Here is a 55,523-nt window from a genome sequence, read left to right on the forward strand (position 1 = left end):
GTGTGATGGCCGCGGTGATGCGGCCGAGAGCGTGGCGGGGTTTCCCTGCCCGCGGGACCAGCTCAGTCCTCGATGATCAGCGGGTAGACGCCATTTTCATCGTGGACTTCCTTGCCGGTGACCGGAGGGTTGAACACGCAGACCATGCGGGTCTCTTCCTCGATCTCCAAGCGGTGCTTCTCATATCCGTCCAGCAGGTAGAGGAAGCCGTCGGTGACCTCATGCTTCTCGCCGGTCTCGAGATTGGTCAGAGTGCCCTTTCCTGCCACGGTGTAGACCGCCTCCACATGGTTGGCGTACCAGAACTCACTGACCGTGCCGGCCTTGATGTTGGTCTCATGCAGTGAGAAGCCAACTTTCTCCTTGGCCAGGACCATGCGGCGGGAGCGCCAGTTGCCGTGGTGGATGTCGCGGTCTGTGCCGTTGAGGTCGTCGATGTGCAGGGTGTACATCCGTGCTCCTTGGTTGTGGGTCGGAAAACCGACGATTGGGAATACCAGGGCTTAATCCTGCCACGAGTTCAGTGACAGCGTGGTTTCTCAGGACACGGCCGTGGCGCTCAGCTGCTGCCAACCCGATTCTCCACTGCCAACCGGAACCCGCGGTGGCAGCAGGCAAAAGTGTTGGCAGGCGCCGCTGAGGGTGCAGTAAAAGGATGGTTCGGAAGGGGTGGTGGGAGGGCGGCCGCTCAGTGCGGAGGACGAATCCGGGAAGGCTCGCTCATCTGGCCGGTGGCGGCCAGCACGCAGTCCTCCAAGATGTGCATGCCCTTCTGCAGGTCCTCAGAGTCGATGGTCAGCGGCGGCATGAGCTTGACCACTTCGTCCTTCGGGCCAGAGGTCTCCACCAGCATGTTGCGCTTATAGGCCTCAGCGGCGACTTTGCCGGCAGTGTCTGGCTCGGGGAACCAGATGCCGGAGAGGAAACCGCGGCCGCGCACCGTAGCACCCTTGACGTGCTCGGCGATCTTCGCCATCCCGGTGTGCAGCTCCTCGATCTTTCCGGCAAGCTCCTTCTGGAACGCATCATCGGTCCAGAACAGCTCCAGAGCGCGTGCTGCGGTGACGAATGCCAGGTTGTTGCCGCGGAAGGTGCCGTTGTGCTCCCCCGGCTCCCAGACGTCCAGTTCGGGCTTGAACAGGGTCAGGGCCATGGCCAGGCCGTAGCCGGATATCGACTTCGACACGCAGACGATGTCCGGGACGATGCCTGCCTCCTCGAAGCTGAAGAAGGTGCCGGTGCGGCCGCAGCCGGCCTGTACGTCGTCGACGATCAGCAGAATCTTGTGCCGCCGCAGCAGATCGGCCAGCGCCTTCAGCCATTCCATGCGAGCAGCGTTGAGCCCGCCTTCACCTTGAACCGTCTCCACGATCACGGCCGCTGGCTTGTCTACTCCGGAGCCAGAGTCCTCCAGGACCTTCTCCAGCCAGATGAAGTCCGGAATGTCGCCGTCGAAGTAGTCGTCGTAGGGAATCTTGGAGGAGTTGGTCAGCGGGATGCCGGCACCCTTGCGCTTCATGGAGTTTCCGGTGACCGACAGGGCGCCCAGGGTCATGCCGTGGAAGGCATTGGTGAAGGAGAGAATGTGCTGGCGGCCGGTGACCTTGCGAGCCAGCTTGAGCGCAGCCTCCACAGTGTTAGTACCTGTCGGTCCGGGGAACATGACCTTGTAGTCCAGGTTCCGTGGTTCCAGAATGATGCGTTCGAAGGTTTCCAGGAAGCGGCGCTTGGCCGGGGTCTTCATGTCCATCGAGTGGGTGACCCCGGAGTTGGACACATAGTCGACCACCAGGTCGCGCAGCTGTGGATGATTGTGTCCGTAGTTCAGCGCGCCGGCCCCGGCGAAGAAGTCGAGGTAGCGGGAGCCGTCCTCGGTGAACTGGTAGCTGCCTTCGGCCTTCTCGAACATAGCCGGCCAGTTCATGCAGTAGCTGCGTACTTGGGATTCGCGGGTCTCAAAAATATCAGTGGCCATGGTGGCGTCTCTTATCCTCAGTCTCTTGGGGGTCTACAGGGGGAGTTGAATCATCGGTTGAGCGGTTCGACGGTGTACAGATCCTCATCGGCATGAGTCTCACCGGACTCCGAGGGGAAGAGGTCCTGAGTGAACAGCGGACGGCTCTGGATCTCGGTGCCGTGCTCACGCGCCAGGGCAGTGAACAGTGCGATAGATGCTTGGTTATCGGCGGTGATGGTGGTTTCCAGGCGCGCGGCCTGCGTGCGCCCGACCAGCTCGAACAGCATCTTCTTGGCCAGGCCTCGGCCTCTGAAGGTTGAATCCACCGCCACCTGCCAGATGAACAGCGTCTGCGGGTCGGAGGGCTTCAGGTAGCCGGAGATGAATCCGGCAGGTTCGGCCTCCACCTCAGCGATCACGCTGGTGGCGGCGAAGTCCCGAGCCCACAGCAGATAGGCGTACGGGGTGTTGGTGTCCAGCACCCCGGTGCCGTCGGCAAGTCGCCAGAGGTCGGCACCGTCAGCGACTGTGGGGGCACGCAGGATGATCAGCTCGTCGTTTCGGGCAGGGCTATATTCGGCATTCATTACTGACCACACTAGTAAGACATCCCTAGGAATCAAGCGGAGAAGCCCGGAAAGGCGCCCTAAACCCACCTTCGGAGGCATGTTTGAGGTATTCGGCTGGATATTACGACGACGCCGAGGGCTTGCCAGAGCGCGGATGCAGGCAGTGGGGAAGTTTTTGGTGAGGCGATTCAGCCCACCGTAATCCAGCTGTGATTCAGAATTCACCGGAGGGAGGAGTGGCGAAGGACCAACTGCCTAGACCCTGGAGGAGCCCCAGTGTTCACTGGGAGTTTGCCGGAACAGTGGTGACAGGAAGAAGGCTGCGCGGTAGCATCGTGCCTTGTCAGATCCACTTCGGCGAAAGGAGATCCCATGGGACTCGGAGACAAGTTTGACGCCGCGAAAGACAAGGTGGCCGGCTCCACCAAGGAAACCGCCGGCAAGGCCACCGGAGATTCCGAGCTGGAGGGTGAGGGCAAGGCCCAGAACCTTCAGGGCAAGGTGAAGGATGCCGCTGAGTCCGTCAAGGACACGGCCAGCGACGCCAAGGAGCAGGCCAAGGGCTTTGCTGAGAACCTGAAGAAGGACAACTAACAGCTGGCCCGACATTGATGGCGCCGGGAGACTCGCCCAGTGGTGAGCCTCCCGGCGTCGTTGTGTCTGCGCGTCCTCAAGCAACGCTTCTTATCCCCATCAATCAGCAAGAATTCTCAGAGGTCACATAATTCTGACTTACTTTCGCTGAATTCTTGTGATAAGTTATAACCTGTCACTGTTCAACCGAGCCTGTGAAAGGAGGGGCACCATGAAAATCTCAGAGATGAAGAACCCGGACTTTATGCCAGGGCTGTCATGGGGTGCCGCAACAGCGCGCTATATGCCCCTCGGCGTCGGTTTCGTGTCAAGCACCCGGTAAGGCAGAGTCCTCCCGGGACAGCTTATCTCCCCTTTTCGCTGCGCGACCCCTCGTCAGCATTGTCCTTCAAGGCTGCAGACTGACGTCCATCAATTCTTTGATGTCATAAACCAGCAACGTCGCGCGCATGTATTGATGCCCCGTTTTTGGGCAATTTGACCCTAGTCATCTATGCCTTTTTATAGCTTGAGGAAAACTCGTGTCTACATCAACATCCACACCTGACTACGGTGCCATGCAGCGCGCCGCGCTGGCGGTCTCGGCCGTCCTGGCCGCTTGGGCTGAGGCCTCCGCTCGCAGGAAGCGCCTTTCCGCTGCGGCGGGAGAGGGTGCCCGCCACCGCCGCATTCGGCGGCAGCAGGCCGAGCTCCGACGTGAGGCTGCCATCACTGAGCGGCTCCTAATGCCGCGGCAGTTCTGAGCTGCTTCTCGGCCGCCTGCCCTTAGCGTATGTTTCCCCGCAGTGCGGTGATCCACGCGTGGGCGGCCGAGAACGCGGCCTCGGAGACCTCTGGGCCCACCTGCTGCGGCTTCTCATCGGCCCGGGGGTATGAGCCCAGGAAGCGGATCTTCGGCGAGATCCGGTGAACCCCGGCCAGTGCATCGGCAATCCGTTCCTCGCCGATATGCCCCTCCAGGTCCACCGAGAAGTAGTAGTCACCCATGCCGAAGCCGGTGGGGCGAGACTCGATTCGGCACATGTTCACCCCGTTGGTGGCGAAGTGCTCCAGGATCTCCATCAGCCCACCGGGATGATCCTCCGGCAGGGGAATCATCACGGTGGTCTTATCCGCCCCGGTCATCTCCGGCACCGGCCCCGGCTTGGCGGCCCGGACAAACCTGGTCACTGCACCGGTGACGTCCTCAATCTCGGAGGCCAGCACATGCAGCCCCAACTGCTGGGCCACCAGTGGTGCACAGATCGCCGCATCTGCCACCGAAGGGTCCTGCTGCAGGCCGTGGGCGGCAGCCGCAGTCGAGGAGGCCGGCACGAACTCGGCGTGCGGCACCGTCGCCTCAGCCCATCTGCGCACCTGGGCCCAGCCGTGAGAATGTGTGGCGATCGAGCGCACGGTCTCCAGCGGCCTCGGCTCAGCAGAGACCAGAACAAAGGTGATCGGCACCAGGGCTTCGGCGGTGATGTGCAGATGATGGGCCACCGAGACGGCGTCGAGGGTGGCGGTGACCCCGCCCTCCACCGAGTTCTCGATGGGCACCACCGCGGCATCGGCGTCGTCGTCCTCCACCATGGTCAGCGCCGAAAGGACAGAGCCTGTGGGCAGGCGCTGGGCCGTTTCCGCCCCGGGCATCTGCAGCAGGGCGGCTTCGGTGAAGGTCCCCGGGGGACCCAGATAGGAGTACCTCACAGGATTCGTGGCTCCTCACCGCTGCTGGACTCCAACGGCTTGCCAGCGGTGATCCAGGAGTCGTATCCGCCTGCCACGAAGAACGCCGAGTAGCCCTGTGCGGTCAGCCAGCCGGCGATCTGCACGCTGCGACCGCCGGTGCGGCAGATCACGTAGTAATCTTCGTCAGGATCCAGCTCCGTCTCGAAGCGGGTAGGGATCTCCTCCACCGGAATATGGACCGCAGCAGGGGCGTGGCCGGGTTCGAACTCATAGGCTTCGCGCACATCAAGCAGGGCGGCGCCGGCGGGCACCTCCGCCGCAGGAACTGTCTCTACATCGGCCATGGCTCCACATTATCCTCAAGAAACCGCTCCGCGCCTGCGTGAGCAGGGTTGATTCCATAGAGTGGTCCTATGGACCAGGTTGCAGGTGTGCCCAGAATCCCCCAGACGGCAGGCCCCAGCTCAGGGCGCACCACCGACCTGTCGATGGCCGATTTCCGAGCAGCCACCGCTGCCCAGTGGAGGTATTCGGTCCTCACCGGGGAGGTCTCCTGTGTGGAGCTGACCACCACAGCGCTCACCGCAGCGGCCACCATGAGCGGGTTGGGCGCATTCCTCCACCTGGACCCCGAGTTCGCCCTGGCCCGGGCAGAGCTTCAGGACGCTACGCTGAGGATGCTCAGAGAACGAACGACGCCGCAGCTGCTGGCAGAGACCTCACCATTGGTGGGTCTGCCCACCGCCTTCAAAGACCTGGTGCCGGTGGCCGGTCTGCCGCTGACGTGGGGCACGGCGGCCCTGCCGGCCACAGTGCCCGCTGCCGATGCGCCGCTGGCCCGCACCGTACACCGGGCCGGAGGCATCAGCATCGGCAAGACCCAAGTGCCGGAGTTCGGGCTTCCCTGCTACAGCGAGAACCAGCTCGCAGAGCCCGCCCGCAACCCCTTGGCCCTGACCCGCACCGCAGGCGGATCCAGCGGAGGCGGCGCAGCCGCAGTGGCGGCCGGGATGCTCCCCTTCGCGCCCGGAAACGACGGCGGGGGCTCGGTGCGTATCCCTGCCGCAGCCTGCGGTCTGGTGGGGCTGAAGCCGGGCAGGGGCAGGGTTCCCGACGACGCGGCCTCCGCCTCGGTGCGCAACCTTGTCGTCTCAGGCCCGATGGCCACCAGCGCTGAGGATGCGGCCCTGCTCTTCGACGTCATGGCCAAACAGGGCCGTTTCGCCCAGTCCGCGGTGCACAGCGCACTGGACCGGGGACTGGCCCCGCTGCAGGTGGGGGTGACCACGGATTCGCCGTTCTCCCCCGACCTGGAGATCGTGCTGGCCGAGGAGGCGATGCTGGCACTGGAGGAGGGGATCTCCGCGCTGACCGGGCTCGGCCACCGTGTACAGGGCGCGGAGAACGCACATTTCTCCCGCGGCGGCGCAGAACAGTTCTGGACCCGGAACTACCACCAGAACTTCCAGGCACTGTGGACCGCAGGGTTGGCCGAGCGGGGTTTCACCGACGCCCAAGTGGAGCAGATGACGCCGCTGACGCAGTACTTTGTGGAGCTGTCCCAGCACCGCCGGCAGCAGCAGACCGATGCGTCCATCGCCGCCCTCCAAGAATTCTCCAACCACGCTGAGGACCTCTTCGGTCCCTGTGATGTGCTGATGACGCCGATGCTGGCCTGCGCGCCACCGGAGCTGGGCTGGTTCTCAGCCCTGGAGCCGGCGGAGAACTATGTGGAGCAGTGCCGGTTCACCCCATACAGCTCAGTGGTCAATGTCCTGGGCCTGCCGGCGATCAATGTTCCAGTGCACACCAGCTCCGATGGGCTGAGCTGGTCGGTCCAGCTGATCGGCAGGTTCGGCTCCGAGGAGCGGCTGCTGGCGCTGGCGGCGACGATGATGAGCAACTGACTGAAGCCGCTAGCTCTCCGGGTGCTCCAGCACGCTGGGGGACACACCGTTGACCACCAATGAGCCGGGGTCTACCTGCGCCGAGACGCTGACCACCTCGCCGACCGCGTCGCCGTCGATCTGGAAAGGCATCGGCCCGGCCATGGTGAGCCTGGCGACGCGGGCCTGACGCACCTTCATCACTGGAATGTCGGCGGAGAAGCGCAGGACGGTTTTGGACACCACCCGCGCCCAGTCCAGGGCGTGGCGCGGGGTGAAGAGGGCAACGTCCATATGCCCGTCGTCGAACATGGCCTCCGGGATCAGCCTGATTCCGGCCTGCAGCGTGCCGCAGTTGGCCAGCAGCACCGAACGGACCCGGAAGGTCTCCGGGTCGGCGTCGTCGAGCTTCACCCCTACGGTCTTGCGGGCGCCCAGCACATGCCGGAGTCCGGCCTCGCCGTAGGCCAGCCAGCCTGCCCGTGCCTTGAGCACCTCACGGGTGTCAGCCATGACCTCGGCGTCCAGGCCGCCTCCGGCAATGACCAGGCTGATCTCCTGATCGGTGCGTCCGCCGCTGCGCTGCAGCCGAAGGTCCAGAGTGTCCACGGGGTGAGGTGCGCCGTGGATCGCCTCTGAGGCGCAGGCGGCCAGGTCTTGGTAGGGCAGGCCGATGTTGCGGGCGAAGAGGTTGCCGGTGCCCAGCGGGACGATGCCCATGGCCACCTCGGTGCCGACCAGGCGGGCGGCCACTGCGCGCAGAGTGCCGTCACCGCCTGCGGCGATCACCACATCGCACCCGGCCTCCACTGCGCGATCAGTCATCGACAGACCAGAATCCTCAGGTGTGGTGGGCTCGATGAGCGGGGCTGGCATGCCGGCACGCTCGCAGGCCTGACGGACCAGCGCGACGGCCTGGTCGGCGTTCTCCTTGCTCGCGTTGACCACCACGCCGATCAGCCGGTCCACTGGAAGCTTGGGATGCGCGGCAACCGAGGCGGTCACTTCAGCGCGCTGTTCAAGCTCGGTGACCTGCCGCTTCAGCGCCCTCACCCGTCGGCCCAGACGCAGAATGACCACCAGCAGCCCGACGGCGAGCCCCAGCCCGACGGCGATCACCCACCAGTAGCCCTCTTCTGTCATGTACAGGAGCTTATCTGTGTTGATGGCGGCGGCGGGTGAACCCCGCTCGCTTCTCGGCCGCGAGCTGCGCGCCGTCCTTCAAGGGGCTGAGGCGCGCGCGGAGGTGAGAGCGTACTAGGCTAAGCACTGTGATTGACATCAAGGACCTCATCGCTGACCCTGAGAAATACCGAGCCAGCCAGCGTGACCGTGGGGCCGAGGAATCAGCTGTGGATGTTCTCATCGAGGCCTCTGAGGCCCGCACTGCGGCGATCACCCGGTTTGAGAGCCTACGTGCTGAGCAGAAGGCGCAGGGCAAGAAGGTCGCCAAGGCCCAGGGCGAGGAGAAGCAGACGCTGCTTGAGCAGGTCAAGCAGCTTGCCGCCGAGGTGAAGGCTGCTGAGGCCCAGGCCGATAATGCTGCCGAACGGCTGCGTGCCGTTCAGGCCTCCTTCCCCAACCTCATCCACGACGGCGTTCCGGCCGGCGGGGAGGATGACTTCATCATCCTGCGTACAGAGGGTGCCGTGCGGGACTTCGCTGCCGAAGGGTTCGAGCCCAAGGACCACCTGGAACTGGCCGAGCTGCTCGGAGCGGTCGATATGCAGCGCGGGGCCAAGGTCTCCGGTTCCAGGTTCTACTTCCTCACCGGCATCGGGGCCAGGCTTGAGCTGGCGATGATGCAGATGGGCCTCGACCAGGCTCTGGAGGCCGGCTTCACCCCGATGATCACTCCTACTCTGGTGCGCCCGGAGGCGATGGCCGGCACCGGGTATTTGGAGGCGCATGACGACGTCTACCACCTCGAGCGCGACGATATGTACCTCGTCGGCACCTCAGAGGTAGCCCTGGCCGGTTACCACGCAGATGAGATTCTTGACCTCTCCGACGGTCCTGCCCGGTACGCCGGATGGTCCACCTGCTACCGGCGTGAGGCCGGCTCACACGGCAAGGACACTCGCGGTATCCTCCGGGTCCACCAGTTCAACAAACTGGAGATGTTCGTCTACTGCGCGGCGGAGGAGTCCAAGGCCGAGCACGAGCGGCTGCTTGGCTGGGAGGAGCAGATGCTGGCGAAGATGGAGCTGCCCTACCGGGTGATCGACACCGCCGCCGGGGATCTGGGGCTCTCCGCCGCCCGGAAGTTCGACTGCGAGGCCTGGGTTCCCACCCAGGGCACCTACCGCGAGCTGACCTCCACCTCAGACACCACCACCTTTCAGGCCCGCCGGCTCAACATTCGTGAGCGTACGGTGAGAGCCGATGGCGGCAAGGGCCCCACCCGGCCGGTGGCCATGCTCAACGGCACCCTGGCCACCACCCGGTGGATCGTGGCCATCCTGGAAAATCACCAGCAGGCCGACGGCTCGGTCCGGGTGCCGCAGGCGCTGCGCCCCTACCTCGGCGGCCTGGAGGTCATCGAGCCGAAGTAGCGGCTGTCCAGCAGGCTCTCAGGTACTGCTCACCTTGGCTCGATAGTAAAGAGTCCATGACTCTTCAACAGTGCTCAGGACGCGGCATAAGGCCAGCCTCATCTTCCTGGCGCGGCTTGTTCTGAGTAACTAAGATTTAGCTATGACGCCGACAGAGCGCCGGCGCATCATTTCAAGCAGAAGGAGTGTTGAGATGACTAAGACTGCTGACTACACCGTTCCCGGCCTCGGCAAGGACAACGGCGAGGAGATCGCCGGACTGCTGCAGGACAGGCTGCATGCCCTCAACGATCTGCACCTGGTGCTCAAGCATGTGCACTGGAATGTGGTGGGCCCGAACTTCATCGCTGTTCACGAGATGCTGGACCCGCAGACCGAGACAGTCCGGGGGTTCGCCGATGATGTCGCGGAGCGCATCGCTACCCTGGGCACAGCACCTTCGGGACTTTCCGGTGAGCTGGTCACTGAGCGTTCCTGGAAGGACTATCCGCTGTTCAAGGCCAGTGTGGAGGACCATCTGAGCGAGCTGGACAAGGTCTACACCGGTGTCATCGAGGATCACCGCGAGGTGCTCGCCAAGACCGGTCAGATCGATCCGATCACCGAGGATATCCTCATCGGTCAGGTCAAGGACCTTGAGCTATTCCAGTGGTTCATCCGCAGCCACCTGGAGAAAGTTTCCTGACGTGGCCCACACAGATGCTTCGCATCTGCGCGGGGCCCAGACGTCAGGAGCCTCCCGCCTGATTCTCTGAGATCACGACGACGCCCGGGCCGGGTGGTGGATCATCCCCACCAGTCCGGGCGTCCTGCTGCGTGCGAGGTGAGCATGGCCGGGATGGAGCCTGCAGTATGCGAAGGTTATCGGTGTTTACCGCCAGTTTCGGCGCTGATCCGGTAGTCGGGCAGAGGGAGTTGTGCCGAGCGCGTCAAACACGGTAACGAGTGCGCGGCGAACTGGCCAGTCTCGGTAGGTTGATAGGCATGAGCGAAACGACCACACCGAAACAGCACCTGCAGGCGCGCTGGGGCGCGGACCCCGGCTTTGTCCCAAAGGAGTGGAACACCACATTGGAGACGATCGTCTCCCACCGCTCAGTGCGGCAGTGGCAGGACCGCGAGGTCACCGAGAACCAGATCCGCACCATCGCAGCGGCCGCGCAGTCCGGATCCTCCAGCTCCAATAAGCAGGTGGTCTCTGTGGTGGCGGTCCGCGACCCAGTGAAGAAGCAAGCGCTGGGTGAAGTCGGCGGACCCCATCAAGCCCCCCACATCTCCACCGCGCCGGTGGTGCTGGTCTGGCTGATCGATACCTCCCGGATCCGTGCTGCGGTGAGGAAGGCCCAGCTGGAGAAGCCCAAGGTGGAGTACACCGGGGCCGAATACCTGGATGAGGTGTTGGTAGGTGCCTGTGATATTGGCATCAACGCCCAGAACGCCGTCATCGCAGCACGTTCGCTGGGATTGGGCACCTGCTACCTGGGCTCGTTGCGCAACGATGCCGAGTGTGTCGGCGAGATCCTGGGCACACCTGAGCATGTGGTGCCATTCGTCGGCCTGGAGATCGGGCACCCGGACCCGCAGGAGCCGGCCGGCATCAAGCCGCGGATCCCCCAGAGTGCCTATCTGCACTGGGACGCCTACGACGCCGCGGCCGCCACTGACGTCGCCGACTATGACCAGATCCTGGCCGACTACTTCGCCCAGTACGGCAAACCCAGCTCCTGGACCTCAGGGCTGGTCTCCCGGGTCGGGCCCAAGGCGGTCAAGGTGCGCAAGCGCCACTTCCTGCGCCAGGTCTTCGAACGCGCCGGCTTCGGCCTCAGATGAAACCACCTGCGCACCGGATCACCGTCGCAGCGCCAGGTACACCAGCAGTGCGGAGACCGTGATCCCAGGCCAGATCATCAGTGTGGTGACGATGCCCAGAGTGGAGCCGGAGAGTCCTCCGAGAAGACCTGCGATGGGCACCATACCCATGGTCAGCGTCCGCCGTGCGGTGGAGATCCGCGCGAAGTGCGACTCCGGCATGATCGAGGCCGCCCACCCCATGGTCGCCACACTGGCCGCCACCACGGCGAAACCCCACAGCACACTGTGTGCGAAGACCAGACCCACCGCGGCAGGGTAGGGGGAGAACGCTGCGAGCACGTAGAACGACGCCGCCAGAATCTGCCCGCAGGTACCGGCCACCATCAGCTGGGGAGCCTCCCAGCGGCGCATCAGCCAGGGCCCCCACAGAGCTCCGAGCAGCCCGCCGACCGCTCCGGCACTGACGGCGGCGCCGAAGAGCGCCGGGCTCAGGTTCAACACCTCCAGCAGGAAAATCACCTCCACCGCAGCGCCGAACCCCAGGGCGGCATTGGTTCCGGCGACCAGCAGAGTGACCGCCAGCAGCTGGGGAAGGGCGACCAGCTCCCGGAATCCTGAGGTGAGTGTGCCCCAGAACCCTCCCTTCTGGGCAGGCGAGGTCCCGGCGTCGTTCTCTGCTGCTTCGGTATTTGGCGCCATGCTACCCCGGTGCTCCACCGGGCTCAGGGCGATCAGGGCGATCCCGAGTAATGCGATGCTGAGGCCGATCAGCACTGGTACCCCCATGGCAGTGATCACCAGGCCCGCGGCGGCTGGGACGATGATGCGCACTGTCTCGTCCACCGAGGCGATTCGGGAGACGTACCCGGAGATACCGGCGGCTCTGGCTTCGCCGTATTCGACAAGCCGAGGGGCCAACGCCTGACGAGAGGCCTCGATGGCGGTGGTGCAGACCCCGGTCAGCGTGACGACCACCATGCCCAGCCAGATGGTCAGCACACCGGTGATCTGGAGTGCGAGCAGAATGCTGATGAGCAGGATGAGCGCTGCCTGGGAGAGCCGGAGAATTCTCAGTGGGTGCGTGCGGTCAACCAGAACACCTATAGGGACCGCCAGCAGCAGGAAGGCCGCTGAGCCCAGGGCATTGATGATGCCCATCTGATAGGCAGCTGCACCGAGAAGAGAGACGAACAGGACATCGGTGGCGACCTCGAGGGTGGAGGCAGAGACCGCGCCGGAGCCGTTGGAGGCCATCAGTGCGCGCCGTTGGGAGGGCAGGGAGGTCAAGGGTGTTCTGCTTTCATGTTCAGAAATCGGAGGTGAACACGGCCAGACGCAATGGGCGGGGAAGGCAGTGAGAGCTGAAGCCAGTGCCGGTGATGAGCGTTGGCCGACCGCAGGGCGTGTCAGTCGGCTGGTCTAAATCCGCATGCAGAACATGAGCCTCACTCTACCTCTTAGAGTCCCTCCAGGGCGTTGAGGCCCAGGAACAATCCCAGCAGGAAGAGGATCAGGGCGATGGTTCCGTGGGCATGGCGGCTCAGAAAGCCCTCCAACCGTGAGAGCGGACCCTCGACCAGCCGGTGGGCAACGATCCGTCCGGCCAGCAGAACCACAGCTGGCATGATCATCACCGCGCAGTAGAACAGAATCATCAATGCCGAGCCTGGCAGCTCCGGGGCGGTGGCCGCCACCAGTCCGATGCCTGCCAGATAGGGCAGAAGGGTGGCAATCTCCATACCCACCGCAGCCAGCGCAAGTGCTAGAAGAGGAACGACGCCGCCCTGCGCCCCTTCACCGACCGCCCGGTTGCGGAACCGGCTCACCCGGTCAGCGGAGCGTCGCGCGGCCTCGCGCTTGCGCTTCTTCGCCTTGCCGGCCTTTGTCATGGGATCGAGCCGCAAGCTGTACCAGATCAACCCGGCGGCCAGCGCGGCCTGGCCCAGGAGAAAGGCCTGTGACTCGCGGGCTTGTGCGAACCAGGCGAACAGCTCGTTTCCGAAGAGCGCCAGACCTGCCAGCAGAAGCAGCCCGATGACCGCGTAGGCTCCGGCCACCACACCCAGGTAGACCAGCACCCGGCCGGCGTGCAGCCGCCCCGGTGCCATCAGAAGCCACACTGGTATCAGTAGGGTGCCGAAGCTGGTGGAGTCGATCAGCGCCAATACCATCAGAACTCCCAGCAGCGCTAGGGTTCCCTCCGGTCCGCCATCCAGCCAGTCGGCGGCGACGTCCGCACCGCCGACTGCGCTCGCTGCGACCGCATGAAGTCCTGTCATGTCCTGATCATCCCGCCGGTTCTCCGGTGAGCGCATCGGCCTAAAGATGGAACCGAGAGCCTGTCAGCTGCTCACCTGCCACCTTTGGCGGAGGCCGGAGCTGCCGGGACTGTGGTCGAATGGCTGTGTGAAGCAGAACTACCGCGCGCATCTGCATTCGGTGGGCTACCTTGCGCTGGCCCTGGTGACCATTGTCGCCGGCTGGGCGGGCCCAACGGAGCTGCCGTGGTGGGAAACAGTGGGCATGGAGCCTGCGGTGTGGTGGCATGTGTTCACGCTGGCAGCCATGTCTGGCGCACTTCTGGTCAAACTCCGTCGCCCCACGCTCGCTCTGGTGTGGGGTGCACTCTGCGTGGTGGCGGACCTCAGCTTCGGCATCAACATCGGGCTTCTCATCTGCCTGACCGATCTCATCTACAGCCACGGGATCAGGGCTTCGGCGCGCCGGGCCCGAGTGGTCAATATGAGCCTCATCGGGGTGGTTGCTGCGGTGACTCTGGCAGTGACCGTGGTGGACACCGGCCTGCCGGTGATCAGCGTGCTTCTGTCCAGCACTGCAGTGCTGCTGGTTCCCTGCTGGTGGTCGGCGGAGGTGCGCCGCGGGTATCCTGCCCTGGTAGAGGATCAGGTCCGGAAGAATCTCGAGCAGGAGCGCCATGCTGAGCTCCTTGCCCAGCACAAGCGGCGCAGAACGGCCGCCATCGAGTCCGAACGCCGCCGGATGGCCCGCGAACTCCATGATGTGGTCTCCGCACAGGTCTCCGCGGTCGCCCTGACCTCGGGTGCAGTGCTCAACGCCGAGGCTGACTCCCAGCGCGACCGTGAAGCGTTGAAGAGCATCCGCTCTACCAGCCTCACCGCGTTGGAGGATCTGCGCCAGATGGTCCAGATGCTGCGCGCCACAGGCCCTGAGGACGCCGCCGCCGCCGAGCTGCTCACCGACACCACCTGGGATCAGGTGCTCGAGCAGGCGCGGGGACGAGGGCTGGAGGTGTCTGTGCACGGCACGCTGCCGAATGATCTCCCTGCGGCAGTGCGAGCGGTGCTGCTGCGCATACTGCAAGAGTCTTTGAGCAACGCGCACCGTCACGGCATCGGTGGCGCCGATGTGCGGTTGCAGAACAGGAACGGACAGATTGAGCTTCAGGTGGGGTCAATGCTGCCAAAGGGTCCTTCCCTGTCTCAGGAGACTGGCACGGGTAGCGGGTTGGCGGTCATGGCGGAGCGGGTGAACAGCGTCGGGGGCCGTCTCACTGCAGGTGAGTGCTCAGGCCGGTGGATGGTCCGTGCCGAACTGCCCAGCGGCAGCGTCTCCGAGAGGAGTGAGAGAAGATGAGTGCTGAAGAACACGAGCGGGTCACCACGGTGCTTCTTGCCGATGACCACCCCAGTGTGCGCGCCGGACTCCGCCTGCTGCTGGAGACCGCGGACCGGATTGAGGTGCTGGGCGAAGCTGCTGACGGCCAGGCCGCCGTCCAGCAGGTGCGGGCGCTGGCCCCCGATGTGGTGCTGATGGATGCTCGTATGCCCGGCACTGACGGGATTGCTGCCACTCGACGGATCGTGGCAGAGACGGACACCGAGGTGCTGATGCTGACCACCTTCGACCTCGACGAGGTCGTCTTCGGTGCGCTGCAGGCCGGCGCGGCGGGGTTCCTGCTGAAGTCCGCAGAACCCAGCGATCTCATCCAGGCCATTCACCGGGTAGCGGCCGGCGACGGCGTCGTGGCTCCTGAGGTGACCAGGAAGGTGCTTCAGAGGTTCGCCCAAACCTCCGGGGCAGAACCTGCTGAGGGCAGCGGCCAGACTGAACCTCCGCAGCACCAGCAGCTGAGCGAGCTGACCCCGCGCGAGCAGGAGGTGCTGGCGGCCCTGGGGCGTGGGCTCGGCAACTCACAGATCGCCCAGGAGCTTTTCGTGGCCGAGGCCACGGTGAAGTCGCATGTCTCCAGTCTGCTGGCCAAGCTGCACCTGACCTCCCGTATGCAGGCGGCTGTTCTAGCCCGTCAAGCCGGGCTGGACGTTTAGCAGAAGCGTTCTGCTGGTCTAGGCTCGTGGGCATGGCTACTGTCATCCTGGTACGGCACGGCCGCAGCACCGCCAACGCCGACGGCGTCCTGGCTGGCCGAGCTGCGGGCGTCACGCTCGATGAGATCGGACACAGTCAGGCGGCGCATACCGGTGACCGGCTGGCGGTGGTGCCGCTGGTGGGCCTGGTCGCCAGTCCTTTGGAACGCTGCCGGCAGACATCGCAGGCGATCCTTGATCGTCAAGCAGGTTCCCCTGCGATGTCGGTCGATACCGGAATCACCGAATGTGACTACGGCCAGTGGCAGGGTCGCAGGCTTGCGGATCTGTCCAAGGAAGACTTGTGGTCGGTGGTGCTCAGGCAGCCGTCGGCCGCCGTTTTCCCCGGAGGGGAGTCACTGGCCGCGATGCAGGCCAGGGCGGTGGCTGCGATCCGTCGACACGATGCGGTGTTCGAGTCCCAGCACGGGCCGGGGGCGGTATGGGCGGCGGTGAGCCATGGCGACATCATCAAGGCGGTTCTGGCTGATGCGTTCGGCATGCATCTGGACCTTTTCCAGCGTATCCACGTCAATCCCGCCTCGGCATCGATCGTGCGCTACACGGCCGCACAGCCCCACGTGGTGTCCACCAACACTGATGCAGGCGACCTGTCCTGGCTCCGGGAGACCGAGAGTGCAAACAAGGACACGACGACCAGCGCGCAGATCGGTGGTGGAGCGGGCCCCACGGCCCCACCACCGGCCGCTCTCTCCTAAAATAGACACATGCCCACCATCACCCACGGATTCGACTGGCCCGACCGGTTCGTCGTCGGCACGGTAGGCCCTCCCGGGTCTCGCACGTTCTATCTCCAGGTGCGCGCCAGGACCGAGATCCTCAGTGTCGCCCTCGAGAAGCAGCAGTCGGCGGCCCTCGCCGAAGGGATCGACGAGGTTCTCGGGGAGCTGATGGCCCAGGAGGGCAACCCGTTCAGCGTCCCGTCTCAGACGCCGGAAGGGCTCATCGACAACGAGCCGCTGGAACAACCGGTCCAGGAGCAGTTCCGGGTCGGGGCGCTGAGCCTGGGCTGGGACCCCTCGACCGCACAGATCGTCATCGAGGCAGTGCCCGTTCAGGAGGCGGACACCGAGGAACCGGCCCACACCGGGGCGGAACCGGAGGAAGTCCTGGTTGTCCGGATTCCGGTAGGTGCGGCACGTGCCTTCGCCAAGCGAACCCGCGAGGTGGTGGAGGCAGGGCGTCCCCTCTGTCCGCTCTGCCACCTGCCGATGGACTCATCCGCCCACGTCTGTGAACCACCCGACGAGTTCCGGTGACGCTGACACGCCCTGACGATGCCGTCAACGGTGAGCTCGTGGTGGAAGCCCGGATCATGTCGGCGTCGAACATGACCTTCATCGGCCGCATCGGTGAGGCCAAGGTCGTCTACAAGCCTGTGGCCGGTGAACAGCCTTTATGGGACTTCCCCGACGGCACCCTTGCCCGGCGGGAGGTGGCCGCCTATGCGCTCTCGGAGTCGCTGGGCTGGAACGTGGTCCCGCCCACCTGGCTGAGTGACGGACCGTTCGGGATCGGTATGGTGCAGCGGTGGCGAGACCGTGACGCGGACCAGGAAGCTGTCGCACTGGTCGGCATCGAAGACCTGCCTGCTGAGGGATGGTGCCATATCTTCGACGGCCTGGACGCGCAGGAGAACCCGGTGTCGCTGATCCACGAGGATTCGCCGGCGCTGCGGCGAATGGCAGTGTTCGACGTCATCGTGAACAACGCCGACCGCAAGGGCGGCCACGTGCTGGCGATGCCCGACGGGCACCGCCACGGAGTAGACCACGGACTGACTTTCCACACCGAGTACAAGCTGCGCACCGTCCTGTGGGGATGGCTCGGCGATGACCTTCACGCCTCCGAGCTGGAAGGGGTCGAAGGAGTCTGCTGCGCCCTGGGCGGCGAACTCGGCGACACCCTTGCTGAGCTGCTCAGCGACGAGGAGATCACCGCGTTGGCCATGCGCTGCGATCTGCTGCTGAGCACCGCACGGTTCCCTGCCCCTGATGGGGAGATGCCTGCGATTCCCTGGCCACCGTTCTGAGGACACCATGTTCGGGGAAAGCTACCAGAGGCAACCGATTCTATCGGGGTCGCCGTTGTCGCCGAACGCCTCACCGGACCCATCGCGCGGGCGCGGTGAGCGTGGGTGTGGACCGGAGATGACAGGAGCGCTCAGGGCCTCTCGGTGAAGAGATGCTGACGCTGGGCGTAGCGCTCGCGGACGAACCGGGTGGGCTCGGCGGTGAAGCTGGTGACCCGTGAGGCCGTCCACTGCGGGGCAGTGTCTGATCCGGCGAGCACCCACGCCGCCTGAAGGGCCGCGCCGTCGGCAACGTATTCGCCGGGCTCGGGCACCAGGATCTCACGCTCGAAGATGGCCGGGGCGATCTGCTGCACCGCCGGGTTCTTGGCGGCCCCGCCGATCAGCTGGATCGAGTTCACCGGCACGCCCATACCGGTCATCGCCTCCAGTCCTTCGGCCAACAGGCAGAGCAGGCCCTCCACGGCGGCCCGGGCCACATCGTGGGGGTTCATCGAGGCCAGCGAGAGCCCCACGAAGGATCCGGTGGCATGAGGGAGGTTGGGAGTCCGCTCCCCCTCCAGGTAGGGGATCATGGTCAAGCCGTTCGCACCGGGTTCGGCGGCCAGGGCCAGCTCGGCCAGCTGATCGTGGTCCACACCCAGCATCCTGCAGGCGCCGTCGAGCACCCGGGAGCCGTTGAGGGTCACCGCCAGCGGCAGGAACTCCCCGGTGGCTGAGGCGAAGCCGGTGATCATCCCGGTGGGATCCTGCACCGGCAGCGGGGATGTCGCGGCCACCACCCCTGAGGTGCCGATGGAGACCGACACGTCTCCGGTGCCCATGCCGATGCCCAGTGCGCCCATGGCATTGTCCCCGCCGCCGGGGCCCAGGACCAGGCCGCCCCAGCCTCGGGCTGGGTCTCCGGTGCCCACCGCCTGGTTGGCCGATGCCACCCTGGGCAGAACGATCTGGCGGGCCTGGTCCTCGCGGATCCGCAGCGCTGCCGCCAGCAGATCGTGGCGGTACTGGCCAGCAACAGTGTCGTAGTAGCCGGTGCCGGAGACCTCGGAGCGGTCGGTGATCAGATCAGCCACGTTCCTCGAGCCGGAGATCTTCCAGGTCAGCCAGTCATGGGGAAGGGCGACGGCGGCCACCCGCCGGGCATTCTCCGGTTCGGCGTCGGCCAGCCAGCGCAGCTTGGTCACTGTCAGCGAGGGTACTGGCACTGAGCCGACCATCCGCGCCCAGGCCGCCTTGCCGGCGACCTCGCCCCCGTACTCGTCGATCAGCTGTGCGGCGGCTTCAGCGGAGCGGGTGTCGTTCCACAGCAGTGCATCGCGGATCACCTGGCCGCGTGCGTCCAGGGCCACCATGCCGTGCTGCTGGCCGCCCACTGCTGCGGCGGCGACGTCGTTCAACCCTCCTGCGGCTTCGACGGCCTCCAGGAAGGCGTCCCACCACGCCTGAGGGTTCACCTCGGTGCCCTCCGGGTGCTTGGCGGAGCCGGAGCGGACCAGAGCGCCGGTCTCAGCGTCCCGGATCACCACCTTGCAGGACTGGGTGGATGAGTCGATACCAGCCACAAGCGTTGCCACGGATTCTCCTAAGGGTGCAGGCGCAGGGTCACGCGAAAAGTCTAGTGGGTCAGGTCACGCTGACGCCCGGCGCTGTCCTGACGAACCCTCTCTGACATCCGGGTCCCGGGCAAACCTGAAGCGTGTGTGCGGGCAGCTTCAGGGACCGAGCAGGGTTTCCCCGCGGACGGAACCTGCGCTGTCAGCCGATCAGGTGCCTGAGGGCCAGCTGGTTGAGCTTCACGAAGCCATAGTCACGCTCAGCGGCCTTCTCGGCGTCGAACTCCTCGTAGACGGAGGTGTCGGCTAGGAAGTCGCTGAGCGACTCACCGGGGGCCAGAGTGGGCTGAGCCAGTTCGAAGATCCCGGAAGCCTCAAAGGCAGCCTGAACCTCGGGGTCAGCACGGTAGGCCTTGGCCTTATCGGCCAGCAGGGTCACCATCTCTGTGTTGGCCTTGGCCGAATCCCAGATGCCTTGGACGTAGTCGGTGCGGGAGGGCTTGTAGTCGAAGTGCAGCCAGCCGTCATAGGCCGGCCCGCCGTTGGGGAACCCATTGACCAGCAGATCGATGGTGAAGAACGCGCTGGTGAGGTCGCCGTGGCCGAAGACCAGGTCCTGGTCGTATTTGATCGAGCGCTGACCGTTGAGGTCGATGTGGAAGAGCTTGCCGGCCCACAAGGCCTGGGCGATGCCGTGGGTGAAGTTCAACCCGGCCATCTGTTCGTGCCCGGTCTCGGGGTTCAGGCCCACGATGTCCCCGTGCTCCAGCTGCGCGATCATGCCCAGGGCGTGGCCGATGGTCGGCAGCAGGATGTCGCCGCGGGGCTCGTTGGGCTTCGGCTCCAGGGCGACCTTGAGGTCGTAGCCCTTGTCCTTGATGTACCCGGCAACGGTGTCGATGCCCTCGGCGTAGCGGTCGTGGGCGGCATTGAGATCCTTGGCGTTGTCGTACTCGGAGCCTTCGCGCCCGCCCCACATCACGAAGGTCTCTGCCCCGAACTCTGCGGCCCGGTCCACATTGCGCAGCAGCTTGCTCAGGCCGAACCGGCGCACCGAGCGGTCGTTGGAGGTCAGGCCGCCGTCCTTGAACACCGGGTGGGAGAAGGTGTTGGTGGTGATCATCTCCACCTTCAGGCCGACCTGGTCGGCAACCTCTTTGAACGTGGCGAAGTACTTCTCCCGTTCGGCGTCATCGGTGCCGAAGGGAGCGACGTCGTCGTCGTGGAACGTCACACCGGAGGCGCCTGCCTCCTTGAGCTTGGGCAGGTACTCCCAGGGTTCGAAGGCGGGGCGGGAGGCCTCGCCGAACTGGTCGCGGGCGGTCCATCCCACAGTCCAGAGGCCGAAGGAGAGCTTGTAATCAGCTGGCGTCGAGGCCATGGGGTTCCTCCATGGAGATAGGTCGGGGATATATGTCGCACCAGACTGCGAAGGCAGCCATGGTGATGTGCGACTCATTTTGTTTCTAGGTGAAACATAATAGCAGTGGGGGCTAAGATCAAGTCTGTGATGTGGAACGGTTCTGGTTCACTGGCGCGCCTGGGGAGGCGATCGCTGACCCGTGGCCTGGTCACCGGCGGCAGCGGCACCGGTCCCCTGAGTGACAACAGCCCGCACGACGCTCGGCGCGACGTCCTGGGTCCGCGCCGTGTTGACCGCCCACCGCACCAGAAAGCTCTGCGGCCCGGGGCCCGTCAGGAGACTCTGCGTGAGGCCAATCTGTTGCTGATCACCGAGGAGATCTTCGCCTCCTCCGCACCGCTCTCCCGTGCCGACCTCTCGGTCCGCACCGGGATGACCAGGTCTACGGTCTCCCGGCTGGTCGACGATCTTCTGGCGGCAGGTATCGTCCGGGAGGACTCACCGGTCATCGGGCCCGCCCGCGGCCGGCCGGCGGTGCCGCTGAGGCCGGCGCGGAAGACTCTGGCCGGACTCGGCGTGGAGGTCAACGTCGGCTTCATGGGTGCCAGGGTCCTGGACCTCACCGGAAGCGTATTGGCCGAAGCGATCGTCGAGGCCGACTACCGGGACTCTGACCCGGTGCAGGTGCTGCACGCAGCCGGTGAGCTGGCGGTGCAGGTGGCTGAGCAGGCCGTCTCAGCCGGGGCCCGGGTGGTCGGCACAGTGCTGGCCCTGCCGGGTTTGGTGGCCTCGGACGGGCGCTCGCTGCTGCTGGCCCCGAACCTCGGCTGGAAAGATGTCGATGTGGTGGAGCTGCTCTGTGCCTCAGTGGGGCGGGCGGCGTTCGGTCACTTCGTCACCGTGGTCAACGAGGCCAAGCTCGCCGCGCTCGCGGTGGCTCAGGAGCTCACCGAGGCCGACGGGCAGGAGCAGACCTTCCTCTACATCTCTGCACAGATGGGCATCGGCTCCGCTGTGGTCATCGACGGCGTGGTGGAGGCCGGACCGCACGGCTGGGCGGGGGAGCTCGGTCATATGCCGGTGGAGCCCTCGGGGCCTGAGTGCAATTGCGGATCCAGCGGCTGCCTGGAGGTCTACGCCGGTAAGCACGCCCTGCTGAAAGCTGCTGGCCTCGGCCCTGCGGCCACCGCCGGGGACCTTATGCAGCGGGTGCAGACCCCTGGCCATGGCGCCGGAGACCCTTCTGAGGCCGTGGCGCGTGCCGGATGGGCTCTGGGGGTGGCGCTCTCTGGTGCGATGAACGTGTTGGACGTCCACGACATCGTGCTCGGGGGTGAGTTCGGGCCGCTCACCGAGATACTGCGCCCGCTGATCGAGGAGCAGCTGAGCCGCCGTGTGCTGGCCTCTCCCTGGGCGGAGTTCCGGGTGCGGGAATCGGGGATCGGATTGGCGCCGGCCACCACCGGCGCAGCGATGCGTGCACTGCGCGCAGTGGTGGAGGCGCCCCAGGCCTGGGTACCCGCTAGATAACGGTGCTGGGCAGCCTCAGCAGGCGACAAACCATGCCCACCTCAGGGGTGCTCGGCGTCTTGCCGGACAGCCCTGAGGTGGGCATGGTCGCTGTTCAGTGGTGACCGGTGTGGTCAGCGGCCGAGCCGCTGACCACACCGAGTATTCCTCCGAGGGATCAGGCCTCGAAGCTGCTGCGGCGGCGGACCATGGCCAGCACGCCGAACCCGATGGCCAGCAGTACCAGGGCGCCGAGGCCCACCAGCCCGATGGTGGCACCGGTCTGTGCCAGGCCCCCGGGCTGCTGCTTGGTGTCATCGTCCGGTTCCTCGGCAGGGCCGGGATCAGCGGCGACCACGGTCAGCGTGGTGCTGGCGGTGATGCCGGAGTCACCGGTGGCGGTGAACTCGTAGTCTCCGGGTTCCTGGTCTTCCGGGATGGTGACTGTGCCGGAGACGCTGCCCTCGGCGTCAGCCTCGAATGTGCCCAGCGTGGGGTTGAGGGTCACCGTGACCTGATCCTCGGCGTCAAAGCCGCTGGCCTCGAAGTCAACCTCTCCGCCTGCGGCGATCTCGGAGACGCTGAGGGTGATCTCGGCGTCTCCGACCTGATCGTCATCGCCGTCCTGGTCCTCGTCATCATCGGAGGGCGGGGTGGTGGCGTCGTCGCTCGGGCTCGGGGACGGCGCCGGGTCATCGTCATCGCCTGAGGGCGGGGTGCTGGCATCATCAGACGGGCTCGGGCTCGGTGCCGGTTCGGTGGGCTCGGGCTCGGTCGGCTCATCCGTCGGCTCCGGCTCCTCGGGATCCACCGGTGCGGGCGGGTCCACAGTGCCGCCACCATCGAAGTCATCACCGGTGATGGAGAAGACATCCACGACGCCGGCGTTCGAGAAGTTCGAGACCCACAGGTCCCGGCTGACCGGGTCGATGCCGATGTTGATGGCATTGCCGGAGGTCGGCAGCACCAGCTGCGGCTCGAAGTCCTCGGTGTCGTAGACCACGACTTCACGGTCTCCGAGGTTGGCCGAGTAGAGCAGGCCGCGCTCGCCGTCGATGCTCACGGAGTTGGTGGAGCCGGTCTCAATCACCTCGATGGCCTCTCCGTAGTTCGAGGAGGCAGGGTCACCGTCGACCACGGTGATCGTCTCGTCGTTCCACGCTGAGACGTAGACCCGCTTGTCCACCGGATCGTAGGTGGGGCGAGCATTGAGGCCCACGGTGGCATCGAGCTCGGTCACAGCACCGGCGTTGGCCTGCTGGGACTCGGTCTTGCTCGTGCTGGTGGGATCAGACTCCTCCACGGCATCGCCGTCGATGACCCACAGGGAACCGTCGCCAGCGCCCATGGTGCCCACGTAGATGTTGTTGTGATCCGCATCCACGTCGACCCCGACGACGCCCAGCGGCGTCTGGTCGGCCGTCTTGGGGATGGCCACCTGGGCCACGACCGCGTCAAGGCCACGTTTGGTGGTGTCCAGCACGGTGATGTACCCGTGACGGGCATCGGGCCCGGAGACGCTTCCGAAGCGCCCATCACCGAGGTTGGTCACATAGGCCCGGTTGGTCTCCGGGTTGACCGCGACACGACGCGGGCCGTCGAAGACGGGTTCATCGTCCTCATAGGCCCAGATGCGGTCACCATCAGTGGGCTCGCCCTGGTCCGCGGAGTAGAGCACGACGCCGCCGCCGTAGCCGTAGTCCGCGTATCCGTTGCGCTGACGTGCGGTGGTGGTGATCACCGAGTTGCTGCTGGTGTCCACCGCCACCCCGTAGGGCCCGAAGTGTGTCCGGATGGTGGAGAGTGAGGTGACGTCCTCACCAGCTTCTGACCAGTCGAGGGGATCGCTCTCCGTCCCCGACCCGTCATTGAGGGTCAGCCCGGTGAAATCGTGGTTGCGGACCAGCTCCTTGGAGTCCACGTCGAACTCGACCAGTTTCGAGCTGGACTCGCGAACGGTGATCTCCCCGTCCTCGCCTCTGGTCTCCTGACGCCACTGGGTGTCAGCTAGGTAGACGCTGCGATTCACCTCGTCGAGGGCCAGCTGGTAGCCGTTGTTCACGCCGGTGTCCAGGCGATCGACCTCGTAGTCGAGGTCCGATTCGATCATCGCCGGGGCCTCACCGGTGATGGTCACGGTGCCCGCCGCGCCGCCGCGGGCGACGTCGTTCTCGCCCAGCGAGCCGGTCAGGAGGATGATCTCGTGCTCACTGCCGGTCTGCCAGGGCTCTTCCAGATCAGAGTTGTAGGGGGTCGGGAAGTCGAGGGAAACATCGAAGCTTCCGTCCTCGTCAGCTTCGATGATCTCCCATACCCCGTCCAGCCCGTCGGCCAGCGGATGCGGAGTCACCTCCGGGGTCGGGCCGCCGTCGCCGTCCAGGCGCACGGCGATCACCGAGCCGGCGTCGCCGTCGAAGTTCACCCAGCCCTCGCCGCGGATATCCAGTGACTCGCCATATTCCCACTGTTCGGGAATCCACACCTCGGCACCGTCGTTGTATGCGCGGGTCGGCTCCTCGACATCGTCTTCCTCATCATCGTCGGCCTCGTAGTCGAAGCTCCAGGAGGTGACGGCATCCTCAGTCAGCACGTAGTCCGCGGCAGCCTCTGCGGTGATCTCCAGGGTCCCGCCCTCCGGGATCTCCACCTGGCCCTGGTGGCTGTAGGTCACGCCCTCGACCTCAGGAACTGTGACGGTGTTGCCCTCACGGGCCGGCTCCTGCGGACTGACTGCAGTGAGCTCCTCCTCCTCGGCCGCCACCACGGTGAACTCGGCGTGGGGGTTGCGGATGACGTCGTTGTCGCCCAGCGAGCCGCTGAGGACGCGCACCAGGTGCTCGGTCTCGGCATCCCAGTCCTGCGGGTCGATGTCCGAGTTGTCCTCATCGGGGAACGGAATGCTCACCTCCCAGCTGCCGTCGTCTTCGGCCTCGAAGATCGCATGCAGCCGGGTGTCTGCGGTCGGCTCGCCGGTCACCGGGTTGATGACCTCCCGAGTGGTGTTCACCGCACCGGGAGCAGGGGCGTCCAGCAGGACCGCTCCCACAGAGGGGCTCTCACCGTCCTGGCCGAACCAGTTCTCTCCGGAGATGACGATCTCCTCGCCGTGCTCCACCTCGGTGGGGGCGATGAGCACAGCACCGTCAGGAGTCTCGACGCTCTGGGTCTCCGCGTGGGCCGCCGACGCCATGACGCCGACCAGGCCGCTGGAGAAGAGTGTGGCGGCCAGCCCGGAGGCCAGAACCCTTCGCATTCTTTGCGGCCGCGGGCTGCGATGGCGCTGGGGAGGCGCCGGTACAAGCGTGTCCATGCACAGCTTCTTTCTCTCAAGGTTGAGTAGTTCGACATATCCAGGGATCCTGGATCAGGACTTAGCATAGCCTTAGTATGAGCAGATAAATCAAGACTGTGACGCAAAAAAGTCACAAATGGTTCACATAATGAGGTTCGACGGTGGCCAGATGATGGATAAATACCTGTTGATATGCGGATCTCACGATTGCCGCGTGTCATGCGATGTTGACGAGGTGCAACTCACTCAAGCAGGGTAATAAGCGACATTTATCTCATGAAAACCCTCGTACAGCCGATCCAGTGATACATATCACGCTCTGCTTCGTGCGAGAATTTGACGTAACATCAGTCATGAATATGCCATCAGATGACTATTAGGCTCTACTTAGTAGTTTCCTTTAGGCGCTTTTTGTTCTCATTGACGTATGATCGGGGGTCACCTTGGGCATCAGCCGACGCCTGACACGACTGACCGCTGCCATGGCAGCAGCGTCGGTCCTTGCGCTGTCGGCATGCGGCGGCAGCGCGGAGCTCGCGGCTGGCGGTGCGGAGCCTGATTCCGTCGGCGGCACCCGCGTCGTCGTCGATGTCGAAGGCACAGAGGTCGAGGTCCCGGAGGCTCCGCGCCGTGTGGTGACGCTCAGTGAGCCGACCCTGGACGGAGTGCTGGCGTTGGGGCTGGAGCCGATCGGGACGGTCACCGGACGCGGCCAGGCCACAGTGCCGGCATATCTTCAGGACGTGGCCGGTGACCTCCCGGTCCTCGGCAGTGTGGCCCAGCCCAACTTCGAGGCTATCGGCGCCGCAGGGCCGGACCTGATCCTGGTGGACGGCACCTCGGTCAACAACAACCCGGATGTGATCGCCGCACTGCGGGAGATCGCCCCGGTCGTCTACACCGGATATGCCGGAGGCGACTGGAGACTCAACTTCGGCCTGACCGCCGAGGCTCTGGGGAAGGAAGACCAAGCAGAAGAGATCATCGCTGACTACGACGAGCGCGCCGCAGCGATCGCCGCAGAGCTTGAACCGGAGTACGGAGACAAGACGTTCAGCATTGTCCGCTGGCAGGGCGGCGGGGCTGCCACCATCCTTCAGGAACTTCCGCCTGGAGCAGCCCTTGAGGACCTCGGACTGGCGCGGCCGCCCAGTCAGGACATGCGCGGCCGCGGACACTCCAACCCGGTCTCCCTGGAGAACCTAGAGGAGATCGACGCTGACTACATGTTCTTCGGAACCCTCGGCGGCTCCAGCGTGGACAACCCGCAGGCAGGGGGGTCCGCTGATGTTGAGGAGGCCGAGTCGGCTCTTCAGACCGCTGTCGAGACCCCCGGCTTCAGCCAGCTCAAGGCCTATCAGGAGGGCAATATCATCCCGGTGGACGGCTCGGCATGGACTTCCACCGGTGGCCCGCTGCTGATGACCCGCATTATTGAAGACGTCCGGGAGGAACTCCTCAGATGACAGCCAACGCACCGGTCCCGCACAGGACGTCGAGGCTGCAGCGCCTGCTGACGCTGCTGGTCACCACACTGCTGCTGATCTCGGCGTCAGCGGTCGCAGCCGGACCGGTCCACGCACAGCAGATCGCCGACGCCCTGGGCAGCGATGCGGTCCTGACCGGACCCGAGGAGGTGGAGTACGGCGAGGCGATTCAGATCTCCGGAACCGGCTTCCTCACCTCCGACGGGGAGCCCTCGGTGATGACCGTGCTGCTCGACGCGAGGTTCTCCGGGGATCCGGACACCGTCTACACCACACGCGATGTCCTCAACCCGGTCACTGTTGAGAGCGACGGCGACAAGCGGCTGCACGCGGTGGTGGAGGCAGCGGCCGACGGCAGTTGGGAGGCCACCATCCCGTTCCCCACTGCGGAGAACTCCACCGCCGGAGCCGGCACCCCGGCGTGGACTCCCGGCAGCAGCCATGAGATCCGTGTGCTCACCGGCAGCTACCGGACCGGGGACCAGATCCGGAGTATGCCCCTGGAGTTCACGATCAGCGGCGGCGACGGCCAGCAGCCGGGCGAAGGCCCCGATCCAGATGAGAGCCCCGAGCCCAGCGATCCGGCTCAGACTCCTGAACCCGGTGAGACCCCCCAGCCCGGAGCCCCGGAGTGGCCGCATGTCACCGTCACCCACGGCTCCGGCGCCGTTGCCCACATCGAACGGGACGTGGGTCTGGCCGAGGGTGAGACGCTGCGGATCCGCGGGCAGGGATGGACGAACCAGGAGCGCACCAGTGGCTCCACCATCGCCATCAAGCTCAACTCCTCACAGACCGCACAGTACACCCGCGACGGCAACGACGTCGTCGTCCACCCCTCCGCCGGAGGTGATGACACCATCTGGGCGCTGCTGGCCCCGCAGAATCCAGAGGACCACCAGTACGTCTTCGAGATCGACGACGACGGGTCCTTCGACATCGAGCTCCCGGCTCCGGAGGTGCTCAGCGCCGGTCAGTACCTGAGCGTCCTGTTCCAGTCCGGACTGTTTCAGCCCGGTGACGTCACCCGGGCCGTGACCTCTGAGCCGCTGGTGGTCGGCGGAGTCCCCTTTGCCGATGAGACCGGGCTGGAGGCGGAGGTCACCTGCGTGCCCTCGGCAGGCCAGCCGACAGTGGAGATCGAGAATCCTGCCGCTGGCTTCGGGGAGGAGCTCATCGTCCACGGGCGCGGCTGGTGCCACCCGGAGGACGATCGCGGAGCCTCCGTGCTGGCCATCAAGATCGACGAGGGTGCCTACAGCCGGCTCGATGACTCTCTGCACCAGAACCGGACTATCTGGTACATCGTCAACGACGCCGACCCCGCCACCGGGGACTGGACCGCCCGTATCGACCTGCCCGACGGCACCGCCGCCACCTCCGACCCTGCTCTCCCCGAAGGCGCCCACACCCTGCGGCTGCTCACCGGCTCGCTCAAGCCCGGCGATGCGCCCCGGACGGTCCTCTCCGAAGAGTTCGTCATAGGTCAGTACCAGCCGCTGGGCCCGCCGGAGCCGCCTGAGTACGGCCAGGACCTCACCGAGGACGCCCAGGGGCCGGTCAGCATCACCCAGTCCGCCCGTTACATCGACGTGACCATTCCCGGTGCCCAGGACGGAGACTGGATCTACCTGATGGGCTTCGCCGAGGACGGTTCGCCGCGCACCTGGTGGGGCGGGACTTGGTTCCAGGTGGAGGACCAGCGGGTGCGGGCACCACTGGCCGAGACCGTGATGCCGCTTCCTGAGGAGCCGACTAAGCTCGCAGTGCTTTCCGGGAACCAGGGTGAGGCGGGACTGCTGCTGGGCTGGAAGTGGATCCATGGATCCTCGGTCCAGGGACCACCGGACTCAGCACCGAGCGGAGACGGGGCGCCTACACGCAGCGATGAGTCCAGCACCGGCTCATCGCAGCCACGGAATCAGGTGCGCAGCACAACAGACTCATCCCCCGGCCGGCAGCCGGGGACCGGCTACGGAGAAACCCAGCACTACGGAATCGTGCAGAGCCCGCTGCAGAATCTTGGGCAGCCACTCGCGCAGCAGACCTCATGGCACCAGGCACCTGGAGAATGGGTCCAGGAGCAGTGGGCGCCGGAGCTCGAGCAGCAGCCGGGTGCCCCTACAGCGGACCCGGCGCCGCCCCACGAGGAAGACCTCACCGAGGAGACCGCCGGAGAGCTCACCGTGTGGCTGGAGGACCAGGAGCTTGTTCTCCAGTTCCCCGGGGCAGACTCTGGCGACTGGCTCTTCCTCCACCTCTTCCCAGGCGCTCAGCCGCTGGGCTGGATCGAGGTCGACGACGAGCACCAGGTCCGCATCGATGTGACCGGAATGCCGCCGGGGGAGTTCCGCTTCTCCGTGCAGGACCGTGAGGGGGAGCTGATCGGTTGGGCGGAGCTCATCCACGAGGAGCACCAGGAGACCGGCACTGAACAGACCGCCGGCTCTGTGCTGTCACCACCAGAGACCGACGATCAGCCCGGGCAACAGCAGCAGGCCCCAGCAGTGTCATCGGGAGGGCTTCTGGGCCATAGCGACTGGGTGCTGATCTCACTGGGCGCCGGGGCTCTCTTCGGCGTTGCCCTGGCGATGTTCCTCACCGGCCGACGAATACAGACGGCATAAAGGAGACGTGTCATGATCGCAGCAATCAGCAGAACCCTGGCAGGTCTGGCCGCACTCGTTCTGGCCTGCCTGATCGCCACCGCACCGGCACAGTCCATCCCGCCGGACGGTGCGGGTCCGGACACCCCGGGAACCTCCTCCACCACCAGCCCCACCAGCGGCCTGCGACCCGGCGACACGCTGAACTTCCGGGTGAGCGGCTTTCCCGGCGGAGAGACCCTTTACATCAAGATCGACGACGGTCTGAACTGCTCCCAGGCCGCAGTGCACGGGGCTTGTGTCTACCATCAGCAGGCGATCCCCGCATCCGGCACTGTCAGCGGCTCCATCGTGCTGCCCCATGACATCAGCCCGGGCCAGCACTGGCTGCGCTTTCTGGCCTCGGAGGAGATGCGGGACAGCGGCGGCTCTGTCATCGGCACCCAGGGGTACACGTTGCGCGGACAGAACTTCACCGTCGCCTCCGGCTCGCAGGGTTCAGGAGGATCCTCCTCGAACGGAGGGTCCGGCAACGGCTCATCCTCCGGGGGCGGTTCCAGCAGCAGCGGCGGTGGAGGCGGCAGCTCATCCTCCGGTGGCGGAAACACGATCAGCACCACCCCCGGCGGACAGGGCGGGGGCCAGCTGAACGGTGCCTCCGGGAACACCGTCAACATCTCACCGGACATGCAGCAGCCCGACGGCGGATCCGCGGAAGCGGGTCAGGTCCAGGACGGTGTCCTCGACCAGGAGCAGGGCGAGGGTGCGCTTGCCGGGGAGGCTCTGGAGGTGGACTGGTCAAGCCACGAGAACGACGACGTTGACACCGATCAGGACGAAACGGACAGTGGCGCAGCGGCACAGGCAGCGCAAGAGGCCCGCGAGTTTCTCGACCAGAGCCAGGACACCGAGGACGCTGATGCCCTTGCCGCAGCTCCTTCCGCCGGTACCGGCGGTTTTCCCTGGATCGGCGTTCTGGTACTCACAGTTCTGCTCGGCGCAGGAGGGCTTATCGTGGCGACGATGGTGCAGCGCCGCCGTGCTGAAGCATGACCACCGCAGTTCGGGTGGCGTGGCTTGCGGCCGCGCTGAGCCTCACCCTGCTGCTCTGCGCGCTGAGCATCTCCATCGGTTCGCGCAGCATAGCGGTCCTCGATGTCTGGGGGTTCCTGCTGCGGCCTGAGGAGACGGCAGAGGCAGCCGTGGTCACCCAGCTGCGGGTGCCGCGGACGCTGATCGCCGTGGTCGTCGGCGCCGCACTTGCGGTGGCGGGGTCGCTGATGCAGTCCCTGACCCGGAATCCGCTGGCCGACCCAGGAATTCTGGGTATCAACGCCGGGGCCTCGCTGGCGGTGGTGATCGCGGTGGCGGTGACCGGGATCGCCTCGATCATGTTCTACATGTGGTTCGCCTTCCTCGGCGCCGCGGCCGCCGCGGTCGGGGTCTACCTGCTGGGCAGTGGCCGCCGCCGCACGGCCACACCGGCCCGGTTGGCCCTGGCCGGTGTGGCGATCACCGCTGCCCTGACGGCCCTGGTGCAGACCATCATTCTCACCAACCAGGAGGCATTCAACGAGTTTCGCTTCTGGACAGCCGGATCGCTGGAGGGCCGGGGCCTGGAGATCACCGGCGCCGCGGCGCCGTTCGTGGCGGCGGGACTGTTGCTGGCACTGCTGCTGGCCCCGGCGCTCAACGCCCTGGCCCTCGGCGAGCAGACCGGGGCGGCTCTCGGGGTGAGGGTCCGGCGCACCCGGGCGCTGACGTTTCTTGCGGTGACGCTGCTCTGCGGAGCAGGCACCGCCGCGGTCGGCCCCATCGCCTTCGTCGGACTCGGGGTCCCCTTCCTCGCCCGGGCCGCTGTGGGCCCAGATCAGCGCTGGTCCGTGCCGCTGTGTCTGCTCCTGGGCCCGGCCATGCTGCTGGCCGCTGACGTGGCCGGTCGGGTGGTGATCGCACCCCAGGAGGTGCAGGCCGGGATCATCACCGCTCTGGTGGGAGCCCCGCTGTTTATCACGATCGTGCGCCGTCGCAGGATTGAGGCACTGTGAGCGCCTCCTCGAAGGCCACTCCCGTTGGGACCGTTTCACATCCTGGCCAAGGCCGTAGCCGGCGCCATGTGGTGCTCCGCGCCTCGGGCCGATCGCTGAAGGTCGAACGCCGCACCCTGAGCGTCTGCGCGGTGATGCTGGCGGTCTGTGCCGGGTTGGGCACCGCGGGTCTGCTGCTGGGTGACTATCCGCTGACGGTCAGGCAGGTGATCGGCTATCTCTTCGGCGATCACACCGACCCCCTGGCGGGGTTCTTTGTCCGGGAGCAGCGGCTGCCGCGGGTTCTGCTGGCAGTTCTGGTCGGCGCGGCGCTGGGCGTGTCCGGCCAGGTCTTCCAGTCACTGTCCGGGAACCCGTTGGGCAGTCCTGACATCATCGGATTCACCACCGGCTCGGCGACCGGAGCGGTGCTGCAGATCATTGTCTTCGACGCCGGGCCCGCAGGGGCCGCCGGAGGAGCTCTGCTCGGCGGTTTCGCCACTGCTCTGGTGGTGTATCTGCTGGCCCACCGCGGCGGGGTCAGCGGTCTGCGGCTGGTGCTGGTGGGCATCGGCATCGGTCTGATGCTCGGGGCTCTGAACACACTGCTGGTGGCCCGGGCCTCCCTGGTCGCTGCCCAGACCGCCGCGCAATGGCTGGCCGGCTCGCTCAATGCCACCACGTGGTCGCAGGTCGGGCTCGTCTCAGCCGCGCTTGTCCTGCTGCTTCCGATGGCGCTGGTGCGCGGACGCACTCTCACCGCTATGACCCTGGGGGACGCTTCGGCGGCGGCGCTAGGCATCCGGCCAGAGCGCCAGCGGCTGGTCCTGGTGGTCTGCGGCGTCGCGCTTGTCGCGGTGGCCACTGCCGCCTGCGGCCCCATCGCGTTCATCGCGCTGGCCGCCCCGCAGCTGGCCCGCCGCCTCACCCGGTCATCAGGTGCCGGTCTGCTGCCTGCGGCCCTGATGGGTGCCTGTCTGGTGCTCGGCAGCGACATTCTGGCCCAGCGGCTCTTCGCCCCCACCCAGCTCGCCGTGGGAGTGGTCTCCGGCACTCTGGGCGGCATCTATCTGATCTGGCTGCTTGCTATGGAAAGGAGCCGACTGTGACAGCTGCGGAGATGCCGACTCACCAGGCCCGACTCGCCGCTCGGAGACTGAGCGTGGGATATGACTCGCGGAAGGTCCTGGACGGTATCGCGGTGGAGATTCCCAACAACACGTTCAGCGTGATCGTGGGCCCCAACGCCTGCGGGAAATCGACCTTGGTGAAAGCACTGGCCCGGGTGCTGCGGATCCAGTCAGGGGAGGTGCTGCTGGATGGCTCGCCGCTGTCCCAGTACACGCCCAAGGAGGTCGCCCGCCGGCTGGGCATGCTTCCCCAGGCGCCTCACGTCCCGGACGGGATTCTGGTGGAGGATCTCGTGGCCCGCGGGCGGTATCCGCATCAGGGTCTGTTCCGCCAGTGGAGCCAGGAGGACGCCGACGCGGTCGACACCGCGTTGCGCAGGGCGCGTGTTGAGCAGCTGCGCGACCGGCTGCTCACCGAACTCTCCGGAGGCCAGCGGCAGCGGGTGTGGATCGCGATGGCGCTGGCCCAGATGACCCCGTTGCTGCTGCTGGATGAGCCGACCACCTTCCTCGACATCTCCCACCAGGTGGAGGTGCTCAATCTCTGCCGGCGTCTGCAGCGGGAGGGAACCACCGTAGTGGCTGTCCTCCACGACCTGAACCTCGCCTTCCGCTACGCCGACCATGTGATCGTGATGCGCAGCGGGGGCATCGTTGCCCAAGGCCCCCCCCGGGAGGTGATCTCCGCGGAGCTGATCGAGAAGGTCTTCGACCTCTCCTGCCGGATCATCGAGGATCCGGAGACCGGCACCCCGCTGGTCATCCCCCAAAACCCTGACACTGCGGCGAAGGGAAGCTGATGACCCTCCACCGCCCCGGGGCGAGGAACACCCTGCGCCGCCCACCCAAGCTGCCCCGGCCTGAGCCTGCCCCCCGGGTACCAGTACCGGCGCTGCCGAAGAACCACCGCACCCAGCCCTGGCCGCTGATCAGCGAGAACCACGACGACGCCGGGGCCGGGACCGCCACTGTCACCTTCCTCTACGAATCCCGCCGCGCCAAGACTGTCCTCCTGTTCGTCAACCGGCTCACCGATGAAAGAGACATCACCCGCAGCGAGATGGAGTACTTCGGTGACGGGCTGTGGGCACTCAGCTACCGCATGGACACCGACTGGCGGGCCAGCTACGCCTTCCTGGAGCACACCGGCTGCGGGGAACCCCCGTGGCGGACCGAGACGGACCAGCGCACCCTCCGCACCCTCCTGGACTCCGGCCGGTGCGATCCCCGAAACCAGCTGACCTGTCTGAACTCGGGAGGAACACCGTTCTCTGTGGTCGAACTCCCCGATGCCCCTCCGCAGCCACACCGCATCGAACTCCGGCACCCTAGCCTGCCGCAGAGCGCGGTGATCGCCGCAGAGCACAGTGTCGCCACTGCGTCGGGGCACCGGAGAGTCTGGGCACATCCGGTGGGGCGGCCAGGAGCTGCGGCCCCGCTGGTACTGCTGCTCGACGGCGAAACCTGGTTAACCCATCACCGCTTCCAGCTCAGTCTGGACAGTGCCCGCCAGGCAGGCGAACTCCCCGATCTATGGGCGGTGTTCATCAGCTCCGGCGCCAGGTCCGAGCGCTGGCAGTACCTGGGCCATCATGATGGTGCAGCCCGGGATCTGCCGGAGTCCATCCTGCCCTGGGCCCAACGGACGCTGGAGGCCGGCTACGAGCCGGCCTCCACTGTGGTGACCGGGCACAGTCTCGGAGGTATCAGCGCACTGTGGGCCCTGGCCCAGCACCCGGAGAGCATCGGGGCGGTCCTGGCTCAGTCGCCGTCGGTCTGGACCGACCCCGACGGCGCCTTGGCAGCGCATCTGCAGCAGACTTCCGGGCGCATTCGACTGGAGGTCGGCCGTCAGGAATGGGCCATGGCGGACCAGGTGCGGGAGCTGGCGGATGCGCTGGGCAGCACAGGCGCGCAGGTGGAGTACGCCGAGTTCAACGGAGGGCACGACTTTGCCTGCTGGCGCGGGGGCCTCATTGAGGGGATCACTGCTCTGCTCGCTCCCCGTTGAGGCTGCGCAGCTCAGCGAGCTCTCCGCGCAGTCCGGGATCCTCGGGCACCAGGTCACGGTCCACATGAAAAGCGGCGGCGTGGGCCGCCCCGGGGACGTCCTGCTGCTCGATGGCACGCAGGACAGCCAGATGGTCCTGATGGCGCAGCTCCGGTGAGGCACCGTGCACAATCCGTCCTGAGCTCTTGATCTGACGCAGGGCGGCGATCACGCCTGCGTAGAGGCCGGTCATCAGTTCGTTGCCGGCGGCCTCGAAGATCAGCACATGGAACTCACCGGGGGTCTGGCCGCGCTCCACGTGGGGCAGGGAATCAGCAGCCGCCGTTCCTTCGGCATCACAGGCTGCGCGCAGCGCCGCCAGCTGTTGGTCTGTGCGGCCGACCGCCGCCAGCTGTGCGGCTTCAATCTCCAGGGCGCGCCGGTAGCCCAGCACCTCTTCGACGTTGAAGTAGCTGACATAGTCGGCCAGCACAGAGTTCACGGGGCTGCGGGATCGCACGAAGGTGCCGATCCCGGGCATCGTTTCCAGCATCCCCTGGTGTGCCAGCGAGCGGACAGCCTCACGGACCGTGGACTTGCCGACCCCCAGAGTCTCCATGAGCGTTGCCTCAGTGGGAATCCGTGAGTTCACGGGCCATTCCCCGGAGGCGATTTTTCGGCTCAGGAACTGGTGGGTGCGCCGAGCGATCTGTGAGCCTCCCCGGTGCACCTGGCCTCCCTTTGCCTGACATACAACGAACTGAGCCCCAGTGTAGCGAGCGTGCGGCCCCTTCGTGCGAACCCAGGTGATCTCCAGTGTCCCGGCAGATGAGAGGAGAGCCGGGGATGGCCGGTCAGCTGAGTCTGAGGGCCGGCAGGACGTTACAGCCGAAAGGCCTCCAGCGAATACCCCACCCGATGCCAGGTGCCCGGTTCCAGGGTGATCAGGTCCCTGCCGGAGTTGAACGCGTTGGGCGGGCAGGTCATCGGTTCCACTGCCACTCCGGCGCCGCCAATCGCCTGGCCGGTGTACACCTGTGCCCACGGAGTGTCAGCGATCATCCGGACCATGAAGCCGCTGGGGCCGTGCATCAGCTCCGCGCTCCAGCCGCCCTCCGGGAGGTTGGTGTAGGCGTGGTCGATATTCAGCCCGGCCAGCAGCGGTCCGTCGGTCAGATCCAGATCCCCGGAGACGGCGTGTGATCCCACCACCTTTCCGTTGGCCTTGGTCTTGGCCACAGTGGTGGCGGGCAGGCGCAGCCGGCAGGTTCTCAGCGGGGCGTCCCCAGCGGTGAGATAAGGGTGGAACCCGGCGCCGAAGGGGGCAGTCTCGGCGCCCTCCTCATCGTCCTGGGGAGCGTACCGAGTGCTCAGCGTGGTGGTCAGCCCCAGCTGCCCGGCCACCCGGTAGACCAGCACCGCCTCCAGGCGGAACGGGTACCCTTCGCTGGGCTCGATGACTCCCGCCAGGTGCACCTCGGACTCCCGCTGATACTGAACAGCCAGGTCAACGTCATGGAGCAGCCCATGCAGTGCCGCCCCTGTGGCCTCCTCATTCACCGGCAGCTGATAGGTGGACTCGTCGTACACATAGCTGGCTTTGACCACCCGGTTGGGCCAGGGGGCCAGCACAGCGCCGGCGAAGGCCCCTGCGGTCTGCTCAGCGGGGACGATCAGGTTCTGCGCGCTGCCGGTGACGGGGTCCTGGCTGGTCAGGCTCAGCAGCTGGCCCCCGCGCAGGCTGATCCGGGCAGCGTATCCGCCAGCAACGATGGTGACGGACGGTCTTGATGTGCTCAACGTAGAGCCTCCTCACGTGAATTCTGGATCAACACTAGCTAACCGCGGCGGTTCTGCCCATACGCGCCGGCAGCGCGTCGTCGTACACTGTTCACCCTATGAATACACCACTGGACAGTACACAGACCCACCGGCGCGCGGATTTCGCCGTTCCAGCAGCAGGAGGGGGAGGACATTTCGTCTACGAACCGGGCACAGCCATGGTCTGTCTGGACGTCGACGGCACCGTGGTCAACCACGACGGCCATATGTCGCTTGCGGTCAAGCAGGCCGGCCGCGCAGTCGTCGCCGACGGCCATACGGTGGTCATCGCCACCGGGCGCTCAGTGCCGGCGACCCTTCCGATCGTCGAAGCCCTGGGCATCACCCATGGTTACGCGGTCTGCTCCAACGGGGGAGTGACCCTGCGCATCGATGCCCGCCCGCCTGAGCAGGGAGGGCTGGAGGACGGCTATGAGGTGCTCAGCCAGGAGGTCTTCGACCCGGGGCCCGCGCTCGATGCCCTGGGTGAGCGGCTCTCTACCGCCAGGTATGCGGTGGAGACATCTGCCGGGCACTTTCTGGCCACCGAACGCTTTGACGACATGTCTTTCGGGCTGGTGCCCCAGCCGGTGAGCATCAAGGAGATGAAGCGCGCCGAGGCGGTGCGCCTGGTGGTCAACTCCAGCGAAGCCACCTCCATGGAGTTCTCCCGGGCAGTCAAGGAGATCGGCCTGCAGGGCGTGAGCTATTCGGTCGGATGGTCGGCCTGGATCGACATCGCCGCCGAAGGGGTGACCAAAGGGTCTTCCCTGGAGGAGCTGCGTCAGCGGATCGGTGCCCCGCTGGAGGTCACGGTGGCCTGCGGAGATGGCCGCAACGATATCGAGATGCTCGGCTGGGCCCACCGCGGGGTGGCCATGGGGCAGGCTGTCCAAGAGGTCAAGGACGCCGCCGATGAGATCACCGGCACGGTCGAGGAGGACGGCCTGGTCCCGGTGCTGTCCTCCATCCTGGAGGATTGACCCGAATCCGGCAGTGGGCACCAGGTTCTGGGGGTCTTTCGACCCTGCGTGGAGCTCTTCATACTCCTGTTGGTGATTCATGCCTCCACAGCGGTATGCAGAGACAACGGGAGTATGAACTGTCCTGCTGGAGCGAGGTCAGCGCGGGCGGACAACCGCCGGGATCACCGTAAGTGGTCGGATAGCCCCGCAACGGCCTCCTCGCCCACCAGATCCCCGGGCAGCATCGGCAGGGTCAGCACAGGCACCCGGGGAAGCAGCTTCTCCAGCGTGGCCAGATGAGTCTCCTCCCGCCTGCGCCGGGAAGCCAGGAACGCGCCCTGGTCCTCAGGGGAGAGATGGTTGACGACGACGCCGCCCACCTCGACTCCCAGCCGGTCGAGTTCGTGGAACAGTTCTGCGGACTCCAAGACAGGCACCCGCTCGGCGGTCGCCACAATGACAAAGCTGCAGGCCGAGGCATCGGTGATGAGGCTGCGCAGCCTCTCGAACGCGGTGCGCCTTTGGGTGAGCACCTGACGGATCCGCCGGTCTCGGTTGGCTCCGCGGGAGGAGGCGGGGTCGTCGTCGTTGTCCAGGGCGCGGACGGCCGCACCGAACCTCTCGGCCTTGGTGCGCCGGTTCAGCAGCCCTTCGGTCCATGCCGACATGATCTCCGGCAGTGCCAGCAGCCGGGCGGTATGACCGGAGGGGGCGGTGTCGAAGATGATCAGGTCGTAGTCCCGTTCAGCCAGATCCACCACCTCGGCGATCCGTTCCAGAATCGCTGACTCATGGGTCCCCGGGGACTGGCGGGCCAGCTCCAGATGGGAGTCCACCTGCTTGTGCAGGTGCTCGGGCATGAAGTCGCGCAGAGTGGCCCCGACCTGTTTCAGATGCCGTTCGACGGTGGCAGAAGGGTCGATCTCCACCCCGGCGAGCACGCCTGAGCCCTGGTCATCGGCCAGCAGGACCGGCTCATCCCCCACGCTGCGTCCCCACAGGTGGCCGAGATTGTGCGCAGGATCGGTGGAGACCACCAGCACCCGGCGCCCCGCCCGCGCTTGGTGCAGGCCGACTGCCGAGGAGACGGAGGTTTTCCCCACCCCGCCCTTGCCGCCGATGAACAGCACTCGCCGGTCTGCGGCGAGGTCTAACAGCATGACAGCCCGTCGATGGGGGAGTGATCGAGACCCTGGCGGAGGTGCCAGTGGTGCATCCGGTCCAGCATCTCCGGCAGCAGCTCCAGGGTGGCGCCGGAGGCGGGGTTGGGCACGCCGAGCGCCTCGGAGAGCACCAGCATCATGAACAGGTCCTCCTCGTCGCGCTGGGCTCGGGCGAAGACGCGCCGATAGGGGGCTACGTAGAACTCACGCAGTCCGCGGCTGAGCTGGTTGAACAATGACATGAGCTCCCGTGACATGGTCTCCAGGCTACGGCGGCAGCGCCCCGGCATGCATGTGGAGCGAGCCGGGGCGCCTGGGGCAGCGGGTCACGTGGTGTCCAGGGGGAACTTCTGATCTTCGGTGAGAAGTTCGTCGTCCTCGGGCTCCTTCTTCTCCTTGAACGCCTGTCCCATGGCGATGATCGACTCGACCATGACCCAGACTGCGGCGATGATGATCACCACGTCGATGGCCAGCAGCAGCCACTCGCCGTCGCGGTAGAACCCGCCCAGCTGCACCACCGCCGCTGAACCGGCCATGATCATCACGAATGCCGCTGGCAGCAGCACCGGCAGGTACGGCCGGCCCTTGCGGATGAGCATGATGGTGACAATGGACAGCGTCAGTGCGGCCAGCAGCTGGTTGGTGGTGCCGAACAGCGGCCAGATCAGCATGCCGCCGGAGCCGTCTCCGCCCTGGGAGAAGGTCAGCGCCAGAGCGATGACCACCGTGATCAGCGTGGCGGAGACCGTTCCGAGGCGGAACCCGGCCAGCTGTCCGATCTCCTGGACCACGTACCGCTTGAGCCGGACCCCGGTGTCCATGGTGGTGGCGGCGAAGAGGACGGCCATCGTGGCCAGGATGGTCGCGGAGAGGCTCTCCGGGATACCCAGGCCGTTGTTCACAATGGCGCCGCCGCCCTGCACGAAGACCCCGACGCCGCCGGAGGAGAAGGAGTCGTAGACAGCCTCCCAGTCCGCCAGTGTGCGGAACCCTGCCGCGCAGGCGATGATCGCCCCCAGGGCCAGCAGGCCCTCACCCACGGCTCCGAAGTAGCCGACGAAGCGGGCATCAGTCTCGCGGGCCAGCTGTTTGGAGCTGGTGCCGGAGGAGACTGTGCCGTGGAATCCGGAGATCGCGCCGCAGGCGATGGTCACGAACAGCAGTGGAACGATCGACGGCGTGTCGGCGGGGACGTTGTCGTTCCAGGCTGGAGCGACCAAGGTAGGAGTCGCCAGCATGACTGAGCCGTAGAGAATGCCCAGGCCGATGAACAGCTGGATGCCGTTGATGTAGTCCCGCGGCTGCAGCAGCACCCACACCGGCAGAACCGAGGCGATGGCCGCGTAGACGAAGAGCGTGATGATCCAGAAGCCCTGCGGTGACATGCCGAGGATGCTTTCGGGCAGTTCAACCGGATAGCGGTCACCGAGCAGGATCAGTGCGTAGAGGGCGATGACTCCGGCCACGGTGACCGCCAGCAGGTTCCACTTGAGCCGATAGATGGCCTGGCCCACTAACAGTGCGACCACTAGGGCACCCCAGGTGGGGATGACTGCTCCGGGCTGGTCGACAAGAAGCCCAGAGATCACTACGGCGAAGGCGGCGACGACCATGAGCAGCAGCAGGAAGATGACCACCAGGAACAGGTTCCGCCCCCGGGCGCCGATGTAGCGGCCGGAGAGGGTTCCGATCGACTGTCCCTTATTGCGGACCGAGGCCCACATTGCTCCCAGGTCATGCATGCCGGCCAGGAATACTGTGCCGAGGGTGACCCACAGAAAGGCAGGGAACCATCCCCAAATCACCGCGACGGCGGGCCCCACGATCGGCGCCGCACCGGCCACAGAGGTGAAGTGGTGGCCCCAGAGGATGTACTTATTGGTCGGTACGAAGTCAACCCCGTCGCTGAACTCATGGGAGGGTGTCTTGAACTCAGCGTTGAGCTTGTAGACCTTCTTGGCGAGGAATTTCGAGTAGAGGAAGTAGCCGGCCAGCATCATCGCGACCCCGATGATGGCCAGCACCAGTGAATTCGGTGCGTCCATGGTGGCTCCTGCGAATCGAGAGTGTCAGTGACGCTGGCCACTCGGCGAGCACAGGCGGTCTGCGCCACTGCTGAATTATGCTGCTCATCAGTATATGGGCAGATTGTGACCTGTGTCATACATCACGGGAGTCGGTGTCGTCGTGTGCCAGCCAGTACCAAGGTCGGTGTGATGAGCTGGAGACACCGTGTGGACACAATCTGAAATTCAGGAAGAGTTGCACCTCTCATGACACATCCGAACACCGGCAGCCACCGCGCAGTCGAATCCGTCTATTCGAACGGGCCATCCGCCGTGCAGAACCCGCTGCCACAGGCAAGTATCGCGGAGACCGCGAAGATCCTGGCTGATGTCCAGCTGCCCACTGTCGCCAAAGGCCCCATTATCCGGCGGCCCAGGGTAGTGGCTGTGGTGGAGAGAATGGGGCTTGAGGCCCGAGCGGTCACCCGGATGCAGGACATGGCGAAGAAGTATGGCCAGGGACCGCTGCTGCTGGCGGTGCCCGGCAGGAACATGGCGGTGGTGCTTGACCCGGAGCATGTGCACCGGGTCCTCGAGGGATCCCCAGAGCCTTTTGCCACCGCGGAGACGCTTAAGCGGCACGCGTTGAAGCACTTCGAGCCGAAGGTGGCGCTGACCTCTCACGGCTCCGACCGGGCGCGCCGGCGCGAGACCAATGAGCAGCTGCTGGACCACAGTCACCACATCCACCGGATGGCTGAGCAGTTCATGCCCGCAGTGCGTCAGGAGGCCGCCGAGCTGCTCGAGCGGGTCGATGCTGCCGGGGGCAGGATGGACTATGACATGTATTTCGGTGCGTGGTTCGCACTGGTCAACCGTGTGGTGCTGGGAGACTCCTACCGGGAGGACACGGAACTGGTGGAGCTGATGGAAACCCAGCGAGCCCGGGGGAACTGGGCGTTCTTCCGCCCGGTGGACACCAGCGCCCGCGCAGCGATCCTGACCCGGATCGAGCAGGCTGTGGACGGGGCCGAACCCGGCAGTCTGGCAGCGCTGATGAAGCAGATGGAGTCCAAGGGCGAGATCGACGGGTCCCGGGAGGAGAACATCCAGCAAATCCCGCAGTGGCTCTTCGCCTTCGACCCTGCGGGAATGGCCGGCTACCGGGCGCTTGCGCTGCTGGCGTCCCACCAGGACCGGCTGGATGCTGTCCGCTATCAGATAGCGGATCAGCAGCTCGCCGAGGCGCCGCCGCTTCCGCTGCTGCGCGCCACAGTGCTGGAGTCGCTGCGGCTGTGGGCCACCACCCCGATGATCCTGCGGGAGACCACCCGTGAGGTGGAGTTCGACCACGGGGTCATGCCGGCGGGGACCAGTGTGCTGATCTTTGCGCCGTTCTTCCACCGCGATGATGCCAACCTGGACTTTGCCCACCGCTTCGCCCCGGAGGTGTGGGATCACCAGCGCACCCGTGAAGAGTGGCCGCTGGTGCCGTTCAGCGCAGGCCCCGGAATCTGTCCGGGCCGCCACCTGGTGCTGCTTCTGACTTCCACCTTCATCGCCCAGATCGTGGGGCAGCGCAGCATTGACCTGCTCAGCCACAGCCTCGAGCCGGACAACCTGCCTGTTCTGCTGGACAACTTCTCGCTGAGGTTCCATCTCTCGGGTCGCTGAGCACGCCGCCGAACGCTCCGAGGCGGGGATAGAGTTGCCCCATGAGCGAGTTCCACCTCAATGCTGACGACCCCACGCACACGCTGGATCAGGTGTGGCCGCCGTTCGGGCTGCTGATCGAGTCCCCTCGGCTGATCCTGCGCCAGATCCGCGAGACCGACTTCCCCGGCTACCTTGCGGCAGCATCCTCCGGAATCATGAGGACTGCTCGGAACTCCTTCGCCTCGCCGTGGGATGAGAACTCGCCGGAGAAGATGGCCAAGAATTCGCTGACCTGGCTGTGGTCCAGGCGGGCGTCGATCGGCCCGGACTCCTGGTATCTGATGCTCGCGGTGTTTACTAAGGACGAAGATGGTGGTGAGCGGCAGCTCATCGGCATGCAGGATGTCTGGGGCCAGAAGTGGCGGGTGCTGCGCACGGTGAACTCCGGGTCCTGGATGCGCAGCGACCACCAGGGGAGAGGGCTTGGCAAGGAGATGCGGGCGGCCATGCTGATGTGGGCCTTCGACCACTTCGGCGCCGAGTACGCGGAATCCGGTGCCTACGACTGGAACGAGGCGAGTCTCGGTGTCTCGAAGTCTTTGGGATACTTCCAGTCCGGCACTACACGTGTCACCGATGCACACGGCAAGCAGCCAGAGTGGGAGATCCAGCTGCGTCTGCCCAAGAATGACTTCCTCCGTCCCAGCTGGACGGTACAGGTCCAAGGCAACGACCTGCTCAAGGACTTCATGCTGCTCTCCGACCGACACCTCTCCGAAGCGAATGATGAAGAGAACGACGACGACGCCGGCTGATTCTTGACCCTCACCCTGGTTCAGGGGCTTGGATGACAGTCATGGACGATGACGAGGAGCTACTGACCATCGGGGAGATCGCCCGGGCCTCTGGGCTGAGCATCTCAGCCCTGCGCTTCTACGACCGGCAAGGAGTCTTCCCACCGCGGCATGTCGATCCCGTCTCCGGTTACCGCTGGTATGCGCGCTCGCAGCTCAGCGATGCCAAGCTGCTGGCCAGGCTGCGTCGGATCGGTCTGCCGCTGCCGGAGATCGCCACCATCCTCACCAGGGCGGATGCTGATCTTACCCGCACGGTGCTCGAAGAGCATATCGACGGCCTGGAGGCGGGCCTCGCCGTGGCTCGCAGTGAGGTGAGCACGCTGGGCCGTGAGCTCGGGGTGGAGATTCCTCCGGCGGCAGCTGGGCAGGAACGCTTCCGGGCTTCGCTCAGCAGCACCGATCTGCTGGCGGGGCTGCGCACAGTCCGCCATGCCGTCGGTGATGATCCTGATCTGCCCTCAATCCACGGGATCCACCTGGTGGTCGTCAACCGGGGACTGCGGCTCTCGGCCACTGACCGGCACCGGGCAGCGTTCGCCGAGGTACCGGCCAAGAGCACCGGAAGGCTGCGTGCCCTGCTGGCCACCGCTGATGCCGACCAACTGCTGGAACTGGGGAAAGCGTACCCCCGGGCTCAGGTGCTCCTGGCAGACCGGCACCTGACGCTGGTGGACTCCGCGGGTGACTGTGTGCTCGGTGCGCAGCTGCTGGAGACCACTTTCCCAGATCTCAGCCATGCTATCCCTGTGGTCCGCGAGTCAGCGCTGATCACGGCGGAGGAACTCATCGAGGTGCTCAACGAACACCCCAGCACCGGGCTGTGGGCCCTGCATCGCAGCAGCCTCGGCGGTAATGACGGCGACTTACACTGTGGGCCAGAATCTGCGGCGCAGGATTCACCAGGGGCGATTTACGTGGACCGCACCTACCTGGAGGACGCGCTGGCCGGACTCACCAGTACACAGGGCACCGCTCAGCTGCGCTTCGACGTCGACGGGCCGGCCGATCCGGTGGCGATCCGCCGCGCTGAGGAGCTGGGCACCTTCGTGGTGATTCTGCCGGTCATCCCGGGTTGCCGCCGGTGACCGCCGGCGGAACCAGCTTCAGGTCCGATGGCCGCGATCGCTGTGCGCGGCTGAGAGCTCAGCGGGGTGTCCCAGTCGGCGGAACCAGCACCGTACCCGGCGTCTACTGGCTCTGGCTGGCCGGACTGGCCTGGACCAGCATCGGGGCGAATCTGCTGTCCTTCGGCATGGTGTGGACTGCCACCGAGTACAGCGCCACGCTGGCCGGGATCGTCCTGCTGGCGGTCACCGTTCCGCGGGTGACCCTGGGACTCTTCGGAGGCGCTGTGGCCGACCGGATCGGTCCGATCCGGGTCATGCTGGCCTCCGACGTGGTGATGGTCAGCTTCACCGCCGCCGCTGCCGTCGCCGCGTACTTCTTCGGACCGCACCCTATGCTGCTGATCGGTGCGGCCCTGGTGTTGGGAACTGCCGACGCGTTCTACCTGCCGGCAGCGGGTTCGGTGCCCAAATTCCTGGTCCCAGGAGCCGGGCTTCCCCGGGCCATGGCAGCCCGGCAGATGGTGTTCTACTTCGCCTCGGTGATCGGTCCGGGGCTGGGCGGTGTGGCAGTGACCGCGGCCGGACTCCCGTTGAGCTTTGCTCTCGGTGCGGTCGGCTTCACCGGGATGCTGCTGATTCTCCTGGGTGTTCGCCGTCGAATTCCCACCCGGACCACAGAGGACGATGCCTGTCGGTCGCAGATGCTCGCCCAGATCCGGGACGGGGTCGGTGTCATCCTTACTGAGCCGTTGCTGCGTGCGGTGCTCGTCATGACGTCTGGCTTCGCGCTGTTCGTGCTGCCGCTGACCTCGATCATGGTGCCGGTGCTGGCCCGTGATCGTGGATGGCACGCCGCCTTGGCAGGCACCGCCGCGGGCGCATTCAGCGCCGGAATGGCGGTGCTGGCGGTATGGGTGATGTGGCGCAGCGGCGCACATCGTGCTGGAGCGGCAGCCATCCTCGGAATGGTGCTGACCGGGGGTGGGATCCTCGGCCTGGCTTTCGCGCCCTCCGAACTGCTGGCGATCGCCGCGGTGCTCAGCGCCGGTCTCGGAGCCGGCCTGTTCAGCACGCATATCGGCCCCTTGCTCGTGGCAGCCACCCCGCCTGAGTACACGGCACGGGTGCAGGCTGTCATGATGATCGCCCAGGCCGCACCGATGATGCTCGCAGGCCCGGTCATCGGGGTCATGGCAGATGTGGTGCCGGTGGGCGTCGTCGTTATCCTTTGGGGAGTTGGGGCTGTCACAGTTGCTCTCGGGGCGCTGGTGAGCCGTCCGCTGAGGGCTGCCCGGCGACCCGGCTGAGGTGGGGCACAAAACCTCCATCAGGGTCTAGGATTCATGTCAGACTGACATGAGCTTTCTGCCTAGGAGTTGGATATGACACTCGCACCACTGTATTCACGACTGTCGGCCGAGCTGATCGGCACTTTCGTCCTGGTGCTCGGCGGTGCGGGCACCGCCATCTTCGCCGCCAGCGCCTGGGTGAGCGATGACTTCAACGCCGGGGTCGGTTTCCTGGGCGTCTCACTGGCTTTCGGCCTCTCCGTGCTGGTGGCCGCCTACGCCGTGGGGCATATCTCGGGCGGACACTTCAACCCGGCGGTGACACTGGGTGCATTGCTCGCCGGGCGGATCGACGCCAAATCGGTGCTGCCGTACTGGCTGGCGCAGATCATCGGCGGATCGCTGGCCGCACTGCTGATCTATGTGATGGTCACCCAGCAGGCGGGCGGATACAGCATCAGCGAATCAGGGTTCGCGCTCAACGGTTTCGGTGAGCTCTCACCCTTCGGTTTCTCGCTCGGCGCAGTGCTGCTGGCGGAGTTCGTCCTGACTTTCCTCTTCCTGATCGTCATCCTCGGTGCCACCGACTCCCGGGCACCGGCAGGTTTTGCTCCGATCGCCATCGGCCTGGCGCTGACCCTGATCCACCTGGTCTCCATCCCGATCTCGAACACCTCGGTCAACCCGGCCCGATCACTGGCCGTGGCATGGTTCTCTCCCGAGGCGTTGGGCCAGGTCTGGGTGTTCTTCCTTGCGCCGCTCGCTGGAGCCGCGGTGGCGGGTCTGGTCTACAAGTTCCTCTTCCCCAATACGGAGGATACGGTGCTGGAGAATGAGGACCAGAGCGCCTGAACGCGGTGGTCGGAGGCCGGGCGGGATAGGCTGGATTGGTGACTGAGCAGATTCACGATATCGCCGCCACACCGGTATTGGAGAACGCGCTGGTCCGGCTGGAGCCGCTGAGCACCGTCCACCATGATGCGCTGGCCGAGGCGGTGAAGGACGGCGAGCTGTGGCGAAGCTGGTATACCCGGGTCCCCTCCCCAGACCAGGTGGGTGAAGAGATTGAGCGGCGTCTGGCCCTCCAGCAGCAGGGGCAGATGGCCCCGTGGGCGGTGGTGGATCCTGCCACCGGGACAGCGGTGGGCATGACCACCTACATGCAGATCGAGGTGACACACCGGCGTCTGGAGATCGGCTCTACCTGGCTCGGCCGGCTCGCGCAGGGGACCGGGATCAACCCTGCGATGAAGCTGCTGATGCTCCAGCGGGCCTTCGAGGAGCTGGACTGCATCGCCGTGGAGTTCCGCACCCACTGGCACAACCACCAGTCCCGCGCTGCGATCGCCTGGCTCGGCGCCAAGCAGGACGGGGTGCTGCGCAACCACCTGATCATGGACAACGGCACCCTCCGCGACACCGTGGTGTTCTCCATCCTGGACTCCGAATGGCCGGCAGTGCGGGCTGGTCTTCTCCACCGCCTGGAACGGCGGCGATGACCGAGCATGCCACTGTCAGCCCCGAATGGGTTCGGGGCGCCGTCGTTGCTGCCCAGAAGATTCCGGCACCTGGGGTGCCGGGGGAGTACGGCGATGCCGCTGATGTGCTGCGCGGCATCGGACTCATCCAGCTGGATCCGCTCACCAGAGTCTCGACTGCCCAGCGGCTGACCTGTCTGACCCGACTGCCGCGCAAGCACCGGGCCGCACAGGTGGACGCCGCTCTCTGGCCGGGGGAGACGCCGGTCGCCTTTGAAGCCTTCACCAAAGTCGCCTGCCTCTTTCCGCTGCAGGACTGGCCGCTGATGGAGCTGAGGCGCAGGGCCTTCCGAGAGCAGGTTCGGCAGCGCTATGCAGACACCTTCACCCCGAAGCTGCGCGAACAGATCAGCGAGGTGGTCGCAGCCCAGCCGCGCGGAGTACAGATCGGCACCATCGAGTCCGCGCTGGGTTCGGCCCGGACCACCGGGTGGAACTGGTCCCAGGTCAAGCAGGCTGCGGAGTTCATGGTGCGCACCGGCGAGCTGGTGATCACCGCCCGTGATGGCATTGTGCGGCTCTTCGACCTGCCTGAGCGGGCGCTGCCGGCTGGGATCCGGGAGGCTGAGCACCTGCCGCCTGATCAGCTCCGCGCAGATCTGGCGCGGCGCGCAGCGGGGTCTCTGGCGGTGATGACCGTCAATGATTTCGCTCATCATTACCACCTCAGCAAGCACGACGCAGCCCACGGAATCGAGCTGGCAGGACTTGTCCCGGTGGTGGTCCCGGGTTGGCGGGACATGGCCTATGTACTGCCGGAGCTGTTGGAGGCCGACGTGCTCGGCGGTGATGGCATCGGCCCGGTGAAGGAGGCCCGGCTGATTGGACCGTTCGACCCGCTGCTGCGCGACCGCCGCCGGGCCTTGAGGATCTTCGGCTTCGACTACACCTTCGAAGCCTATGTGCCGAAGGCCAAGCGGATCTACGGCCACTACGTGATGGGTGTGCTCTCCGGCACCGAGCTCATCGGGCGGGTGGACCTCTGGCGCAGCGACGGGGAGCTGGTGATCAACAGGATCTTCCCCGAACCGGGCATTGCGGCCCGCAGCGTGACCGCCCGCGCCAAGGCTGCCGCCGCCACCCTCTCCCGCCAGCTGGGCATCACCCTCCGGCTCCCCGCGAGCTGAGCGTGCAGCCTACAGGCGAGAGGACTGGGTCAGAGGATGCCACCGGTAGTACCATAGGTGGCATGAACAAGACCACGCTGTATTTGCCTGACGACCTCAAGGAGGCCGTCAAGCAGGAAGCAGCGCGCCGAGGGGTCTCTGAGGCGGAGGTAATTCGCGTGTCGCTGCGCTCCACCATCGGGACGTCGCGTCCCAAGCCAGCTGGCGCGCTATTTGCCAGTGGAGGTCGTGATCCCATGGCGCATCGGGTTGACGAATTGCTGGAAGGGTTTGGAGAGGCTTGATCGTCGACACCAGCGCTTTGATCGCCTATTTTGATGCCGATGAGCCGGATCAGGCGCGGGTCGCGGCAGTTCTGGAGTCGACCGAAGAGTCATTGGTGGTCTCTCCCTACGTGATCGCCGAAGTCGACTACCTCCTGAGCAGCCGGCTCGGCCCAGACTATGCAGTAGCGGCGCTCCGGCAGTTGGCAAGTGGGGCATGGGAACTCGCGGAGATCGGTGTCAAAGAACTGCAGGACATTGCGGATTTCGCTGAGCGATACAGCGATTTCCCCATAGGAGCTGCTGATGCCTCCAACGCTGTACTGGCAGAACGGTACGGCACTGACAAGATCGCCACCCTCGACCACCGGCTTTTCCGAGCCATCAAGACGCCAGCAGGCCGACCCCTTGGGGTTCTTCCATAACCCTCAGAGGTCGTCTTCATGAAGATTGGTTGTATACGCGTTGCCGTCCGGTGACGGTCGCCAGAGCCAGCGAAGTGCTTCCGGAAGGATGACACCACCATGGTTGGGACTGTGCCCACCATCGCCGAGTATGAGGCGGTGATCGTACCCACGTTCGGCCAGAGCGGCGGCGACCAGCAGATTGTTGCTGTACCAGTTGTCGTCGGGCTGATCGAAGTTCAAATCCCATCGATTTGCCTGTAGCAACACCCTCAATGGTTTTTGGGGTCCTCGCTGGATGAGATCGGGGTAGGGGTTTCCTCCCGGAATCTGAGCGAAACTCCCGACGAACGCCAGTACACGTCGGAACCGGTCGGGACGGTGCCAAGCAGCGGTGAAAGCACAGTTACCACCACTGCTGCCCCCACAGATGGCCCATTTCTCGGGGTCACCAGTGATGGTGATCCCGAGCCGTTCCCGGACTGCGGGAATGATCTCGGTTAGCAGGAAGGTGGAGTACCGATCATCTGCCGGATCGTACTCCTTGTTGCGGTTCCCCGGCTGCCCAGGATCGACGAATACTCCGACGGTAACCGGTATCGAGCCTTCATGGATGAGATTGTCGAACACGATGCTGGCACGCATGTCCAGGTCTGGATCGAGATAGAGCTGGCCGTCCTGAAACACCATCAGCGCTGCCGGCTCCCCGGGCGTGTACTGCTGTGGCACGTACACCTGCACGATCCTGCTCGTGTTGGGGTACACGGTGCTGGCATCCCACTTGAATTGCTCGATGCGTCCCTGTGGCACATCAGTCTTCCGGTACGAGTCTGGTCCGTGGAGGTACTGCAACGGATGCTCAGCGGGAGCTGATGGCGGCACATACGGGACTGTGCCAACCGCATCATGAGAGACCATATGGACAAACGTAGCATCGACTCAAGACAGGTCTACCTCTCCCCAATTGCCCTAAGATCCAGCTCTCGACGCGGCTGCATGAAGTGCGGGACGACTCTTGTCTGCACGGGCGCTACCCGTAGAGTCTCGTCGAGGTATAGTGAAATCCCATCCCTAGCACCTACGGTAGTTATAAGTACTACATTGGAGGTGGCTATGGCTACAGTGACTGCCGCCGAGTTCAATCGCAGTCCCAGCACAGTCAAGCGAGAAGCTCGGGAGCATCCGGTCATCGTCACGGAGCGTGACCGACCCTCGATCGTGGTGCTCAGCTATAGCGAGTACCAAAAGCTGCAGGGCACTCCGGAGAAATTGGGCACATGGCTTCAGGGCGAGGGGGATGGCCTCGATGAGTTTCTCCCGTCCCGTGACGATCACCCGCGTCCGATCCCCTTTCAAGACGAGGACTGATGTACCTCATCGACACCAATGTCATCGCAGAACTAGAGCGCAGAACGCCGACCCTGTGGTCCTGGAGCGGATGGATGCGCAGAACTCTGCGGAGCTCCACCTGAGTGTCATCACGGTGCTGGAGATTCGTATCGGAATCCTCAAGGCGGCGCGGAAGGACTCTGACCGTGCCGCTAGGTTGCGTCAGCGGTACGAGCAGCGAGTCCTGACGGGATTCAGCGGCCGAATATTGCCCGTAGACCTCGAGGTTGGAGAAGCTGCGGCCCCCTGCGTTCCCAAGACTGCATCAGCGCACGACGCCCTGATCGCAGGCACGGCTCTGGCGCGAGGGTTCGCATTGGTCATACGAAACGTCAAAGACTTCCAGGGCAGGGGAGTCCGGCTGATCAACCCCTGGGGAGCGAATCAGCCGTAGAGGTCAAGGGTGAAGAGCTCGCAACTGGTGTTGTAGTAACGCTCCGTCCGGCCCTCATGGGTCATGCCGAGGCGGCGGGCCACCGCCTGGGAGCCGGTATTGTCCGGGTGGGTGACCGCGACCAGTCGCTTGTGTCCGACGGCGCGGGCGTGATCAATCAGCGCTTGGGCAGCTTCTGTGGCAAAGCCTGAACCCCATGCTTCCGGGTGCAGGTGCCAGCCGATTTCGAGGTCTTCCTGCTGTGCCACCACCCCCTCGGAGAAGGGAATGGGCTTCATCAGCGCGAACCCGAGTGGGGCGCCGTCGTGATTCTCGACCAGCCAGACACCGGTGCCCGGCCCGAACTGTGACCGATAGCGCTCAATCCTCTGATACGCCTGCTCGTGGGTGGTCTGCGTCTCGCCTGTGCCGATGTAGCGCACCACCTCTGAACGGGAATAGGTGTCCAGCACGAAACCGACGTCGTCATCGGTGGGCGCTCGCAGCAGCAGTCGTGGGGTGTTGAGTTCGGTGTCTCTTGCGTCGGCCATCAGTGGAATCCTAGTTCCGCGTCAGCAATTACAGTTATTACGTAATTACTGTAAAATCGAAGGATGAGTGATGCAGTAGAGCGTCTCGAGAGCTTGGAGGAGCGCGTGGCTCTGCTGGAATCCCGTGTGGAGGCTCATGTTGTTCCAGCCGCCCCGGAGGACAGTGGCGTCTTCTGGGCCCTGGAGGGACTGCGGGCTCGTGCCCCGGAGCCCGGGGCAGTGATGATGGCCGGCAGTGTGCAGACCCCCAACGGGTATGAAGCCCGCTGGCAGGTGAGCGCGCTGGCCGAGGATCTCTTCAGCTCCGACTTCGCCGAGCGCGCCGAGGCCCTCTCCGCTCTTGCCCACCCGGTGCGGCTGCGGATCATCCAGCAGCTGATGACCGAGGCCGAGACCGTCCAAGACCTGGCTGGGACAGGAGAGTTCGGCACCAGCGGGCAGATCTACCACCACCTGCGGCAGCTGACCTCTGCCGGCTGGCTGCGCGCAGCCGGCGGCGGCCGCTACGAGGTCCCGGTGGCGCGAGTAGTCCCGCTGCTGACGATTCTGATGGGAGTGGACAGATGAGACGCGCGATTGCGGCACTGGGGCCGCTGTGGCGGGTGCTGTTGCTGACAGTGATTCTTGCCGTCGTACTGGATCTCACCGGGGTGATCGATCCACCCGGAGGCGGATGGTGGGTCCTCTTTGTGGTGGCGCTGGGTCTCGGGCTTGTGATGGCGATCAGCATCGGTCCCTCAGCCCGCTCACAGAAGCCGGTGGAAGTCCACTCCCCAGTCCGCGGCCGGTGGTTGGCGCTGAACTCCCCTGGGCAGGCTATTCCCAGCCACGGGACCGCAAAACTCGGCCAGCTCAGTGCCGTCGACATCATCCATCCTTCTGATCAGAGCGCTGAGCATGTCAACCCTGCCAGGATGAGCTGGGCACTGATGGGCGAGAGGCCCGAACGGTTCAGCTGCTTCGGTGCCCCGATCCATTCTATGGCAGCAGGCGCAGTCGTCAGGGTCAATGACTGGCAGCGTGATCAGCGGGGGCGGAACTCCTGGCCCAGCTATGTGTTCTTCTCCACGCTGGAGAATGTCCTGCGCAGCCTCGCCGGTCCTGCTGCGATTATCGGCAACCGAGTGGTGATCCAGCACGACGACGATATCTGCTCCGCCTACGCGCATCTGCGCCGAGGTTCTGCGAAAGTCTCAGCGGGGCAGCGCGTTGAGGCCGGTCAGGTGATCGCCGAGGTCGGTAACACCGGCAACACCACTCAGCCGCATTTGCATGTTCAACTGATGGACCGAGTCGATTTCGAGGCTGCCGCCGGAGTGCCGATGATCTGGCGGAACATCGAGCTGGAGGGTGTCGCGTCCGGCTGGGAGAAGTTCGCCAAAGAGCCGGCGCACACCGCGCTTTCGGGCATGCCGCGTAATGGGCAGATCTTCCGGACGGTCATGGAGTCCGGACCGGGTGAGCAGAGTGGGGCATCGTCGTTATACGCTGAGCAGTGAGTTTTTCAGCCTCGACCCAGTCATTTCGAACCTCAGGAGGAACTGTGGCAATTGTCCGCGATGTGACCATCGAGATCCCGGCCGGATCCCGTGTGAAGTACGAGATCGACCACGAGACCCACCGGCTGCGCCTGGACCGGGTGCTGTTCACCCCCATGCAGTACCCCGCCCACTACGGCTACTTCGACGACACCCTGGGCGAAGACGGCGATCCGCTCGACGCCCTGGTCTACATCCCGGATGTGGACCTGATCCCAGGCGTGGTGCTGGAGGCCCGCCCGATCGGAGTGCTGAACATGACCGACGACGGCGGCGGTGACGCCAAGCTGGTCTGCGTGCTCGACGACAAGCGCTTCGACGACATCCAGGACATCTCTGATCTGAACGACTTCCTGGTCAAGGAGATCGAGCACTTCTTCACCCGCTACAAGGACCTCGAGCCCGGCAAATGGGTCAAGATTGAAGGCTGGGAGGGCCGCGAGGAAGCCGAGGCCGAACTCCAGCGCTCGATCGAGCGCTTTAAGGGCTGACGGCGACGCCCCACTGCTGACTGGCCGATTCTGTCCCTAAATCACATGGATTCTGCCGGAATTAGCGACACATTCGGCCAGTCGACGGTGGGATGGCCTCAGAGCCTTTCCGCAGCACCCAGCCAGCTGGCCAGCCAGGCGTAGTCCCAGGCACGGTCCTTCCACTTCTCATACCGCCCGGAGGCCCCGCCGTGGCCGCCCTCCAGCTCGGTCTTCAGCACAATCGGCGCTTCGCCCTGCTGGTGCTCGCGCAGGGCCGGCACCCATTTGGCCGGTTCCACGTAGAGCACTCTGGTGTCATGCAGGCTGGTCACCGCCGCGATCGCCGGGTACTCGGTGGGATGCACGTTCTCATACGGCGAGTAGGACTTCATATAGGCGTAGACTTCCGCGTCCTCGATCGGGTTGCCCCACTCCTCCCACTCCAGGGCCGAAAGCGGCAGGTCCGGGTCCAGGATCGAGGTCAGATTGTCCACGAACGGCACCTGCGCGACGATCGCCCGGTACTTCTCCGGGGCTATATTGGCCACCGCGCCCATCAGCAGTCCGCCCGCGGAGCCGCCGTAGGCTGCCACCCGGCTCCGGTCCGCCCACCCGGTCTCCACCAGGTAGTCGGTGGCGGTGATGAAGTCTGAGAAGGTGTTGGTCTTCTTCAGCTTCTTGCCCTCGTCGTACCACTTCCGGCCCAGCTCCCCGCCGCCGCGGATATGCGCCACAGCGAACACGATTCCGCGGTCCAGCAGGCTCAGCGAAGCGATCTGCAGGTAGGGGTCCATGGACATCTCGTAGGAGCCGTAGCCGTAGACCAGCACCGGGTTGGTCCCATCCGGCTCGAGCCCCTGGCGGTGCAGCAGGCTGATCGGCACCTCAACCGGGGTGCCGTCGGGCCAGGTCTCCCCGGTCGGCGCCCACAGCCGCCGTGCGCGGTACTGGCTGAGGTCCACATTGACCGGGGTCTCGCGCCGCAGGATGGGGGCGGGGTCCGCATGCGGAATGTCGTAGACCCGGTCCGGGATGAGCCAGGAGGAGAACTGGACGCGGAACACCGGGGCCTCATAGCGGGCCTGAACAAGGTTCACGGTGAACATCTCTTCATCGAAGCTCGGACCGGATAACGACGACGCCGCCACCGCGCCTGCACCGTCGCGGACCGCCCGCACCGTCTCCAGGGGCAGCAGGTACACCGACTGGACGGTGTTGACCCGGGCCTGCACCAGAATCTGCGACGCGGTGACCACCACAGAGTCGTCCAGCTTGACCGTCTCCTCGTGCTCCAGCACGGTGCGGCCCAGCCAGAGGCGCTCAGCGTCGGCTTGGTCCAGCAGCGCCTGCACCGTGGTCAGCGAGACGGACTTGTTCGGCCCACCCTGGTTGTGGGTGATCAGCAGATGGCGTGTCCCGTCGAGCTCAAGAGGCTCCACGCTGTGCTCCACCCGGCGGTCCTTGCCGATGAGCAGGACCAGCTCGGCCTCGGGGTCGGTGAGATCCAGGATGCGGGTCTCGTTGTACTCAGAGTTTCCGGAGTAGATCAGCAGCTCCTGCCGGTCTGCCGAGAGCTCCGGAAAGCTCCAGAGCTGGACGTCCTCGACTTCCAGCAGCAGCCGGTCCTCCTCAGCCGGGGTGCCGATGCGGTGTTCGTAGAGCCGGTAGGGCCGCCAGGCGGCATCGGCCACCATGTAGAAGGCGCGCTCGCCTGCCGGGTCCAGGATGGGGCCGCCGTGCACGTTCTCGACATGTTCAGGCAGGTTCTCGCCGGTCTCCAGGTTCCGGAATCGCAGCGTGTAGTGCTCATCTCCGGTGGTGTCCTCGGAGTAGGCCAGCAGTGTGCCCGCATCGTTCAGCGCCATCCCGCCCACGGAGTAGAACGGATGCCGGGCAGCCTCAGCATTGGTGTCGAAGTAGATTTCCTCACCCTCCAGTGCGGTACCGGGCTGCACCTCCGGAGGGGTCCAGGCGGCTAACGAGGATGGTGCCACGGCTTCTGCCGCGGGCTCGGCCGCTTCATCCTGGATGCCGGCGAGTGCCTCCTGCGCTGGCACGCGGCAGTACACCGGATGCTGCTGGCCCTCGATGGTCCGGGTGAGGTACCACCAGTCTCCGCGCCGGGCCGGCACCGAGAGGTCGGTCTCCACAGTGCGGTGCTTGATCTCCTCGAAAATCGCAGTGCGCAGCGGCTCCTGATCGGCGGCAACCGCCTCGGTGTAGGCGTTCTCCGCTGTGAGGTGCTCGATGACTTCGGGGCTGTCCTTCTCGCGCAGCCACTCATAGGGGTCGGTGAACGTGTCCCCGTGGTGTGTGCGCTCGGTGGGGACTTTCTTGGCAGCAGGAGGAGCGGGCGTCGTCGTCATCTCTTTATTCAATCAGGTGACCAGCGGTTGCCCCGCACCCCGGAGGGGGAGAGATCAGGTCACGGTGAGGGGGAATCCAGCAGGTCCAGGCGGGCCTGGGCGACCAGGACGGCCAGCTGCGCCCCGGAGTCGGCGCCGGCCTTGCTCATCGCTCGGCCAATGGTGCTCTTGACGGTGCTTGCGGAGATGAACAGCTGCCGGGCGATATCGTCATAGGTCTTGCCCGCGCCCACCAGTTGGGCCACCTCGATCTCACGTGCGGAGAGGTCCT

The 55,523-nt window shown here is 65.5% G+C and carries 54 protein-coding genes (1 of these 54 running past the window's edge); 34 read left to right on the top strand and 20 right to left on the bottom strand.

All coding sequences use genetic code 11. The features are described 5' to 3' along the window. Positions 1–62 precede the first annotated feature (62 nt). The 3 genes from DVO78_RS07100 to ectA all read right to left on the bottom strand — a co-directional run bounded on the left by DVO78_RS07100 (position 63) and on the right by ectA (position 2,544). On the bottom strand, positions 63–452 hold the full coding sequence (locus DVO78_RS07100; protein ID WP_120004126.1) for an ectoine synthase: 390 nt from the start codon (positions 450–452) through the stop codon (positions 63–65). Positions 453–688: 236 nt separating this feature from the next. Next, on the bottom strand, positions 689–1,975 hold the full coding sequence (gene ectB, locus DVO78_RS07105) for a diaminobutyrate--2-oxoglutarate transaminase (protein ID WP_120004127.1): 1,287 nt from the start codon (positions 1,973–1,975) through the stop codon (positions 689–691). Between the two features lie 50 nt (positions 1,976–2,025). Beyond that, positions 2,026–2,544 carry a diaminobutyrate acetyltransferase gene (gene ectA, locus DVO78_RS07110; protein WP_120004128.1) on the bottom strand — a complete coding sequence of 173 codons (519 nt, stop codon included), beginning with the start codon at positions 2,542–2,544 and terminating at the stop codon, positions 2,026–2,028. A gap of 354 nt (positions 2,545–2,898) precedes the next feature. Here ectA and DVO78_RS07115 point away from each other — a divergent pair, with 354 nt between their 5' ends. Both DVO78_RS07115 and DVO78_RS07120 read left to right on the top strand, forming a co-directional pair. Then, positions 2,899–3,120: a CsbD family protein gene (locus tag DVO78_RS07115; RefSeq protein ID WP_120004129.1), complete on the top strand. Its 222-nt coding sequence runs from the start codon at positions 2,899–2,901 to the stop codon at positions 3,118–3,120. A gap of 521 nt (positions 3,121–3,641) precedes the next feature. Continuing rightward, complete coding sequence (locus DVO78_RS07120) at positions 3,642–3,863, top strand: hypothetical protein (protein ID WP_157983905.1); 222 nt, start codon at positions 3,642–3,644, stop codon at positions 3,861–3,863. A 22-nt stretch (positions 3,864–3,885) separates the two neighbouring features. On the opposite strand, the gene pheA is transcribed toward DVO78_RS07120, so the two are convergent. Then, positions 3,886–4,752, bottom strand: coding sequence for a prephenate dehydratase (pheA, locus tag DVO78_RS07125; RefSeq protein WP_420799075.1), 867 nt, complete (start codon positions 4,750–4,752; stop codon positions 3,886–3,888). Positions 4,753–4,805: 53 nt separating this feature from the next. Beyond that, the gene (locus DVO78_RS07130) at positions 4,806–5,135 is read right to left on the bottom strand and encodes a rhodanese-like domain-containing protein (protein WP_120004132.1); all 330 of its coding nucleotides are present in this window, start codon (positions 5,133–5,135) and stop codon (positions 4,806–4,808) included. Between the two features lie 69 nt (positions 5,136–5,204). Here DVO78_RS07130 and DVO78_RS07135 point away from each other — a divergent pair, with 69 nt between their 5' ends. Further along, on the top strand, positions 5,205–6,698 hold the full coding sequence (locus DVO78_RS07135) for an amidase (protein ID WP_238385186.1): 1,494 nt from the start codon (positions 5,205–5,207) through the stop codon (positions 6,696–6,698). A gap of 9 nt (positions 6,699–6,707) precedes the next feature. Here DVO78_RS07135 and DVO78_RS07140 read toward each other — a convergent pair whose 3' ends face one another. Next, entirely contained in the window at positions 6,708–7,820 is a 1,113-nt protein-coding gene (locus DVO78_RS07140) for a diacylglycerol kinase family protein (RefSeq protein WP_120004133.1), read from the bottom strand. 128 nt (positions 7,821–7,948) lie between these two features. Here DVO78_RS07140 and serS point away from each other — a divergent pair, with 128 nt between their 5' ends. The 3 genes from serS to DVO78_RS07155 all read left to right on the top strand — a co-directional run bounded on the left by serS (position 7,949) and on the right by DVO78_RS07155 (position 11,062). Continuing rightward, positions 7,949–9,232 (top strand): serine--tRNA ligase, encoded by a 1,284-nt coding sequence (serS, locus tag DVO78_RS07145; RefSeq protein ID WP_120004134.1) that lies wholly within the window; start codon positions 7,949–7,951, stop codon positions 9,230–9,232. A 193-nt stretch (positions 9,233–9,425) separates the two neighbouring features. Next, positions 9,426–9,917 (top strand): Dps family protein, encoded by a 492-nt coding sequence (locus DVO78_RS07150; RefSeq protein WP_120004135.1) that lies wholly within the window; start codon positions 9,426–9,428, stop codon positions 9,915–9,917. A gap of 299 nt (positions 9,918–10,216) precedes the next feature. After that, positions 10,217–11,062 (top strand): nitroreductase family protein, encoded by an 846-nt coding sequence (locus DVO78_RS07155; protein WP_120004136.1) that lies wholly within the window; start codon positions 10,217–10,219, stop codon positions 11,060–11,062. A gap of 18 nt (positions 11,063–11,080) precedes the next feature. On the opposite strand, the gene DVO78_RS07160 is transcribed toward DVO78_RS07155, so the two are convergent. Both DVO78_RS07160 and DVO78_RS07165 read right to left on the bottom strand, forming a co-directional pair. Next, positions 11,081–12,331: an MFS transporter gene (locus DVO78_RS07160; protein WP_157983906.1), complete on the bottom strand. Its 1,251-nt coding sequence runs from the start codon at positions 12,329–12,331 to the stop codon at positions 11,081–11,083. A gap of 170 nt (positions 12,332–12,501) precedes the next feature. Beyond that, positions 12,502–13,323: a GAP family protein gene (locus DVO78_RS07165; RefSeq protein ID WP_120004183.1), complete on the bottom strand. Its 822-nt coding sequence runs from the start codon at positions 13,321–13,323 to the stop codon at positions 12,502–12,504. 127 nt (positions 13,324–13,450) lie between these two features. On the opposite strand from DVO78_RS07165, the gene DVO78_RS07170 reads away from it, so the two are divergent. The 5 genes from DVO78_RS07170 to DVO78_RS07190 are packed head-to-tail and all read left to right on the top strand — an operon-like array spanning position 13,451 to position 17,443. Then, entirely contained in the window at positions 13,451–14,659 is a 1,209-nt protein-coding gene (locus tag DVO78_RS07170; protein WP_157983907.1) for a sensor histidine kinase, read from the top strand. After that, entirely contained in the window at positions 14,656–15,351 is a 696-nt protein-coding gene (locus tag DVO78_RS07175) for a response regulator (protein WP_120004139.1), read from the top strand. The genes DVO78_RS07170 and DVO78_RS07175 overlap by 4 nt, the downstream gene beginning before the upstream one ends. A gap of 32 nt (positions 15,352–15,383) precedes the next feature. Continuing rightward, positions 15,384–16,109 carry an MSMEG_4193 family putative phosphomutase gene (locus DVO78_RS07180; protein WP_120004140.1) on the top strand — a complete coding sequence of 242 codons (726 nt, stop codon included), beginning with the start codon at positions 15,384–15,386 and terminating at the stop codon, positions 16,107–16,109. A 9-nt stretch (positions 16,110–16,118) separates the two neighbouring features. Further along, complete coding sequence (locus DVO78_RS07185) at positions 16,119–16,670, top strand: DUF3090 domain-containing protein (protein WP_120004141.1); 552 nt, start codon at positions 16,119–16,121, stop codon at positions 16,668–16,670. A 56-nt stretch (positions 16,671–16,726) separates the two neighbouring features. After that, positions 16,727–17,443, top strand: coding sequence for an SCO1664 family protein (locus DVO78_RS07190; protein WP_120004184.1), 717 nt, complete (start codon positions 16,727–16,729; stop codon positions 17,441–17,443). A gap of 131 nt (positions 17,444–17,574) precedes the next feature. Here DVO78_RS07190 and xylB read toward each other — a convergent pair whose 3' ends face one another. Both xylB and xylA read right to left on the bottom strand, forming a co-directional pair. Beyond that, entirely contained in the window at positions 17,575–19,020 is a 1,446-nt protein-coding gene (gene xylB, locus DVO78_RS07195; protein ID WP_120004142.1) for a xylulokinase, read from the bottom strand. A 181-nt stretch (positions 19,021–19,201) separates the two neighbouring features. After that, positions 19,202–20,380, bottom strand: coding sequence for a xylose isomerase (xylA, locus tag DVO78_RS07200; protein WP_120004143.1), 1,179 nt, complete (start codon positions 20,378–20,380; stop codon positions 19,202–19,204). Positions 20,381–20,509: 129 nt separating this feature from the next. On the opposite strand from xylA, the gene DVO78_RS07205 reads away from it, so the two are divergent. After that, positions 20,510–21,892 (top strand): ROK family transcriptional regulator, encoded by a 1,383-nt coding sequence (locus tag DVO78_RS07205; RefSeq protein WP_120004144.1) that lies wholly within the window; start codon positions 20,510–20,512, stop codon positions 21,890–21,892. A gap of 157 nt (positions 21,893–22,049) precedes the next feature. Here DVO78_RS07205 and DVO78_RS07210 read toward each other — a convergent pair whose 3' ends face one another. Next, positions 22,050–25,181, bottom strand: a complete 3,132-nt coding sequence (locus DVO78_RS07210; protein WP_157983909.1) for a YncE family protein — start codon at positions 25,179–25,181, stop codon at positions 22,050–22,052. Between the two features lie 464 nt (positions 25,182–25,645). Here DVO78_RS07210 and DVO78_RS07215 point away from each other — a divergent pair, with 464 nt between their 5' ends. From DVO78_RS07215 to DVO78_RS07245, 7 genes are read left to right on the top strand one after another with little or no spacing between them, the layout of a single operon-like run. Continuing rightward, positions 25,646–26,629, top strand: coding sequence for an ABC transporter substrate-binding protein (locus DVO78_RS07215; RefSeq protein ID WP_202912124.1), 984 nt, complete (start codon positions 25,646–25,648; stop codon positions 26,627–26,629). Beyond that, positions 26,626–29,277, top strand: coding sequence for a hypothetical protein (locus DVO78_RS07220; RefSeq protein WP_120004146.1), 2,652 nt, complete (start codon positions 26,626–26,628; stop codon positions 29,275–29,277). Before DVO78_RS07215 ends, DVO78_RS07220 begins: the two co-directional genes overlap by 4 nt. A 12-nt stretch (positions 29,278–29,289) precedes the next feature. After that, positions 29,290–30,309, top strand: a complete 1,020-nt coding sequence (locus tag DVO78_RS07225; protein WP_120004147.1) for a hypothetical protein — start codon at positions 29,290–29,292, stop codon at positions 30,307–30,309. Further along, entirely contained in the window at positions 30,306–31,304 is a 999-nt protein-coding gene (locus DVO78_RS07230; RefSeq protein ID WP_120004148.1) for a FecCD family ABC transporter permease, read from the top strand. The genes DVO78_RS07225 and DVO78_RS07230 overlap by 4 nt, the downstream gene beginning before the upstream one ends. Beyond that, positions 31,301–32,392: a FecCD family ABC transporter permease gene (locus DVO78_RS07235; RefSeq protein ID WP_238385187.1), complete on the top strand. Its 1,092-nt coding sequence runs from the start codon at positions 31,301–31,303 to the stop codon at positions 32,390–32,392. Before DVO78_RS07230 ends, DVO78_RS07235 begins: the two co-directional genes overlap by 4 nt. An 11-nt stretch (positions 32,393–32,403) precedes the next feature. Continuing rightward, positions 32,404–33,213, top strand: a complete 810-nt coding sequence (locus tag DVO78_RS07240) for an ABC transporter ATP-binding protein (RefSeq protein ID WP_120004187.1) — start codon at positions 32,404–32,406, stop codon at positions 33,211–33,213. Further along, entirely contained in the window at positions 33,213–34,424 is a 1,212-nt protein-coding gene (locus tag DVO78_RS07245) for an alpha/beta hydrolase-fold protein (protein WP_120004149.1), read from the top strand. Before DVO78_RS07240 ends, DVO78_RS07245 begins: the two co-directional genes overlap by 1 nt. On the opposite strand, the gene DVO78_RS07250 is transcribed toward DVO78_RS07245, so the two are convergent. Beyond that, on the bottom strand, positions 34,399–35,133 hold the full coding sequence (locus tag DVO78_RS07250; protein WP_162301573.1) for a FadR/GntR family transcriptional regulator: 735 nt from the start codon (positions 35,131–35,133) through the stop codon (positions 34,399–34,401). The genes DVO78_RS07245 and DVO78_RS07250 overlap by 26 nt on opposite strands. Positions 35,134–35,285: 152 nt before the next feature. Continuing rightward, complete coding sequence (locus DVO78_RS07255; protein ID WP_120004151.1) at positions 35,286–36,203, bottom strand: aldose epimerase family protein; 918 nt, start codon at positions 36,201–36,203, stop codon at positions 35,286–35,288. A 200-nt stretch (positions 36,204–36,403) separates the two neighbouring features. Between DVO78_RS07255 and DVO78_RS07260 the strand changes: the two genes are divergently transcribed. Further along, a complete protein-coding gene (locus DVO78_RS07260; RefSeq protein ID WP_238385191.1) occupies positions 36,404–37,207 on the top strand; it encodes an HAD family hydrolase in 804 nt (267 codons plus the stop codon). Positions 37,208–37,371: 164 nt separating this feature from the next. On the opposite strand, the gene DVO78_RS07265 is transcribed toward DVO78_RS07260, so the two are convergent. From DVO78_RS07265 to DVO78_RS07275, 3 genes are all read right to left on the bottom strand, one after another. Then, positions 37,372–38,349, bottom strand: a complete 978-nt coding sequence (locus DVO78_RS07265) for an ArsA family ATPase (RefSeq protein ID WP_120004153.1) — start codon at positions 38,347–38,349, stop codon at positions 37,372–37,374. Next, the gene (locus DVO78_RS07270) at positions 38,340–38,609 is read right to left on the bottom strand and encodes a cory-CC-star protein (protein WP_120004154.1); all 270 of its coding nucleotides are present in this window, start codon (positions 38,607–38,609) and stop codon (positions 38,340–38,342) included. Before DVO78_RS07270 ends, DVO78_RS07265 begins: the two co-directional genes overlap by 10 nt. A gap of 69 nt (positions 38,610–38,678) precedes the next feature. Further along, a complete protein-coding gene (locus DVO78_RS07275; protein ID WP_120004155.1) occupies positions 38,679–40,400 on the bottom strand; it encodes a carbon starvation CstA family protein in 1,722 nt (573 codons plus the stop codon). A 228-nt stretch (positions 40,401–40,628) separates the two neighbouring features. Here DVO78_RS07275 and DVO78_RS07280 point away from each other — a divergent pair, with 228 nt between their 5' ends. The 9 genes from DVO78_RS07280 (at position 40,629) to DVO78_RS07320 (ending at position 48,583) form a co-directional block, all read left to right on the top strand. After that, on the top strand, positions 40,629–42,035 hold the full coding sequence (locus DVO78_RS07280; protein WP_120004156.1) for a cytochrome P450: 1,407 nt from the start codon (positions 40,629–40,631) through the stop codon (positions 42,033–42,035). 41 nt (positions 42,036–42,076) lie between these two features. After that, entirely contained in the window at positions 42,077–42,832 is a 756-nt protein-coding gene (locus DVO78_RS07285) for a GNAT family N-acetyltransferase (RefSeq protein WP_120004157.1), read from the top strand. A gap of 32 nt (positions 42,833–42,864) precedes the next feature. Continuing rightward, on the top strand, positions 42,865–43,959 hold the full coding sequence (locus DVO78_RS07290) for a MerR family transcriptional regulator (protein ID WP_120004158.1): 1,095 nt from the start codon (positions 42,865–42,867) through the stop codon (positions 43,957–43,959). Next, entirely contained in the window at positions 43,956–45,248 is a 1,293-nt protein-coding gene (locus DVO78_RS07295) for an MFS transporter (protein WP_157983910.1), read from the top strand. The genes DVO78_RS07290 and DVO78_RS07295 overlap by 4 nt, the downstream gene beginning before the upstream one ends. 75 nt (positions 45,249–45,323) lie before the next feature. Then, positions 45,324–46,082, top strand: a complete 759-nt coding sequence (aqpZ, locus tag DVO78_RS07300; protein WP_120004160.1) for an aquaporin Z — start codon at positions 45,324–45,326, stop codon at positions 46,080–46,082. A 38-nt stretch (positions 46,083–46,120) separates the two neighbouring features. Further along, positions 46,121–46,729 carry a GNAT family N-acetyltransferase gene (locus tag DVO78_RS07305; protein WP_238385188.1) on the top strand — a complete coding sequence of 203 codons (609 nt, stop codon included), beginning with the start codon at positions 46,121–46,123 and terminating at the stop codon, positions 46,727–46,729. Further along, a complete protein-coding gene (locus DVO78_RS07310; protein ID WP_157983911.1) occupies positions 46,726–47,895 on the top strand; it encodes a DNA glycosylase AlkZ-like family protein in 1,170 nt (389 codons plus the stop codon). Before DVO78_RS07305 ends, DVO78_RS07310 begins: the two co-directional genes overlap by 4 nt. Positions 47,896–47,957: 62 nt before the next feature. After that, on the top strand, positions 47,958–48,179 hold the full coding sequence (locus DVO78_RS07315) for a ribbon-helix-helix domain-containing protein (protein WP_120004162.1): 222 nt from the start codon (positions 47,958–47,960) through the stop codon (positions 48,177–48,179). Further along, positions 48,176–48,583: a PIN domain-containing protein gene (locus tag DVO78_RS07320; RefSeq protein WP_120004163.1), complete on the top strand. Its 408-nt coding sequence runs from the start codon at positions 48,176–48,178 to the stop codon at positions 48,581–48,583. The genes DVO78_RS07315 and DVO78_RS07320 overlap by 4 nt, the downstream gene beginning before the upstream one ends. Before the next feature lie 3 nt (positions 48,584–48,586). Here the strand turns inward: DVO78_RS07320 and DVO78_RS07325 are convergent, their stop codons facing one another. Then, a complete protein-coding gene (locus tag DVO78_RS07325; protein WP_238385189.1) occupies positions 48,587–49,372 on the bottom strand; it encodes an alpha/beta hydrolase in 786 nt (261 codons plus the stop codon). Positions 49,373–49,675: 303 nt separating this feature from the next. Here DVO78_RS07325 and DVO78_RS17490 point away from each other — a divergent pair, with 303 nt between their 5' ends. Then, complete coding sequence (locus DVO78_RS17490; protein WP_157983912.1) at positions 49,676–49,930, top strand: type II toxin-antitoxin system Phd/YefM family antitoxin; 255 nt, start codon at positions 49,676–49,678, stop codon at positions 49,928–49,930. Between the two features lie 70 nt (positions 49,931–50,000). After that, positions 50,001–50,345: a type II toxin-antitoxin system VapC family toxin gene (locus DVO78_RS07335; RefSeq protein WP_157983913.1), complete on the top strand. Its 345-nt coding sequence runs from the start codon at positions 50,001–50,003 to the stop codon at positions 50,343–50,345. Here DVO78_RS07335 and DVO78_RS07340 read toward each other — a convergent pair. Then, positions 50,336–50,875, bottom strand: coding sequence for a GNAT family N-acetyltransferase (locus tag DVO78_RS07340; protein ID WP_120004166.1), 540 nt, complete (start codon positions 50,873–50,875; stop codon positions 50,336–50,338). The genes DVO78_RS07335 and DVO78_RS07340 overlap by 10 nt on opposite strands. A gap of 63 nt (positions 50,876–50,938) precedes the next feature. Between DVO78_RS07340 and DVO78_RS07345 the strand changes: the two genes are divergently transcribed. Genes DVO78_RS07345 through DVO78_RS07355 form a run of 3 tightly spaced genes read left to right on the top strand, consistent with a single transcriptional unit; the run spans position 50,939 to position 52,904 of the window. Next, a complete protein-coding gene (locus DVO78_RS07345; protein WP_120004167.1) occupies positions 50,939–51,442 on the top strand; it encodes an ArsR/SmtB family transcription factor in 504 nt (167 codons plus the stop codon). Continuing rightward, positions 51,439–52,374, top strand: a complete 936-nt coding sequence (locus DVO78_RS07350) for a M23 family metallopeptidase (protein ID WP_120004168.1) — start codon at positions 51,439–51,441, stop codon at positions 52,372–52,374. Before DVO78_RS07345 ends, DVO78_RS07350 begins: the two co-directional genes overlap by 4 nt. A 50-nt stretch (positions 52,375–52,424) precedes the next feature. Then, positions 52,425–52,904, top strand: coding sequence for an inorganic diphosphatase (locus DVO78_RS07355; protein WP_120004190.1), 480 nt, complete (start codon positions 52,425–52,427; stop codon positions 52,902–52,904). Between the two features lie 98 nt (positions 52,905–53,002). Here DVO78_RS07355 and DVO78_RS07360 read toward each other — a convergent pair whose 3' ends face one another. Beyond that, the gene (locus DVO78_RS07360) at positions 53,003–55,252 is read right to left on the bottom strand and encodes a S9 family peptidase (RefSeq protein WP_120004169.1); all 2,250 of its coding nucleotides are present in this window, start codon (positions 55,250–55,252) and stop codon (positions 53,003–53,005) included. A 59-nt stretch (positions 55,253–55,311) separates the two neighbouring features. Next, a protein-coding gene (locus DVO78_RS07365) for a response regulator transcription factor (RefSeq protein WP_120004170.1) crosses the window boundary here: on the bottom strand, positions 55,312–55,523 show its final stretch. It continues 466 nt past the right edge of the window; the window shows 212 of its 678 coding nt (coding positions 467–678); its start codon lies beyond the right edge, outside the window — the gene reads right to left on this strand; the stop codon is at positions 55,312–55,314.

It is taken from the genome of Nesterenkonia muleiensis, from assembly GCF_003600155.1.
GTDB lineage: Bacteria > Actinomycetota > Actinomycetes > Actinomycetales > Micrococcaceae > Nesterenkonia > Nesterenkonia muleiensis.

What these genes read in the sequence shown, in the direction of transcription:
- DVO78_RS07100 (WP_120004126.1), bottom strand. Translation starts at nt 452, where the DNA reads ATGTACACCCTGCACATCGACGACCTCAACGGCACAGACCGCGACATC.
- ectB (WP_120004127.1), bottom strand. Translation starts at nt 1,975, where the DNA reads ATGGCCACTGATATTTTTGAGACCCGCGAATCCCAAGTACGCAGCTAC.
- ectA (WP_120004128.1), bottom strand. Translation starts at nt 2,544, where the DNA reads ATGAATGCCGAATATAGCCCTGCCCGAAACGACGAGCTGATCATCCTG.
- DVO78_RS07115 (WP_120004129.1), top strand. Translation starts at nt 2,899, where the DNA reads ATGGGACTCGGAGACAAGTTTGACGCCGCGAAAGACAAGGTGGCCGGC.
- pheA (WP_420799075.1), bottom strand. Translation starts at nt 4,752, where the DNA reads ATGCCCGGGGCGGAAACGGCCCAGCGCCTGCCCACAGGCTCTGTCCTT.
- DVO78_RS07130 (WP_120004132.1), bottom strand. Translation starts at nt 5,135, where the DNA reads ATGGCCGATGTAGAGACAGTTCCTGCGGCGGAGGTGCCCGCCGGCGCC.
- DVO78_RS07135 (WP_238385186.1), top strand. Translation starts at nt 5,205, where the DNA reads ATGGACCAGGTTGCAGGTGTGCCCAGAATCCCCCAGACGGCAGGCCCC.
- DVO78_RS07140 (WP_120004133.1), bottom strand. Translation starts at nt 7,820, where the DNA reads ATGACAGAAGAGGGCTACTGGTGGGTGATCGCCGTCGGGCTGGGGCTC.
- DVO78_RS07150 (WP_120004135.1), top strand. Translation starts at nt 9,426, where the DNA reads ATGACTAAGACTGCTGACTACACCGTTCCCGGCCTCGGCAAGGACAAC.
- DVO78_RS07155 (WP_120004136.1), top strand. Translation starts at nt 10,217, where the DNA reads ATGAGCGAAACGACCACACCGAAACAGCACCTGCAGGCGCGCTGGGGC.
- DVO78_RS07165 (WP_120004183.1), bottom strand. Translation starts at nt 13,323, where the DNA reads ATGACAGGACTTCATGCGGTCGCAGCGAGCGCAGTCGGCGGTGCGGAC.
- DVO78_RS07175 (WP_120004139.1), top strand. Translation starts at nt 14,656, where the DNA reads ATGAGTGCTGAAGAACACGAGCGGGTCACCACGGTGCTTCTTGCCGAT.
- DVO78_RS07180 (WP_120004140.1), top strand. Translation starts at nt 15,384, where the DNA reads ATGGCTACTGTCATCCTGGTACGGCACGGCCGCAGCACCGCCAACGCC.
- DVO78_RS07185 (WP_120004141.1), top strand. Translation starts at nt 16,119, where the DNA reads ATGCCCACCATCACCCACGGATTCGACTGGCCCGACCGGTTCGTCGTC.
- DVO78_RS07190 (WP_120004184.1), top strand. Translation starts at nt 16,727, where the DNA reads ATGTCGGCGTCGAACATGACCTTCATCGGCCGCATCGGTGAGGCCAAG.
- xylA (WP_120004143.1), bottom strand. Translation starts at nt 20,380, where the DNA reads ATGGCCTCGACGCCAGCTGATTACAAGCTCTCCTTCGGCCTCTGGACT.
- DVO78_RS07205 (WP_120004144.1), top strand. Translation starts at nt 20,510, where the DNA reads ATGTGGAACGGTTCTGGTTCACTGGCGCGCCTGGGGAGGCGATCGCTG.
- DVO78_RS07210 (WP_157983909.1), bottom strand. Translation starts at nt 25,181, where the DNA reads ATGGACACGCTTGTACCGGCGCCTCCCCAGCGCCATCGCAGCCCGCGG.
- DVO78_RS07215 (WP_202912124.1), top strand. Translation starts at nt 25,646, where the DNA reads ATGGCAGCAGCGTCGGTCCTTGCGCTGTCGGCATGCGGCGGCAGCGCG.
- DVO78_RS07220 (WP_120004146.1), top strand. Translation starts at nt 26,626, where the DNA reads ATGACAGCCAACGCACCGGTCCCGCACAGGACGTCGAGGCTGCAGCGC.
- DVO78_RS07225 (WP_120004147.1), top strand. Translation starts at nt 29,290, where the DNA reads ATGATCGCAGCAATCAGCAGAACCCTGGCAGGTCTGGCCGCACTCGTT.
- DVO78_RS07230 (WP_120004148.1), top strand. Translation starts at nt 30,306, where the DNA reads ATGACCACCGCAGTTCGGGTGGCGTGGCTTGCGGCCGCGCTGAGCCTC.
- DVO78_RS07240 (WP_120004187.1), top strand. Translation starts at nt 32,404, where the DNA reads ATGCCGACTCACCAGGCCCGACTCGCCGCTCGGAGACTGAGCGTGGGA.
- DVO78_RS07245 (WP_120004149.1), top strand. Translation starts at nt 33,213, where the DNA reads ATGACCCTCCACCGCCCCGGGGCGAGGAACACCCTGCGCCGCCCACCC.
- DVO78_RS07260 (WP_238385191.1), top strand. Translation starts at nt 36,404, where the DNA reads ATGGTCTGTCTGGACGTCGACGGCACCGTGGTCAACCACGACGGCCAT.
- DVO78_RS07265 (WP_120004153.1), bottom strand. Translation starts at nt 38,349, where the DNA reads ATGCTGTTAGACCTCGCCGCAGACCGGCGAGTGCTGTTCATCGGCGGC.
- DVO78_RS07270 (WP_120004154.1), bottom strand. Translation starts at nt 38,609, where the DNA reads ATGTCACGGGAGCTCATGTCATTGTTCAACCAGCTCAGCCGCGGACTG.
- DVO78_RS07275 (WP_120004155.1), bottom strand. Translation starts at nt 40,400, where the DNA reads ATGGACGCACCGAATTCACTGGTGCTGGCCATCATCGGGGTCGCGATG.
- DVO78_RS07280 (WP_120004156.1), top strand. Translation starts at nt 40,629, where the DNA reads ATGACACATCCGAACACCGGCAGCCACCGCGCAGTCGAATCCGTCTAT.
- DVO78_RS07285 (WP_120004157.1), top strand. Translation starts at nt 42,077, where the DNA reads ATGAGCGAGTTCCACCTCAATGCTGACGACCCCACGCACACGCTGGAT.
- DVO78_RS07290 (WP_120004158.1), top strand. Translation starts at nt 42,865, where the DNA reads ATGACAGTCATGGACGATGACGAGGAGCTACTGACCATCGGGGAGATC.
- aqpZ (WP_120004160.1), top strand. Translation starts at nt 45,324, where the DNA reads ATGACACTCGCACCACTGTATTCACGACTGTCGGCCGAGCTGATCGGC.
- DVO78_RS07310 (WP_157983911.1), top strand. Translation starts at nt 46,726, where the DNA reads ATGACCGAGCATGCCACTGTCAGCCCCGAATGGGTTCGGGGCGCCGTC.
- DVO78_RS07315 (WP_120004162.1), top strand. Translation starts at nt 47,958, where the DNA reads ATGAACAAGACCACGCTGTATTTGCCTGACGACCTCAAGGAGGCCGTC.
- DVO78_RS17490 (WP_157983912.1), top strand. Translation starts at nt 49,676, where the DNA reads ATGGCTACAGTGACTGCCGCCGAGTTCAATCGCAGTCCCAGCACAGTC.
- DVO78_RS07335 (WP_157983913.1), top strand. Translation starts at nt 50,001, where the DNA reads ATGGATGCGCAGAACTCTGCGGAGCTCCACCTGAGTGTCATCACGGTG.
- DVO78_RS07340 (WP_120004166.1), bottom strand. Translation starts at nt 50,875, where the DNA reads ATGGCCGACGCAAGAGACACCGAACTCAACACCCCACGACTGCTGCTG.
- DVO78_RS07345 (WP_120004167.1), top strand. Translation starts at nt 50,939, where the DNA reads ATGAGTGATGCAGTAGAGCGTCTCGAGAGCTTGGAGGAGCGCGTGGCT.
- DVO78_RS07350 (WP_120004168.1), top strand. Translation starts at nt 51,439, where the DNA reads ATGAGACGCGCGATTGCGGCACTGGGGCCGCTGTGGCGGGTGCTGTTG.
- DVO78_RS07360 (WP_120004169.1), bottom strand. Translation starts at nt 55,252, where the DNA reads ATGACGACGACGCCCGCTCCTCCTGCTGCCAAGAAAGTCCCCACCGAG.